Source organism: Streptomyces spinosus, from assembly GCF_020400655.1.
Classification (GTDB): Bacteria; Actinomycetota; Actinomycetes; order Streptomycetales; family Streptomycetaceae; genus Streptomyces; species Streptomyces argyrophylli.
In genome coordinates, this window is the sequence record NZ_JAINRC010000031.1 from 1 (window position 1) to 57,296 (window position 57,296).

Sequence of the window (57,296 nt, forward strand, 5' to 3'; positions counted from 1 at the left end):
ACCGCCTCGTCCTCCTCGTCGAACTGCGTACCGCCGCGCTTCTCGGTCAGGTACAGGTTGCCGAAGACCTGGTCGCGGACCCGGATGGGAACGCCCAGGAAGCTGTTCATCGGCGGGTGGTGGGCCGGGAAACCGTACGAGGCCGGGTGCTCGGAGATCTTGTCCAGCCGCAGCGGCTCGGGGTTGCGGATCACTTCACCGAGGATGCCGTGGCCCTGTGGGAAGGGGCCGATCGCAGCGATCTGCGCCTCGGTGACGCCGATGGTGTGGAAGGCCGACAGGGTGGTGCCGTCGGGACCGATGACCCCGAGGGCGGCGTATTCCGCGTCGACCAGTGCGGCGGCGGTCTCAACGATCGAGTGCAGCGCCTGCTCGAGGTCCAGTTCCCGGCCGACGGAGAGGACGGCCTCCAGCAGGCTGTGCACCCGGTCCCGGGTGCCACGGGCCGTGTCGATCCGGGACTGCAGCTCCTCCAGCAGCTCGTCGAGCTTCAGCTCCGGCAGCCGTACACGGGGCTCTTCCGAGTTCGCCACGACGCTCCTCCATGTGCCCACGTACGCACGTCCGGACGGTCGCGGTCACCTCCCACGGTAGTCGCGGCCTGCGGGAAACGGCAGCACGCCCGCCTCCGTGGCGGGTGGGTCCCTTCGGGGGCAGGACCGTTCGTACCCACAGGCACGCACAGGGCCGGTCGGCCCACCCGTGGGGACCGAGTGCACCTGCCCCTGCGCGTGGCGTCGCCCCACGCTGGGGGTACGGAGACCAACAGCCGAGGAGTGGCGTCATGGTCCGCTACGTGTACGACTTCGAGGACGGCGGCCGTGACCTGGCCGGCCTGCTCGGCGGCAAGGGCGCGAACCTGGCCGAGATGTCCCGGCTGGGCCTGCCGGTACCGCCGGGATTCATCGTCACCACCGAGGCGTGTCGCGCCTTCCTGGCCGGCGGTGAGGAGCCGGAGGGGCTCTGTGCGGACGTGTCCAGGCACCTGTCGACGCTGGAGCGGGCCGCCGGGCGGCTGCTCGGGCAGCCGGACGACCCACTGCTGGTCTCCGTCCGCTCGGGGGCCCGGTTCTCGATGCCCGGCATGATGGAGACCGTCCTGGACGTCGGCCTGAACGACGCGTCCGTGCGCGGACTCGCCAAGGTGTCCGGCGACGAGCGCTTCGCCTGGGACTCGTACCGCCGGCTCGTGCAGATGTACGGCACGACGGTGATGGGTGTCGACCAGGCCCTCTTCGACGAAGTCATGACCCGGTTGAAAGAGGCTCGCGGCACCTCTGACGACCTCTGCCTGGACGCCTCCGACCTGGCCTGGCTGGTGGAGGCGTACAAGCGGCTGATCCACGACCGGACCCATCGGGACTTCCCGCAGTCCCCCGCCCAGCAGTTGCGGGAGGCGATCCTCGCCGTCTTCCGGTCGTGGAACGCCGAGCGCGCCCGTCTGTACCGGCGGCGTGAGCACATCCCGGACGAGCTGGGTACCGCCGTCACCGTACAGCGCATGGTGTTCGGCAACCTCGGCACGGACTCGGGCAGCGGTGTCGCCTTCACCCGCGACCCGGCCACCGGACGGCCCGGCCTGTACGGCGACTACCTGCCGAACGCCCAGGGCGAGGACGTGGTGTCGGGCGTGCGGGACGCCGTACCGCTGGCCGGACTGGAGCGGCTGGACCCGCGCTCCTACCGGCAGCTGCGCGCACACGCGCGGACGCTGGAGCGGCATTACCGCGACCTGTGCGACGTCGAGTTCACCATCGAGCGGGGGACGCTCTGGATGCTGCAGACCCGGGTGGGCAAGCGCACCGCGGAAGCCGCTTTCACCATCGCCTGCGAGCTGGTGCGGGAAGGTCTCGTCGGTTCGGACGAGGGCCTGGCCCGGGTGAGCGGTGACGGGCTGGCCCGGCTGATGTTCCCCCGCTTCGACGCCTCCGCCACCGGGGAGGCGCTGGCCCACGGTGTGCCGGCCTCGCCGGGCGCCGCGGTGGGCGCGGCGGTGTTCGACTCCGCGGAAGCGGTGCGGCGCGCCGCGACCGGTGAGGAGGTGGTGCTCGTCCGCGAGGAGACGACGCCCGACGACCTGCCCGGGATGGTGGCCGCGCAGGCGGTGCTGACCGGCCGGGGCGGCAAGACCAGCCACGCGGCCGTCGTCGCCCGCGGCATGGGGAAGGTCTGCGTGTGCGGGGCGCGGGACATCGCCGTCAGCGCGGAGGCGCGTCGCTTCACCGCCCGGGACGGCGGCGTCGTCGAGGAGGGCACCGTCATCTCCGTCGACGGTTCCACCGGTGACGTGTTCCTCGGAGCAGTCCCGTTGGTCGCCTCGGCGACCATGCGTTACCTGGAGAGCGGTGAGCAGGCCGACAGCGTGGTGTCCGCGGTTGCCCGGGCGCTGGAACACGCCGACTCCGTCCGGCGGTTGGAGGTGCGGGCCAACGCCGACACCCCCGAAGGCGCGGCCCGGGCCCGGAGGTTCGGGGCGCAGGGGATCGGGCTGTGCCGCACCGAGCACATGTTCCTCGGCGAGCGGCGCAAGCTGGTCGAGGAGATGATCCTCGCCCGTACGGATGCCGATCGCGACCGCGCGCTGGCGGCCCTGCTACCGCTCCAGCGGCGCGACTTCACGGGCATCCTGGAGGCGATGGACGGCCTCCCGGTCACCATCCGGCTGCTCGACCCGCCACTGCACGAGTTCCTTCCCGACCGCACCGACCTGGCCGTCCGCATCGCCGCCGCCGAGGCCGCGGGCGGGCAACCGGACGCACACGACGTGGAGTTGCTCGACGCGGTGAGCCGGATGCACGAGGAGAACCCTATGCTCGGGCTCCGCGGCGTGCGGCTCGGCCTGGTGGTTCCGGGCCTGGCCGCGATGCAGGTCCGGGCGATCGCCGAAGCGGTGGTCGAGCGCACCCGGGCGGGTGGCTCCCCACGGGCGCAGATCATGGTGCCGCTCGTCGGTGCCGTCGAGGAACTGCGGCTCGCCCGCGAGGAGGTGGCGCGTGTCCTGGCCGAGGTCGGCGAGGAGACCGGCGTACCCCTCCCCTGCCCCGTCGGTACGATGATCGAGCTGCCCCGGGCCGCGCTCACGGCGGGACGGATCGCCGAGGAGGCGGAGTTCTTCTCCTTCGGCACCAACGATCTCACCCAGACCACCTGGGGCTTCTCGCGCGACGACGTGGAGGCCGCGTTCTTCGCGGCCTACCTGGACAAGGGCGTCTTCGCCGCCTCACCGTTCGAGACGCTCGACCGTGACGGGGTGGGCAGGCTGGTCCGGATCGCGGTGGAAGAGGGTCGTGCGGCCCGCCCGGACCTGGAGACCGGCGTGTGCGGAGAGCACGGGGGTGATCCGGAGTCGATCCGCTTTTTCCACGACGTCGGGCTGGACTACGTGTCCTGCTCGCCGTTCCGGGTCCCGGTGGCACGTCTTGAGGCCGGCCGGGCCGCGCTGGGGAGCACGGGCTCCAGTGACAGCAGGTGAGAAGAAGACCCGTACCCGAGAAGAAGCTCTGCCATGACCGACGACCATGAGCCGGCGCACCGGCGCGTCGACCTCGACCCAGCGGAGGCGCTGCGGTTGCTGGGCAGCGTGTCGCTGGGAAGGATCGTCTTCACTCAGCAGGCACTGCCCGCCGTCCGCCCGGTCCACCACGTCCTGGACGACGGCGACATCGTCATCCTCACCCAGGAGGGTGCCGCTCTGGTCTCGCAGGCCCAGCAGTCCGGTGGCACGGGCGTCGTCGTGGCGTACGAGGCCGACGTCCTCGACCCTGACACCCACCTCGGCTGGAGCGTCGTCGTCACGGGCTACGCCCGCCTGGTGGACGACTCCAGCGAAGCGACCCGCATTCACGGGTTGCTGCGGCACTGGTCTCCGGTGGAGGGCAGCGGGCGGGCGGTGCGCATCCACCCCGAGCTGGTCACCGGTGTCCTGCTCACGGAGACGGGCGGCGCGGCGAAGGCGACCGGCTGACGCGCGGTGTGCCGTCAGACGGTGCGGGCGGTACGCGTATCGAGTGCTCGTACCGTCCGAAGCGGGCTGGAGCCTGGCCGGGCCCCGTCCGCGTGGCCACCGCCGGCCGCCCGGCTCCGTGCAAGCCCGGCGATGTCCGCCCCTCGCCGGCGGTCGATTCGGGGCGGCGGAGTTCCGGGTGGCGCGCCCGAACCGAGTGATATGTCGGCAGCGCCACCGGTCATCTGGGCTCGGTGGTCGCCAGGACCCCTGCCGTGCCGGCCGACGCGACACGCCAGGACGGGGTGTTGCCCCGGGGGCAGCCGTCTGCCGTCGCGTCAGGGTGTCGCTCTCCGACGGTCCGGCGGCGGTCCGGGGCACCCAGCGCCCGCGCCGTCGCACGCGGACTCGGTCCTTGTCGGTCAGGTCGCGGGAACGGCCACTTCCGCGTGCTGAGCCACGCCGAGCACCACCTTCAGCGCACCGGTCTCGCCGGCCTTCGAGAAGACGTCGTACGCCTCTTCCATGCGGTGCAGCGGGAAGGTGTGGGTGACCAGTTGCCGTGTGGGCAGCCGGCCGGCGGCGGCCATCCGCAGCAGGGTGGGGATGGAGTAGGTGTCCACCAGGCCGGTCGTGATCGTCACGTTCCTGATCCACAGGTCTTCGAGATGCAGCGTGGCCGGCCTGCCGTGCACCCCGACGTTCGCGACGTGCCCGCCTGGGCGGACCATGCGGGTGCACATCTCGAAGCTCTCCGGTACGCCGACCGCCTCGATCACGACGTCCGCGCCGAGGCCGTCCGTCAGGTCGGCGACCAGCTGACCGGGAGCCTCGTGGACGTCGGCGATCGCGTCGGCGCCCAGCCGGTGGGCCGCCTCCAGCCTGGCCGGGGTCAGGTCGACGGCGATGATCCGCTCCGGGGAGAACATCCGGGCCGTGGCGATGGCCGCGAGTCCGATGGGCCCCGCGCCCACGACGGCCACGGTGTCGCCGGGACGCACGTGCCCGTTGAGGACACCGACCTCATAGGCGGTCGGGAAGACGTCCGCGAGCAGGACGGCGTCCTCGTCGCGCACGGCGGCGGGCAGCGGATGGACGCAGAGGTCGGCATGAGGGACGCGGACGTACTCGGCCTGGGTGCCGTCGACGAGGTGGCCGAGGATCCAGCCTCCGCCGCCCCGGCACTGGCCGTAGGCGCTCTCCCGGCAGAACCGGCACCGCCCGCAGGAGGTGATGCAGGAGACCAGCACGCGGTCCCCGGGGCGCACGGTGCGCACGTCGCCGCCCACCTCGGCGATCTCGCCGACCGCCTCGTGCCCCAGCACCGTTCCGGGCCGGACCTCGGGCACGTCGCCCTTCAGGATGTGCAGGTCGGTCCCGCAGATGGTCACCGCGTCGACCTTCACGATCGCGTCGGTCGGTTCCTTGACGGCGGGATCCGGCACGTCCTGCCAGGACGCCCGTCCGGAGCCGTGGAAGACGAAGCCTTTCATCGCTCTGTTCACCCTGTTTCGCTCTGTCGTGGAACCAGCGGTTTCGCTCTGTCGCGGAACCAGCGATCCGGCGCGTACGACGAGGACGCGGACCGGGCTCCGGCACGGTGCCGTGAAGCGCCCCGCGTCTTCAGGCTGCGCGGTGGCCGGGAGTCCGCGCTTGGGCCGACCGGCTCTGGTCGGCGGCCAAGCGGTGCCGGCCGGCCCCGGCAGGAGCTCCAGGGGGACGTATGGCCTCCCCCAGCCCGGAAACCGGACCCCGGGCGGCCCGTCGGAGGGGGCCCCTCGGCCCCTGTGGACGCAGGCCGGACAGAGCCACTGTTCGTAGTAGTGACCAGGACGAGGAGGCGTTCCGTCATGAGCACCACGCAGCGGCTGTGGCGGTGGCGGAGCAATCCGCTGCGGCGGCGGGAGGACGTCTTCGAGGCGTGGATCGTCCTGGTGGTATGGGTGCTCGCCGTGGCCGGCGGTGCCCTGGCCGGACTGGTGACGGCCCGAGCCGCCGAGGACGAGTACGCGGAGCAGCGCGCTCACAGACACGCCGTTCGAGCGGTCCTCGTGTCCGACGCGCCGCGCGACCTCACGGTGGACGGGTCGCCGGACGGCCGTGTCCAGGGATCAGTGCGCTGGGCGGCTCCGGACGGCACCTCACGCACCGGGCACACGCCGGTGGACGGGGGCCTGAAGGCAGGGGCCCGGCTGACGGTCTGGCTGGACGACCGGGGCCGCCTCGTCCTTTCGCAGCCGCCGGGCCGGGTCCGAAGTGATGTCGAGGCCGCCCTCTTCGGGGCCGCCGCGGTCCTCGCCGTCGCGGTTCCGGTCTTCGGTGCGGGCGCCGTCGCACGAGCACAGCTCGACCGGCGCCGCATGGCCCACTGGGACCAGGAGTGGGGTCTCGTGGGACCCCGGTGGGGTCCGAAGACGTGATGAACCGTACCGGCCGAGGTGGAGGTCTCTCGCACCCGTCGAGCGAGCACGACGGCTCTCCGTGGGCGAGCTGGAGGCGAGGTTCATGAACGAGTCGCTGTCTCTCGGCCGGATCGCCGGCGTGCGGGTCGGCCTGCACTGGAGCGTTCTGGTCATCGTCGTGCTGGTGACGGTCGCTCTCGCGCGCGGTGAGTTCCCCACCGCCCATCCCGGCCATCCCGCCGTTCAGTACTGGGGACTGGCCGCGCTGACCGCGGTCGTCTTCCTCGTCTCGCTGCTCGCGCACGAGCTGGCGCACGCCGTGGTGGCCCGCCGCAACGGCGTGCAGGTGGACGGCATCACGCTGTGGATGCTGGGCGGCGCCGCACGGCTGCACAGCGAGGCCACGACCCCGGCCGCGGAACTGCGCATCGCCGCCGTGGGGCCGCTCACCAGTCTGCTGGCCGGTGGTGTTCTCGCCGGCGTCGCCGCGGCGCTGCACACGCTGCGCGCGTCGGGGCTGGTGGTCGAGGCAGTCGCCTGGCTGTCCGCGATCAACATCCTTCTGGCCGTCTTCAACGCGCTGCCCGCGGCCCCGCTGGACGGGGGGCGTCTGCTGCGGGCGTTCCTGTGGCACCGCACAGGCGACCGGCTGCGGGCCACCCGAGGGGCGTCGGCGGCCGGCCGGGCGCTGGGCTGGTTCATGGTGGTGACGGGCTTCGCGGCGGTGCTGTTCGGGCACAACCTGTCGGGCCTGTGGCCCGCTCTGATCGGCTGGTTCCTGATCAGCGCGGCGACCGCCGAGGTCCGCCAGGCCGAGACGCGGGGCGTGCTGGGCGGTGTCCCGGTCAGCCGCGTCATGACTCCGGACCCGGTCACGGTTCCGGAGACGGCGACCCTCGCCGGCTTCCTGGCCGAGGGCCCCTTCGGTCACTACCGGCACTCGGCGTTTCCGGTGCTCGCGGCCGACGGCTCGGTGGTCGGTCTGCTCACCGTGCGACGCGTCCAGGCGACGCCGGCGCAGGCCCGTGCGCGTACGACGGTCCATGACGTGATGCGCCCTCTCGGCGACATCGTCACCGCCGCGCCCGACGAGCCGGTGCTCGACCTGCTGCCGCGGTTGGAAGCGAGCCCGGCGCGCCGCGCGGTGGTGCTCGACGAGGGACGCCTCGTCGGCATCCTGACCCTCGCCGACATCACCCGCGCCCTGTCCTGGCCGACCGCGCCCACCGCGCGGCACGATGCCGGCCCACGGTTCCCGAAGCGGGCGTGACGCGCAGCGTTCCCTAGGCACAGAAGCAGGCGTGACGCGCAGCGTTCCCGAGGCGGTAGCAGGCACGACGCGCGGCTCGGTCCGCACTCTGATGGCGTGACCGTTTGTCCCCTACCGCTGGGCGGGTTCCGGTACAACGGCCACTGGGCAGGCCGCGTGGTGCAGCACGCCGTGGGCGACACGGCCGAGCTGGAGTCCGAAGTGGCCCTGGCGGCGCCGCGCTCCGACGACGAGCAGGCCTGCCCCGCGGGACGCGGCCAGCAAGGCGTCACGAGCGAAGCCCTCGATCGTACGGCGTCGCACCTCCAGGTCGGCCGGAACAGCTCCCAGCGCCTCCTCCAGCAGCTCCGCCGCCCGCGCCTCCTGGACGTGGGCCGGCTCGCCGACGACGAGCGGGTGCGGGCGGGGCTCGTGCAACGGCCGGCGCCAGGACCGTACGGCCTCCAGCGGGACTCCGCGCAGCACGGCCTCTTCCACCGCGAACCGTACGGCGACCGAGTCCCCCGGCTCCTCCCCCACCCCCAGGACGATTCGGCCACCATCCCCCCTGCGGACCCGGTTGTCATGGCTGCCGCGCAGCACGATCACCGGGCAGTGCGCGTGCGCGGCCACCGCCAGGCTCACGGAGCCGAGCAGTGCCCCGGCCACGGCACCGCGGCCACGGCAACCGAGGACGACGGCGAGAGCGCTGCGGCTCTCCCTGATCAAGGCGTGTTCCGCTTCCTCCGGCAGAATGTCGGTGGTGACCTTCCGGCCTGGTTGCCGACGCCGGGCGCGCCGCTCGGCGGCCTCGATGACGTCCTCGGCCATCACCTCCTCCGAGGGCTTGCCGAGGTCGTGGGCCAGGGATGCGCCCTCGTAGCGTTCCCAGAGCGAGGCGTACACGAGTCGGAGCGACGCTCCGCGCACGGCTGCGTCGTCGGCAGCCCACTCCGCGGCTCTCAGGCTCGGCTCCGAGCCGTCGACTCCGACGACGATCGGATGGTCCACGAACTCACCGAAGGCCCGTGTGGCTGATGCCTTCATGGGGTGTCTCCTCGGAGGACTGCTGCTCACGTGTGCGCGACGACCACGACGGGGGCGGTGATGTGGTGAAGGGCGCAGTGGGTGACGTGGCCGATGTGGGCGCCGAGCGAGCCGGTGCGGATGCGCCGGCCGACGACCACGAGGCAGGCGTCGCGGGAATCGTTGACGAGGACCTGCGCGGCACTGCCGCATCGGCTGGCCTCGATCACCTCGACCTCGGGGAACTTCTCCCGCCAAGGACGCAGCACCTTGCCGAGGAGCGAGGCCTGCCCTCGGGCGAGTACATCGTGGAACTCCGCGTCCGTGGCGAAGCCTCGGAAGGAGGTCGGCGGCTCCGGCCAGGCGTGAACGGCCCGCAGGGCGGCTTTCCGCCGAGCGGCTGCGTCGAAGGCGAACTCCAGCAGCGCGTCGTCCGGCTCACCGAGGTCCAGGCCGAGCACGACCGGACGGAAGGGAGCCGCTGCGGAAGGTACTCCCGCCGGGTCCATCCGATGTTCGTCGGCAGCCTGCTCGCCCGCTCGCACCAGCACGACCGGGCGCTCGGCGCGGGCCACGACGCCCAGACTCACCGAGCCGACCATGAAGCCGCCGAGTCCACCGAGGCCTCGCGAGCCCAGCACCAGCAGTTCGGCGGAACCCGCCGCCTCGCACAGGACGTCGGCCACGGTCCCCGTGAGCTGCTCGGTGGTCACTTCGATGCCGGGGTGGCGGAGCCGGATGCCGTCCGCGGACTCGCGTGCCAACTGTTCCGCCCAGTGCCGGTAGGTGCCGGGATCCAGCAGCGGGGTCCGGGCCACGTAGCGGGGCGTCGGCTCCTGCACGTGCACGATCTTCAGGGGCAGGCCGCGCAGCAGCGCTTCGCGCGCCGCCCACTCGGCCGCGGCACGGCTCTCGGGTGAGTCGTCGAGGCCGACGGTGACCGTTCGGGACATGGTCTCCACCTCCCGGTGCGCAGTGACTGATATCAGCGTGTCGGTGCCGTGCCGCCCACGTCAGGGGCCACACGGCCCGATCCGGGGCCGACCGACCCTCTGCCGGGTCACGGCCGGACGAGCCGTTCCGGGGCCGGGCGGCCCCTGGCAGGCCACCGCCCTCGCGACACACCCTGGAAGGAGCTCGATGTACAAGCGACGTTCTTACGGAGTCACCATGTACGGCACCCCGATCACGGTCGACGACGTCATGACCCAGACGGTGGCCGCCGTGGGCCGACGGGCTCCCTTCAAGGAGATCGTGGAGATGATGCAGGACTGGCAGGTCAGTGCCCTGCCCGTCATCGAGGGCGAGGGCCGGGTGGTCGGCGTCGTCTCCGAGGCCGACCTGCTGCCCAAGGAGGAACTCCGGGACGATCCCGACGCGGGTTACCTCCAGCTGCGTCAGCCCGTCGACGTGGCGAAGGCCCACGCTCTGACCGCAGGGGACCTCATGTCGTCCCCCGCTGTCACGGTCAGGGCCGACGCCACGCTCGCCGAAGCCGCCCGCACCATGGCACGTGAGGGGATCAAGAGGCTGCCGGTGGTGGACGACGCCGGCTTGCTGACGGGCATCGTCAGCCGAGCCGACCTCCTCAAGGCCTTCCTGCGCGGCGACGATGACATCGCCGAGGAGGTCCGGCGCGAGATCACCTCGTATCTCTTCGCCCCACCGTCGTCGGCCGTGCGGGTGGAGGTGGCCGACGGTGTGGTGACGCTCACCGGCCGGATCCGTGACCCGGCCCTCGTCCCCGTGGCAGCGCGTCTGGTCCGGGCGGTCGAGGGCGTCGTGGACGTGGAGTTCGACCTGGCCCGTGACGGCGGGACGCGGTAGCGACGCAGGTTTCACCGAGGACCGGGCCGGTCCGCCCGCGCCGGCACTCCGGATCCGTGCCCCGAACCGGTTCCGCCGGACCGGTTCGGGGTCACTTGAGCGGCTGACCGCCTCGGTACGTGCCGGCATCGCAGCCCGGCCGGGAGCGGGGCGGCGTGTCAGGTCCACGGGTACACGCGTTCGCTGACCTGCTCCATCGCCGGCGGGGGGTCGGCCGGCCCGGCGTGGGGACCAACGGCCCCTGGCGGGCCGGCCGTACCGGAGCCTTTCATGGAATCGACGGCGGTGTCCCTCCACGCCGCCACAGGCTGGGGCTTCTCGGCTCGGCCAGGGCACGCCGGCACGAAGGGACGACATCGTGACCGCACAACCTCCCGACGTGGAAACCGTCACCGCGCTCGTGGCGGACGCAGCCGCGGCGCCCTCGCTGCACAACGCACAGCCCTGGGCGTTCCGTTATCTGCGGGACACCGGCGTCCTGCGCCTGTACGCCGATCCGGCGCGCGCCCTGCCGCGCACCGACCCCGGCCACCGCGGCCTGCACATGGGCTGCGGTGCCGCGCTGCTCAACCTGCGCGTGTCCGCCGCGGCGGCCGGCCTGGCGCCGCTCGTGCGGTTGCTGCCCGAGTCCGCCTACCCGGAACTCCTCGCCGAAGTGCACTTGTGCGGCGGAGGACCGCCCGACGGGGCGCTCGCCCGGCTGGGTCCGGCGATCCGGCGCCGGCACTCCAGCCGACTGCCCTTCCGTGACGAGGCCGTCCCCTCCGCAGTGAGGGAGAGGCTGTCTGAGGCGGCCGGTGCGGAGGGCGCGCAACTACTGTTCCCTGGGGCCTGGCACGTGCGGTCGATCCTGGACCTGGTGCGGGACGCCGAAGCGAGAGAAGCGGTCGACCCGGAGGTGCGCCGGGAGACGACGCGGTGGACGCGCACGGGGCCGTCGGACACCACGAAGGCTGCCGACGGCATCTCCGGCGAGGCGTTCGGTCCACGGCAACGCGGTACCTCGACCCCGGTGCGTGACTTCGCCGCGGGCCGGCCGATGCCGGGGCGTGGCCGGGCTCCGTTCGAGAAGAGCCCGAACGTCGCCCTGCTCGGTACGGCCCGTGACGGACCGGTGGACTGGCTGTGCGCCGGTCAGGCACTGGAGCGGGTCCTGCTCCGGGCCACCACGGACGGACTCGTCGCTTCGGTCACGTCCCAGCCCTTGGAGTGGCCCGAGCTCCGGTGGGCCGTCCGCGACCCCGTCTCGGCCATGGCACACGTGCAGATGGTGATCCGGCTCGGCTACGGCCCCGAAGGCCCGGCGAGCCCCCGGCGGCCGGTGACCGACCTGCTCGACGTCCTCTGACCCGCGTCCACCGCGGAGCGAGGAGTGGCCGTATGAAGGTCGCCGAGGTGATGACGGCTCCCCCGGTGTGCGTGGCACCCCACGTCACCTTGGCCGAGGCGGCCCGGCGGATGGCCGAGCACGGCGTCGGCTCCGTCCTCGTGGTCGATGGCGGGACCCTGCGTGGCATCGTCACCGACCGGGACCTCGCCGTGCGCGGCCTGGGGGGCGGCCTGTCGAGCAGGGCGCGCGTGGATGAGGTCATGTCATCGCAGGTCGTCTCGGTGGAACCCGCCGACGACCTTCAGCGGGCCTACCTGATGTTCCGCCGCACAGGCGTCCGCCGGCTCGCGGTGCTGGACGGGGGCCGGGTGGTGGGCGTGCTCACGGTCGACGACCTCTTCCTCGACGTCTTCCGGCGCCTTGCCGACCTGCTCGGACCGGTCGCCTTCAGCGTCCTGCACGAGCCTCCGGGCCCTCCTGTGGAAACGGGGGCATGACCTCGCCACCTCGCCACCGGCTCGGCTCACGGCCTCGGCCGGGAACCGCGTCACTCCTTCCCGGAGCGCACGATCACGACCGGGCAGCTCGCGTGCTGGGACACGTGCCGGCTGACGGAGCCCAGCAGGGCGCGCGCGAACCCGCCCCTGCCCCGGCTGCCCACGACCAGGACCTCGGCTCCTTCGGCGGCCCGCAACAGCACGTCGGCCGCGTTGCCGTGCACCACACGGGTCCGCACCGAGCCGGCCGTGTCCGCGCCGAGCACCTCGGTCAGCTCCTCGCTCATCTTCCGGCGCGTCTCGTCCTCGTCGACGTCCATGTCGACGGCTGGTCCCGACCAGCCGTACAGGCCGGGAAGCTCCCATACCGCGACCGCCTCCACGACGCCGTCGACCAGGCCGGCGTAACGCACGGCCCAGCGCAGGGCCTCGTACGAGGACTGTGACCCGTCCACACCGACCACGACCCGGCGCTCGGAGGCATCCTTGTCCACGCGTCCCACCTCTTTCCTCGGCATGTGTGCCCACGGGCCGGCCCACCACTGCTCTCCACGCTGCGGGACCCGTGGCCGCACCGCCAGCGATACGCATCCGGCGGCATGACGGGCGACCGTGTCGTCAGCCCGTGAGCGTCACCCGGCTCGGCTCGACCCGTTCCCCTTCGCGATCCCACCGCCTCAGGCGATGACGAGGCCGACCGGTGACCGGGACCGGCGTGTTCGCGCCCCTTCCCTGCCGCGCCCCTTTCCTGCCGCGTCCCTTTCCTGCCCGGCGGCAGGTGGCGGCGTGTCGGACCACCGAATGCGGAGCCTGTGGGGCCGGGAGCAGTCACTGCCGTTCCGGCACGACTGCGACGGGGCACTGGGCGTGGTGCAGGAGCGTGTGACTCACGCAGCCGATCTGGAACCCGAAGTGGCCCGTTCTGCGCCGCGCACCGACGATCACGAGATCCGCGGCTGCCGACCGCTCCACGAGGACCTTGCCGGCGGGTCCTTCGAGCGTCGCCGGTCGCGTCCGGACGTGCGGATGCTCGGCGATCGCGGCTCCGATCAGGGCGTCGACCGTGGCGGAGGCGTGCTCCTGGTAGGTGTCGTCCGGTCCTGCGGCCTGTATCCGGTCGCCGCTCGCGTCATAGCCGGGCCTGCGCCAGGCGCGCACCACGTCGAGGACGCAGCCCCGTACCTCGGCCTCCCGGAAGGCGAACCGCACGGCCCGCGTGCTCGTGCCGGTGTCGCCCAGACCGAGCAGGATCCGCTCGTGTGTACCCGCGAGACCCGCCCGGTCGCCCCGGACCACGATCACCGGGCAGTGTGCCCGAGCCGCGACGGCCAGCCCGACGGATCCGAGCAGCAGCCCCTTGAGCCCGCCACGGCCACGCGCACCTGTCACCAGCGCGAAGGCGTCGTCACTCGCACGCACGAGAGCGGCCACCGCGTCCTGCGGAACGATGTCCGTGCCGACCTTCACCTCCGGGTTGCGTCGTTCGGCGCGGTCGGCTGCCGAGGCGACGATGTGCTCGGCCAGGACCTGCCCGGAGGCCCGTCCGGAACCCACCGAGGGCAGGCCCGTCTCGTAGCGCTCCCACAAAGAGGCGTACACCAGCTTGAGCGGAACCCCGTGACGGGCGGCTTCGTCCACAGCCCAGTCGACCGCCAGCAGGCACGAGTCCGATCCGTCCACGCCCACCACCAGAGGAAGTGTCATGGTCCCCACCGCCTTTCACGGGGCCGCCCGCTGCGTGCGGTACGGGGGGGGTGAACTTCACCGTCGCACCCCGTGGCCCTGGTCGCGAGGGCGTTTCGGCTCAAGCCGGGGGACCTTCGGCCCCATGGGGTTCGTGCTCCTTTCCGTGTGCCTGCCGGACCGAGGCGGCGACCCGGTCGACGAGCTCGGGCAGCGCCGACCGCACCGGTTCGCTCAGCCGTGCGCCGAGTTGGACGTCCGCCACTTCCATGGCGTGCACCACCAGCCTCGGCGGCAGCCGGTCGAGGGCTTCCGCCAAGGCGAGGCACTCCCCCAGGCCGAGCGCGTGGGTGCTCGCCGTACCCCCGCTTCGGGCGGCCGCCTCCCCTGCCGTGAGGGTGTGCAGCTCCCCCGGGCTGGCCGGGTGCGCCCGGAGAGCTTCCACCACGACCACCGCGTCGGCGCCGCGCCACAGGTCGAGCATGCGCGCGGGCTCGCCGTCGCTGACGGTCAGGATCGTGCCATCGGGAACACGGCTCCGCAGAGCCTCCACGACTGCCGGGCCGACCCCGTCGTCACCGCGCAGGGCGTTGCCCACGCCGATCACCACGACCCGGCCCGTCATGTGCGTTCCACGGTCACGTCGAGGAAGTGCGCGGCGCAGGAGATGCAGGGGTCGTGATTGCGGATGACCCGTTCGCACAGGTGGGTGAGCTCCTCGTCGTCGGCGGCGTCCCCGGCGCTGTCCATGTGCGCCTGGAGGGTCCTGCGCACGTCCTCCTCGATGGCGGTCTGGTTCTGAGCCGTGGGCGGAACGATGCGGGCCTCGGTGATGGTGCCGTCCTCGGTCAGGGTGTACCGGTGGTACAGGAGTCCTCGCGGCGCCTCGGTGGCCCCGGCGCCGGCACCCGGACGAGGCGGGACGTCGACAGCGGGCCGGGGAGGCCGTTCGTAGGCGTCGATGATCCGCAGCGCCTCCTCGACGGCGTGCACGACCTCGACGGCACGCACGACGATGCTTCGGAAGGGGTTGTCGCAGAGGGCGCCGGTCTCCGGGTCGCCGAGACCGGCGTCCCGCGCCGCCTCGGCGGCCACAGGGTGCAGCCACCGGCCGTTGATCGCGAAGCGGGCCAGCGGGCCGGTCAGATAGCGGCGGCCGTCCAGGGTGGCCGTCAGAGCCGTGGAATGAGGCACCTGCTCTTCCCGTACGTGGACTTCGAAGCCGGGCAGGGGCACCTCGCGCAGCGCCACGCCGGGGCCGGCGAGGGCCATGACCGCCGGTGTGCCCGTGTCGATGGCGTACCGGCCGGGGTCGCGCAGCGCGAACAGGTCGTGATCGAACGCGGCGTCGGGGAAGTCGAACGCGGCCACCCAGCGGACCGTCTCCAGCGCGTCGTCCCGGGCTTGCCGCAGCCGTTCCGCCAGCGGCCTTAGTTCCTCCGCCGTCGGTGTCCGGTAGAAGCCGCCGATCCGGACGTTGACCGGGTGGATGGGACGGCCTCCGAGCTGTTCGAGGAGCGCGTTGCCGGTCTGCTTGAGCCTCAGTCCGCGTTCCACGACGGCCCGCTCCTCGCGGGCGAGTTCGACGGCGTCCGCACGTCCGAGGAAGTCCGGTGCGTGCAGCAGGTAGACGTGCAGGGTGTGGCTCTCGATCCATTCGCCGCAGTACAGCAGGCGGCGCAGGTCGGCGAGGGGGCCGTCCACCGTGACACCGCAGGCGTCCTCGATCGCCCGGCAGGCGCTCATCTGGTAGGCGACCGGGCAGATGCCGCAGATGCGAGCGGTGATGTCAGGGGGTTCGCTGTGGCCCCGGCCGGACAGGAAGGCCTCGAAGAAGCGCGGCGGTTCGTAGATGCGCAGCCGGGTCTCGGCGACCGTGTCCCCGTCCAGGCGCAGGTGGAGCGCGGCCTCGCCTTCCACCCTGGCCAGCGCTTCCAGTCGCAGGACGCGGCTGCGGCGATGGTTCATGCGAGCCTTTCCGAGCGGTTCCGTCAGGCCGGAGGGCCGTGCTGCTCCTCGGCCGCGAGGTCGGGTACGGGGGCATACTCCGGCGACGCGGCGTTGAAGGTGCGGAAGACACGCTGGATGTCCCGCTCGCTCATCCCGTCGCGGCGCAACTGAGCCACCATCGAGCGCAGGTTGGGCCGGCTCGACGGCCCGAAGCAGCCGTAGCATCCCCGCCCGTAGGCGGGGCAGATGGCACCGCACCCGGCGTGCGTGACCGGGCCGAGGCACGCGGTGCCGTGGGCCACGGTGACGCATGGGGTGCCACGCCTCTTGCATTCGAAGCAGACGCTGTGGCTGGGGATCCGGGGCCTGCGTCCGGCCAGGTGGGCGGTGATGACCTCGAGGAGCTGGCGACGGTCGATGGGGCAGCCGCGCAGTTCGAAGTCGACCGGCACGTGTGCGGAGATCGCTGTGGAGGTCTCCAGGGTGGCGATGTACTCGGGCCGGGCGTACACCGCGGCGACGAACTCGTCGACGTCGGCGAAGTTGCGCAGCGCCTGGATGCCGCCCGCGGTGGCGCAGGCTCCGATGGTCACCAGGTACCGGGAGATCCGGCGGACGTGCTGGATGCGTTCGGCGTCCTCCGCTGTGGTGATCGAACCCTCGACCAGGGACAGGTCGTACGGTCCCCGGCCCGCCGGCCGCGCGCGCTGCGCGTCGGCGCCCTCGCTCGGGGTCATCTCCAGGAAGTGGTCGATCCGTACGCACTCGGCGAGTCCGAGGAGTTCGTCCTCGCAGTCCAGGAGGGTCAGCTGGCAGCCGTCGCAGGAGGCGAACTTCCACACGGCGAGCGCCGGCCGTGTGCGGATGACCGGGCCGAGTTCGGTGACCATGTCACAACTCCCTCACGAGGAGCAGGTCCGCCACGCGGTCGTAGCCGACGACCGGCCCGTCGCGGCACAGCAGGAGCGGGCCGAGCTGGCAGTGGCCGCAGTGGCCGGTGGCGCAGTGCATGTTCCGCTCCAAGGACACCTGGATCCGGTGCGGGGCCAGGCCCCGGGCCACCAGGTCACGTGCCGTGTGCCGCATCATCACCTCGGGTCCGCACACCAGCGCGCAGGTCCGGTCGGGACGCAGGTCGAGCCGGTCGAGGAGCGTGGTGACCACGCCGACCGAGCCTCGCCAGCCGGGGCCGGGGCGGTCGACGGTCACCTCCACCCGGGCCCGAGCGCACCAGCTCTCGACCTCGTCCCGGTAGACCAGGTCGGCAGGGGTGCGGGTGCCTATTAGGACCGCGGGCCGGCCGTACCCGGCCGGCCGGTCCAGGACCTCGTGGACGACCGGCCGCAGGGGAGCCAGTCCGATGCCGCCGGCGACCACCAGCACGTCGTGTCCGGCTGCCGCTTCGAGGTCCCAGCCGGTGCCGTACGGGCCGCTGAGCCCGACGCCGTCTCCGGGCCGCAGCCCGTACAGGGCGGTCGAGACGGCGCCCACCGCGCGCACGGTGTGCACGAGACCCCCGTGGGGGCCGCGCAGGGCGCTGACCGAGATGGGTGCCGCGCCGACCCCGAACGCGTAGATCATTGCGAACTGTCCCGGCGAGAACGGCGGGAGCTCCCGTCCGGTGGGCAGCAGCTCGATCGACCGGGTGTCCCCGGTCTCGGCCCGGGCACCGGCCACGCGGTACGGCGCGGGTGGCACGACGGCGGTCATTCTCCCTCCGTCTCCGGCGCCGGTGCGCCGGAACGTGTCCAGTCGTGCAGAGCGGCCGCTTCCTCGGTGATGTCGATGCCTACCGGGCACCAGACGATGCAGCGTCCGCAGCCCACGCAGCCGGAGGAGCCGAACTGGTCGTACCAGGTGCCGAGCTTGTGGGTCATCCACTGCCGGTAGCGGCTGCGCGTGGAGGCGCGGACCGGGCCGCCGTGCAGGTGGGAGAAGTCCAGGTCGAAACACGAGTCCCACAGCCGCCACCGCTCCGCGTGGTCACCGGTGAGGTCGGTGACGTCCTCGGTGGTGGTGCAGAAGCAGGTGGGGCACACCATGGTGCAGTTGCCGCAGGTCAGGCACCGCCCCGCCACGTCGTCCCAGCGTGGCGCGTCGAGCGTGCCGGCCATCAGCTCCCGCAGGTCGGCCTCGGGCATGGTGCGTCCCATGCGGTCCGCGGCGGCCGTGACGCCCGCACGAGCCGTCTCCCGCGTATCCGGGTCGGCCGGACGAGCGGGCAGTTCGGCCAGGATCTCCGCTCCCTCCTCGCTGCCGCTGCGGACCCAGAAGCGGTGCCCGTGGACGTCGACCACTTCGGTCAGCACGAGGTCGTAGCCGGGACCGGCGGCGGGCCCGGTGCCCATCGAGACACAGAAGCACGTGGCGCCGGGCTCCGTGCACTCGACCACGATCAGCAGGGTCCCGAAGCGCCGCCCCTCGTAGCCGGGATCGCGGTACGTCCCGCCGGTCAGCACCCGGTCCTGGACGGCGATGGCCCGCAGATCGCAGGGACGCACCCCCAGGAAGGCGTACCGCGGCGGATCGGCCGGTTCGGCGGTGAAGACCACCTCCCCCTCGACGCGGTCGGCACTCCACTCCCGGACGCGTGCCGGATGCAGGAAGGACTTCCACGATTGGGGGCCCGCCGCGTTCGCGAAGGCCGCGCCGTCCGTCCGCTCCCGCAGCCGGTACCGCCCGGCCTCCAGCTCCACACCCCATCCGTACGGCAGTTCGTCGGCCGACAGCAGCCGCGCCAGCACGATGGCTCCGTCCCGCACCGTGGGGCCGACAACGGTGAACCCGCGCCGGATCAGGACGTCCACCAGCACGGCCATGCCGTCCTTGCCCATGACGAGCCCCTCGGGCACGGGAGGCGGGGAGCCGTTCACCTCGGCGTCGGCACTCATGACCGGCCTCCTTCAGCACGAAGGACGGCACGGGGCCCTGCCGTCCCCTCGACCCCACGATGGCAGCATCTCGGCTGAGGTGCCGCGCCGACAGGGCCGCCCGGGCCCGGGCGCGGGGACCATCGGTCCCCCTGGGCGTTCACTCGCGGTGCAGCACGACTTTGAGGGCGCCTGTACCGGTGCCGCGCGCGAACACCTCGTAGGCGTCCTCCATCCGGCCGAGATCGAGGGTGTGCGTGACCAACGGGGAGACGGGCAGTCGGCCGAACCTCATCAGCTCCAGCAGCCACGGCGTGGAGGACGTGTCGACCTGGCCCGTGCTGATCGTCAGGTTCTTGCGCCAGAGGGACTCCAGGTGCAGCGTCACCGGTCTGCCGTGCGTCCCGATGGTGGCGATGTGCCCTCCCGCGCGGACGGCGCGCGTGCACAGCACGAAACCGTCCGGATCCCCGGACGCCTCGATGACCACGTCCGCGCCCGGCCCCTCCGACAGGTCGGCGATCATCTCCCCCGGCGACTCGCCGGCATCCGCCCCCAGCCGGGCAGCGGCCTCCAGCCGGGCGCCGGCCAGATCCACGACGATGATCCTGCGGGGCGAGTACAGCCGCGCGACGACGACCGAGGCGAGGCCGACGGGACCGGCACCCACCACGACGACGGTGTCCCCCGGACCGACGTGACCGTTCCGCACCCCGACCTCGTAGGCGGTGGGCAGGAGTTCCGCCAGCAGCACGGCGTCGTCGAGCGGGAGGTCGGAGGTGCACCGGGTGGTGGAGTGATCGGCGAACGGCACGCGCACGAACTCGGCCTGGGTGCCGTCGATCAGATTGCCCAGGATCCATCCGCCGCCGCCACGGCACTGTCCGTACCGGCCGTCGCGGCACTCCCGGCAGTCTCCGCAGGCCGACACGGACGACACGATCACCTGATCGCCGGGACGCAGGTGGTGCACCTGCCCGCCCGTCTCCACTACTTCCCCGACGGCCTCGTGGCCGAGCACGGTCCCCGGCTTCACCTCGGCGAAGTCCCCCCGCCGGATGTGCAGGTCGGTGCCGCACACGGTGGTCGCGTCGACGCGTACGACGGCGTCGGTCGCCTCCTCGATGACGGGGTCGGGCACGGTGTCCCAGGAGGTGTGTGACGGGCCGTGATAGACGAGCGCTCGCACCGGACTCACTTCCTCGCTTCCCTCTCCCGCGGTCGTCCCGCGGTCCCGCCGGCCGACACGGCCGGCGCGGCTCAGTCCGGCTCCATGTAGGGGCGGCGGAAGACCGGTGCCTGACCGGTGCCCCACGGACGTACGGCCGTCAGCGCCCGGGCGACCGCGGCCTCGAGCGCACCGCTGGTGTCGACCGGGACGGCCTGCGGCCACGGTGGTTCCCTGGCCGCCATGGCGGTGGCGACGTCGGGACCGGCGTCGGAGGGGCCTGCGGTGCGTGTGCTCAGGCGGGCCGCGGACACGGCCTCCGGCACATGGCAGTGCAGGGCCACCAGGTCGGCGCTGGTGCGTTCGGCCACGCGTACGGCCGCTTCACGCCGCGTGGCGTCCGACCAGGTGGCATCGAGGACGACCGACTCGCCCGAGGAGAGCAGGACGGCCGCGCGGTCCAGCAGGGTGGCGTAGGTCCTCGCCGTCCACTCCGGCGTGTACAGACCTTCGCCGTAGCCGGCCGCGGCGGGCTGTTCCGCGGGGATGCCCGCCAGTTCCTTGCGGATGCGATCGCTGCTGAGCAGGGTGACTCCCAGCCGGTCGGCGAGCGCTCCGGAGAGGGTGGACTTCCCGCTTCCGGGGAGGCCGCCGACCACGGTGAGGCAGACGGCGGAGGTGCGCAGGTGGCGCAGCGCCAGGGTGGCGAGCCGTCGTGCCGCCGCTTCCGCGCCGGGTGCGCCCTGGGTGGCCTGGATCAGCGAGACTTTGGCACGGACGAAGGCACGGTAGGCGACGTAGTGGTGCCACAGGGACGGGGGCGCGGGGTCCGCGGAGTACTCGCCGTACCGGGCGAGGAAGCAGGCCGCGGTCTCGGGGGCGCCGAGGTGCTCCAGATCCATGGCGAGGAACGCGGCGTCGTCCAGGCCGTCGACGTAGCGGAGATGGTCGTCGAACTCCAGGCAGTCCAGGATCCGTGGGCCGTCGTCGAGGCAGAAGACGTCCTCGGCGAGCAGATCCCCGTGTCCGTCCACCACTCGCCCCTGCGCGATGCGGGCGTCGAACAGTGGTTCACGACCGGCGAGATAGCGGCGCACCAGCCGCTCGGTCTCGGTCAGGCAGTCAGGCACTGCCGCCTCCGCGGACAGGGCGTGGAGCTGCGCGAAGCCGGCCTCCCACCGTCCCGACAGCGCGTCCCGTGTGCCCTGCTCGTCCACGTCCGGGCCGCGGGGCGCGGTCGCGTGCCACGCGGCCAGGGCGCGTGCGACGGTGCGGAGGACGTCGTCCACGGTGATCCCGGCCCGTACGAGGTGGGAGAGGCGGCGCTCCCGCGGCATGCGGCGCATCACCACGACAGGTTCGGACGCCTCCGCCTCAGGGCCGCGGAACTCGCCGAGGCCGACGTAGACGTCGGGGGCGAACCGACGGTTGAGGGCGATCTCCCGCTCGCACGCGGTCCGGCGGGCAGCGACGGTGGTGTAGTCCAGGAAACCCAGATCGACCGGCTTCTTGCACTTGTAGGCCCGGTCGCCGACGAAGAAGAGGCTCGCGGTATGGGTCTCGCACACGTCGGCACGGGAGAACGGCTGGGTGGCACCCGACCGGACCGCGGACGCGTCGGCTCCGGACGGGCGGACGTCTGACCGGATCATGAGGAACGACGACGGCGACAGGGCAGCGTTCGTGAGGTGCCGTGCCCTGGCCCCCGGGTCGGCGAACCAGCCGATGGCGGCGGCCAGATGCCCGGGCGAGCCATGCGGATCGTGGCGGCGGCTGGTGGCATGGCGGCGGCCTCCGTCTCGTACGCGGTGGGAGGGGGCGGTGCACGAGCCCGGCCGAGTCGGGGATCCGGACCCCGCCCGCGGAGGGCCGGGGCAGCCGGCTCCCCTTCCGAGGATCCTCCGGTCCTCGCCGTGGCGCATGCGGACCGCGGCCCGGCCCGGAAAAGGCCGAGGACGTCGGCCCGGGAGGGGAAAAGGTCGCCTGGGCCACCGCCGGGCGGCCCGGCAGGGAGGCACGGGAAGTGGGCACAGGGCACGTGCCGGCCGGGGGCGATGTACCTGCTGCCGGAGGCCACTGCTCGCTGCTCAGCACCGGCGTGCCCGGATCGGCGGGCCGCCCGCTCGGCGACCAGGCCGTGGACGAGGTTGCGCCCGCTCAGGTGCCGGTGGGTGCGTCCCTGGCGTCGTCCGGCCGGTAGGTCAGGTTCGCGGTGACCGACACCACACCGTCGACGCCACGGCACAACTGCTCGACGACGGGAACGAGACTCTTGTGCCCGACGGTGCCGGAGAGGGTCACCCGCCCGTCGCGCACCTCCGCGGTCACGTCCCGGGAGTCCAGCCCCAAGGTCCGCCGCAGCAGATCACCGGTGATCTCCTCACGGATCGCCTCGTCACGACGGAGGAAGACCCGCAGCAGATCGCCACGGCTGACGATGCCGAGGAGCCGGTCCGCCTCGTCCACCACTGGCAGTCGTTTGACGTTCTGGGTCTCCATCAGCCGGGCGGCCTCGACCACGGTCCACTCCGGGCGCGCGCACACGGCGGGAGCCGACATCAGTTCCTCCGCGCGGGAGCCCTCGGCCTTGGCGCGCTCCCAGGCCTCCAGATGCGGGATGGGAGCCCGGCCCGTGGGATCGGCCTGGTCCGCGCTCTTGCGCAGCAGGTCGGCCTCGGACACGACGCCCACCGGACGGTCCAGCTCGTCCACCACGGGCAGTGCGGTGACGCCGTTCTCCTCCAGCAGCCTGACGAGCTCCTTGAACGGCGTGTCGGGCCGTGCCCGGACGACGCCCCGGCTCATGAGCTCCTCAACCGTTCGGTGATGCATGGCGCCTCCCGGATACGGACGTCCACCTCGTGGGTCGGGGAACTGCCGCCCCGTGCGGCCGTGTGGCCCGCGTGGCAGGTTGGATACAGCACCATTCTGAGCAGAGGGCGGCGATCATGCGAGCTCACCTCGGCGACCAACTCGTCATCGAAAGCCCGGCCACCGGCGTCGCCAGGCGCGACGGCGAGATCGTCGGACTTCACCACGAGGACGGAACACCCCCCTACGACGTGCGCTGGTCGGACACGGACGAGGTGACGCTCGTCTTCCCCGGGCCCGACGCCCACATCCGCCACCTGGAGCACGAACATCCCGGCCCCGGCCGCGGAGGACCGGCAGAGGCCGTGTCCGCCGCGACCGGAGCGGCCGATCCCGGGGACATCGGCCGGCGCGTCGCCGCCGAACGCCGCAGGCGCGGGCTCAGCCGGGTGGAAGCAGCCGGCCGCGCCCGGATGTCACCCGACTACCTGGCGTATCTGGAGGAACGGCCCGCCGATCCGACTCTGGGGACCCTCATCAGGCTGGCCGACGCACTGGGCACCACGGTCGCGGCACTGCGTGGCGGGGGCATGGACCTCCCACCCGGTCAGGGTCACGCGCTGCTCCACCCCCGGCTGCGGGACCTCGGCCCGGAGGAATGCCGCACCCTGCTCTCCACGCACGGCGTCGGGCGTGTCTCCGTGACGGCGGCCGACGGCCACCCGGCGGTCGTCCCGGTGAACTACGAGGTCGTCGACGATGCCATCGTCTTCCGTACCGCACCCGACTCCGTGGCCGCGGCGGCCGTGGAGACGGAGGTCGCCTTCGAGGTCGACCACGTGGACGAGGCGATGAGCCAGGGCTGGAGCGTCCTCGCCGTCGGTACGGCGAGCCGGGTGACGGAGCCGGAGGCGGTACGCGGGCTCGCCCAGCACGCGCACACCACCCCCTGGGCCGGCGGCGAGCGCGACATGTGGGTGTCGATCCGGCCCACGAGACTCACCGGCCGCCGGATCACTCCCGCTGACCGCTAGCGACCCGAGGAGTGTCCCGCACGGGCAGCACCTCTGAGGCTCGGATCCGCTCGGAACGCGCGATCTCATACTGCGCCAGACATGCCCGCCGGGGTCCGCCGGTCGTCTCGCCTCCGGATGCGTCGGTCGAGCCCGGGCGCCCGCAAGAGCGCAGTGCGGAACGGGTCCGCACGGCCGGCGGGCTGATGCCGGCACCCGCCGTCACGGTCCCCGTGGAGACGGCGCTGCCGGTGGCCGCCCCCGATGACGCGTCATCTTGATCCATTGAGAGGCAACTGAGAGCTTGCTGTGCCAGGCTGACGGGCCTCTTATCCTCTCAGGAGCGCGTGAATGAGTCTGATCAACGGTCTGCCCAGCCATGTCCTGCTGGTCCATGTGGTTGTCGTGCTGATACCCCTGACCGCCCTGGCCTTGGTCGCGGCTGCGCTGTGGCCGCGCGCCGGGCGGCGGCTGGGTCCTCTGCTGCCACTGCTCGCCCTCGTCGCCCTGGTCAGCGTGCCGCTGACCACGCACGCCGGCGAGTGGCTGGAACGACACGTGGACGACGACGCCCTGGTACGCCGGCACGCCGAGCTGGGCGACGGCCTGCTGCCCTGGGCCTTGGGGTTGTTCGTTCTGGCCGCGGTCGTGTGGTGGACCGGCCGGCGCGCCCCTGCGGAGCCTGGACAGGGTGGCGGCACGCGCTGGTCCGCGCTGCCCGTACGGATCGTCGTGGGCGTGCTCTCGCTGGCCGTTGCGGCGGGGGCGGTGGTGGACGTCTACCGGATCGGCGACTCCGGGGCGAAGGCAGCCTGGCACGACGCCTACTCGAAGACGGTGAAGGGGGCGGAGGACGGGTCCTGAACCGGCTCCGGCCGAGCCGGTGCCGCTCGTGGCACTGCGCGCCGTCGCCTGCGGCCGGAGGCGACGGCCCCGCCGCCGTCGGCCTCCACCCCTCGCCCACATGTCTGCTGTAGATCACCGGCGCCTACAGGCTGTTCGCCGTCAACACGGCCGGGCACCGACGAAGCCCCGACCGCCTGACCGCCAGCACAGCGGAACCATCGCCGCTCGATCGGCTCGGAAAGGAAACGTGCACGTGTCCTTCGGTACAAGGCGGCTACCCGACACAGGTCACGTGGAGCAGGTGGGCCGGTCAAGGCGCTGAGCCGGCGTCCTCGAGCGCCGGCTTCGATTTCAGGTGAGTCGGCGTATCCGGTCCGGCTGACCGGGGAACCTGGCGCGAGGAGCCGGGAGGTGCTTGATGGTGGCCGGTGACGACGGTCTGGGCCTGGACGAGGTGCTGCGGGCAGCGGAGAACGCCGCCCCCGTGGAGTCCGTGGACGTGGTGGCCCAGAACCTGGAGAAACGCCTCTCGGCGACCGAGGTGTGCTTCCTGTTCGTCGACATCCTCGGCCAGGAGGCCGTCCGGCTGCCCAGAGCCGGCGTCGCCGGGCAGACGCGCGGGCAGGCGGGACGAGTGCGCCTGGCGGGCAGCGTATACGACCGGGTGCTGCGTTCCCAGCACCTGCATCAGGAGGACGCCCCGGAAGGTGCGTGCCGAGTGGTGGCGCCGGTGACGAACCGCGGCGACTGCATCGGCGTACTGGAAATGGTGGTGCCGCATGCGGACGAGGCGGTCCGCGACGCGGTGGTGCAGGCCGCGCACGCGCTGGCGTACATCGTGGTCACCGACCGTCGCTTCACCGACCTCTACCACTGGAGCCGACGCACCACCCCGGTGAGCCTCGCGGCCGAGATCCAGCACCAACTGCTGCCGTCCGCGCCCAGCTGCGAGGCCGCCCACTTCACCCTGGCCTGCGGCCTGGCCCCGGCCGACGAGGCCGGTGGCGACACCTACGACTACGCCCTGAACCGCAACGCTCTGAATCTGTCGATCACGGACGCGATGGGGCACGACACCGCCTCCGCCCTGCTGGCGACCCTCACCGTCAATGCCCTGCGCGGAGCCCGCCGCGCCGGCCGCAGCCTGCTGGACCAGGCCTACGCCGCCCACCATGCCATCACCGACCACGCATACGGCATGACCACCGGCCAGCTGCTGCGCATCCATCTCGACACCGGCGACTGCGAGCTGGTCAACGCCGGTCATCCCTGGCCCCTGCGGCTGCGCGGGGACCGCGTGCGGGAGCTGCCGCTGAAGGTGAACCTGCCGTTCGGGGCGCCCGCCCCGGTCACCTACGAGATACAGCACATCCACCTGGAACCGGATGACCGGCTGGTCCTGATCACCGACGGGATGCAGGACCGCACAGCCGCCAAGGTCCAGTTGCCCGCCCTCCTCCACGACACCCGCAACCAGCATCCACGCGAAGTCGTCCGGGCCCTGACCGAAGCGGTCCACGACGCCTGCGACGGGCACCTGCCCGACGACGCCACCACCCTCGTCCTGGACTGGCACGGCAGCCGCTCCGGACAACGCCACACCACCGGCGGCTCCAACGCCTGACGAGTACACATGTCCCTCCCGGCCGTCCGCCGGCGGGAGCAGTCACCGTTTCCCATCGGCTTGTGCGCGGGCGCGTTCGATGTCGGGGACGTGCCTCTCGGCCCACTCCCGGACGGCACGCAGGGGTGTCAGCAGTGACCGCCCGAGGTCGGTGAGGGCGTACTCGACATGCGGGGGATTCGCGGGGATCTCCGTTCGGGAGATCAGCCCGTCGTACTCCATCGCGCGAAGCGTCTCGGTGAGCGCCTTCGACGTGATCCCACGGATGTGCGCCTTGAGTTCCGTGAACCGCATCGGCCCGCCGTCCAGCGCGTTCACGACGAACACCGTCCAGCGCGCCCCGATCCGGTGCAGAACTGTGCGACTGGGGCAGGTCGCGGCCATGACGTTGTACGGGTTACCCATGCACGGCTCCCGGTAGCGTTGTGGATACCGGTATAGAATCTATACCGTCCGGGCTGTGACTCCTTCCGATCGCACGATCCGCCCCTCGACAGCCCGGCACCGTCGTTTCGTCGCAGCGATCGCCATCGACTCGATCGGCACGGGTGTCTTCGTTCCCGTCTCGCTGCTGTACTTCCTGGCCACGACGTCGCTGACGCTGACGCAGGTGGGCGCGGCACTGACGACGGCCGGGCTACTGGCGCTGCCGGTAGGCCCTCTCGGCGGAGGACTGGTCGACCGATACGGCACCAAGCCGGTGCTCCAGGCGGCGAACCTGGCCCAGGCCGTCGGCTTCGCCGGGTATCTCGTCGTGGGCCAGACATGGCAGATCACCGTCTGTGCCTGGCTGAACAGTGCCGGGAGGGCGGTGTTCTTCGGATGCTACGGCGCGACCGTCACCGCGCTGGCCGCGCCCGGCCAACGCGAGCGCTGGTTCGGTCTTCTGGGGTCGGTACGGAACATCGGCTACGCACTCGGCGGCCTCCTCACCGCCGTCGCCGTGAGCTTCGGTACTCACGGTGTCTACACCGCCATCGTGGCCGTCAACGCCTTGTCCTATCTGGCCGCCTTCGTTCTGACGCGGGCGGTGCCGAACATCCGTCCCGAGGAGGGTCGCGACGCTGCTGGAGGCTGGGGGCGTGTACTGCGGGACCTGCGGTACCTGTCGGTGGTCGTGCACCAACTGTTCTTCGCGGTCTCCTTGTTCGCCCTCAACATCGCGATACCGGTCTACGCCGTGGACGTGCTGGGGCTGCCCGGTTGGACTGCCGGCGCTGTCTTCACGCTCAACACCCTGATGGTCGGCTTCGGTCAAGGCGTCGTCGTCGGGTCGCTCGGCGGGCGCACCCGCAGTCGCGTCCTCGTCGCCGGGCACGCCTGCTTCGCGACCGGCTACCTCCTGTTCCTCACCGCCGACCGCGTGACCGCGCTCGCCCCGGCATTCGGCATCGTGCTGCTCGGTGCGATCAGCTACACCTTCGGTGAAATCCTCGGCGGCCCCATCACGTCGACCGTCGCAGCGGAAAGCGCCCCAGACGCCCTGCGCGGCCGGTACCTCGCCCTCAATCAGCTTGCGGTAAGTGCCGCGGGGGCGCTCGCTCCGGCCGCACTCTCGGGGTTGCTGTCCACGGGGGCGGCGACGATCTGGCTGACCCTGGTCGGCGTCAGCGTCCTCGGAGCCATGCTCGCCACCACGATCGGCACAGTGGTGCCGGCGGCGCGGAGCCACATCGGAAGTGTCTAGTGCCGTGGGTTGGCCCGGTCGGCGGTCATGGCGGTCGGCTGACGCTCACATGTGCCGGCAAGCACGAGGGGGCGCCGCCGGTATCGGGCAGGCACCGTGCCTACGCCCTCACGGCCTGAACGGCATTGTCCTCGCGAGAGAGCACGGGCGTTGCCTTCGCGGCTCGCCGCCTCAGTGCGTTGGACCGTGTCCCGGTCAGCGGCGGCGGGACGCGGCCCGTTGCGCCTGCCGGCGCAGGGCAGCGACCCGGGCAGGGCGTCGGCGCGGCGCCGGAACCGGCCGGTTGCGTACCGTGGGCAGGGGTGCCGGACGGGTGGTGCCGGCTTTCTCCTGACCGGGAAGCGCGAGGAGCGCCACGAGGGTCGCTGCCAGCAGGAGGACCAGATCGATCCAGGCGACCCAGTTCCAGCCGTCCTTCCGGCTCGTCTCGTAGGGCGCGGCGACGTCGTAGATGACGAGATAGGCGAAAGCCAAGTACCGGACGTGCCTCTTCTTCGACGCGGTGTCCGCGACGAAGCAGACGGCCAGAACGAGGAGTAGAGGAAGGTTGACGTACCAGGCCACCCGAGGCGCCAGCAGGATGAACGCGGCAGCCGTGACACTCGTGAACACCTGACACCCCCGTATCTCGATCGACAGGACCCTAGCACCGGATGTCCCCCGCCCGGACGGGTCAGGACGGCGGGAGGTTGGCGAGCAGTACATCGGCTCGGGAACGAACGGCGAGTTCGTCGAACCCGGCCGCAGTCCTCCGCCGGCCTTGCCGCCCTGCTCGAGGGACATGCCTGCACCCGTTGGGGCTACCGCGCTTCCGTCCGGCATTCCTTGCTCTGGTCCATCCGAGTTGCATGCACACAAAAGGTTATGTATCGTTACTCTCAGTAATACATCGACCCGAGCATTCACGAGACAAGCGAACGCAGAACCGTCTCGCTGCCCATACGTGCAGCAATCACGGGCGCGCCGCACTGCTTTCCTCGCGGACGATCGATTCGTATGCCGTGGCCGTGCCGCGAATGCGCCCCTCAAGGATTTCGACCATCCGAGGAGTCATCATGCCCGAGGCTCTCCGCGCGCACTCTCGCAGGAAGTTCCTCTCCACTTCGGCCGCCGCCGTGGCCGCGTCAGCGACGGGTGTTGCCGGCCTGGGCTCCTGGGACCTGTCCGGGAAGCCGGTCTCGGCGAGCGAGCGGCAGGCCATCCGGCCGTTCCGGGTGGACGTTCCGGAGCGAGAACTGACGGAGCTGCGGCGCCGCATCGCGGCGACACGGTGGCCCGACCGGGAAACGGTCCGCGATCAGTCCCAGGGTGTCCAACTGGCCACCATCAAGGAACTCGCCGGCTATTGGGAAGCCACCTACAACTGGCGAAGGATCGAGAGGAAACTCAACTCGCTGCCGCAGTACAAGACGGAGATCGACGGGCTGGACATACACTTCATCCACGTTCGCTCCCCTCACTCGGACGCGCTCCCGATGATCCTGACCCATGGCTGGCCCGGATCCGTCCTGGAGTTCCTGAAGGTCATCGGTCCGCTCAGCAACCCCACGGCCCACGGCGGCCGTGCCGAGGATGCCTTCCATCTGGTCATACCGTCCATGCCCGGCTACGGCTTCTCGGAACGGCCGACGACCACCGGGTGGAACCCCGACCGCATCGCCCGCGCCTGGGCCGTGCTGATGGAGCGGCTGGGCTACAAGCACTACGTGTCCCAGGGCGGCGACTGGGGTGCCGTCATCTCGGACAAGATGGCGGTCCAGCGGCCGGCAGGACTGCTCGGGATCCACGTCAACTTCCCCGCGACCGTCCCGCCGGACATCGCCAGGAAACTGGCGTGCGGAGACCCCGTACCCGCCGGTCTGAGCCCGGACGAGAAGGCGGCGTACAACAAGCTGGCCACCTTCTACAAAACCGGATCGGGCTACTCGGCCATGATGGTCACCCGCCCGCAGACCGAGGGATACGGGCTGACGGACTCCCCCGTCGGCCTGGCCGCCTGGATGTACGACAAGTTCGCCGCCTGGACGTACAGCGACGGGCATCCGGAGCGCGTGCTCACCAAGGACGAGATGCTCGACGACATCACGCTCTACTGGGTGACGAACACCGCGACTTCTTCCTCGCGGCTCTACTGGGAGAACAACGCCAACAACTTCAACGCCGTTTCGGTATCGCTCCCCGCCGCCATCACTGTGTTCCCGGGTGAGATCTACCAGGCACCGAGAAGCTGGGCGTCGCGCGCGTACCACAACCTCTTCTACTACAACCGGGTCCGCAACGGCGGCCACTTCGCGGCCTGGGAAGTCCCGGACATCTTCACGAGGGAACTCCGCGCGGCCTTCGGTACGCTGCGCCGCACACATGGCGCGGGGAAGTAGAGCGGCAGGTGTGACCGTACTGTGACAGCCTCGCAGCATCGCCGCTCGATGCGCATCAACCGCAGTCCCCTAACCTGGCGATGGTGGGGGTTGAGGTCGTATCGGGGAGGGCGATCGAGTGTCGCTGCACTGCCACCTCTGCATCAGGGACACCAAGGCCGATCGACGCCGGTCTCCGCGGGAAGCGCGCCACGGAGGCCGGCGCGGACCTGGAGTTCGTCGGTGTCGAGCGCAGTGGGGATTCTGCGACGGCGCACCGCGTGACCCCTCCGTCATGCCGGGGCCGCTCTCCGGCCTGGCCACGACGTCGGCCGCCGGCAGCGGCACCGTGCCACCGGACGCGCCTGTCTCCGTTCACCTGGTGAACCGCCGGCCGCGTGGCGTGAGGCAGGAGGACGCCCGCGAGGGCATGACGGTGCTCCTCGGCGGTCCGCTGTCCGTCACCCTCGCCGGCTGAGGCCGCCGTGGGACGCGGACCGGCCCGCATCTGGACGCCCGGCGACGTCGTGCTGGGCCTGTACGAGGTGCTCGACGTGGTGCGCGACGGCGGGATGGGCCTGGTGCACAGGGTCCGGCACCGCGACTGGCAGGTGGACCTGGCAGTGAAGACCCCGCGCCCGGAGCGGGTGCGCACGCCGCACGACCGGCGGCTGTTCGAGACCGAGGCGGGCACGTGGGTGGGACTCGGGCTGCACCCGCACACCGTCAACTGCGTGTACGTGCGCACCATCGACTCGCTGCCCCGGGTGTTCGCCGAGTGGATCGACGGCGGCAGCCTGGCCGCGGCCGTGCGCGGCGGCAGGCTGTACGAGGGCGGCCACCGGGTGGCGCTCGGCCGCATCCTCGACGTGGCCGTGCAGATGGCCTGGGGTCTGGCACACGCCCATGACAGCGGGCTCGTCCACCAGGATGTGAAACCGGCGAACGTGATGCTCCAGACGGACGGCACCGCCAAGGTCACCGACTTCGGCCTGGCCGGGACGTCGGCGGCGAACCGGCAGGAGAGCGGCGACGACCCGCCGGGCGTGACGTTCGCGGGGATGACACCGGCCTACTGCTCCCCGGAGCAGGCGGTGGCCGCCGCGGGGCGCCGCGCGGTCCGGCTGACCACGGCGACCGACGTGTGGTCCTGGGCGGTGAGCGTCCTGGAGATGTTCGCCGGACGTCGCCTCACCGACCACGGACAGGCCGCCGGCGACGCACTGGAGAGGTTCCTGCGGGCCGGCGGCGCCGACGACGCGCGGGTGCCGGCGATGCCCGCGAGCGTCGGCGGACTGCTGCGGCAGTGCTTCCAACAGGACCCGGCGGCGCGCCCGTCCGGCTTCCACGAGATCTCATCGGCACTCGTCGAGCTGTACCGCGCGGAGCTCGGCACCGCCTACGGGCGGCCCGAGCCCAGGAGGGTGGACCTGCTGTCGGCCGGTCTGTCCAACCAGGCCCTGTCCCTCCTGGACCTGGGCCGGGCCGACGAGGCCGAGGAGCTGTGGCAGCGGGCCGTGGCAGCCGACCCGCACCACCTCCCGACCCTCTACAACTCCGGCCTGCACCGGTGGCGTTCCGGACGCCTGACCGGAGAGGAGCTGTTCTCCGACCTGGCGGCGGCCCGCGCCGCCGGACCTCCCGACGGCCTCGGCGCGCTCCTGCTCGGCTGCGCGGCGCTGGAACGCCACGAGGACGGGCAGGCGGCGGAGTTGCTGCGCGAGGCGGTCGCCGCCGAACCGGACTCGATGGACGCCGCGGTGGCGCTGGCCGAGCTGGCGCGCCGCCCGCCACCGGTCCGCGCCGAGCTCGACGGCCTCATCGGGCGGGTGACGGCGGTCGCGGCGAGTGCGGACGGCGGCCTCGTGCTGTCCGGCGACAGCTCGGGCCGGCTGGTGCTGTGGGCGCACGGCGAGCGGAGCCGGCGACGCGCTCGGCGGACCCTGACACGGAGCGGGCAGCGCGTGCTCCACCTCGCCATGGACGCGGCGGGCACGCGTGGCGCGGTGCTCCGCGAGGACGGCTCGGTCGAGACCTGGGACCTGGCACGCCGCCGCCGGCTCGACCGGCCGGCCCGGCAGGACAGTTCTCCCGCCTGCACGCTGGCGGTCAGCGGCGACGGCCGCTACGTGGCCGTGGGACGCCAGGACGGCACCGTACGGATCTGGCAGCCCGGCCGGCCGGACCAGGTGGTCGCCATGGTGCGGGCGCACAGCGGCGCGGTCACCTCGCTCGCGCTGAGCCGCGACGGCAGCAGGGGCGTGTCCGCGTCCTTCGGCCGAGGTGATCACGACGGCACGGTCCGCGCGTGGGCCCCGTTCGCCGGACGGCTGCTCGGCACCCTGACCGGACCGGTTCGGGGGACGCTGCACGGAAGGGAGGTGCGGACCTCGGCGCTGGACCTGGTGGGCATCTCCCCTGATGCCCGCTGCGCCGTGGTCGCCTGGTGGACAGGGCCGCTGACGGTGTGGGACGCCCGGCGTTGCGAGGTGGTCAGCGAAGTGCCGCACCGGTTGCGGCACGTGGAGGCCGTCGCGGTCGCCTCGTCCGGACCCACTTTGCTGACCGCCGGCGACGGCGGGACGTCGATCCAGGCGTGGGACCCGGCAACCGGCCGCTGCCTGCGCACCGTGGACCGGGACACGCCGTCCGGCCTGTACTCGGTGGACGGCGTCGCGCTCGCGGCGAAGGGCAGGGTGGCCGTGCTCGGCGGCGACGGCCTGGTCGTACTGCGTTCGCTGCCCGGCACCGGCTACCGCGCGCCGTGGTGCTACGCCCGCCCTGGTTCGGCCCGTGAACTCACCCGTACGGACGAGGCGTTCCGCGCGCTGATCGCACGCGTCGACGAGCTGGCGGACACCGAACGCTACGCGTCCGCCGCCGAGACGCTGCGCGCCGCACAGCAGGTGCCCGGCTTCGCCCGTCATCCCGAGGTGCGCCGGGCGTGGGTGAGGGTGGGAGCGCACGGCCGCCGGGCGACGCTGCTCGGCGCGTGGGTACTTTGGGGGTACGACGGGGACCAGGTGCTCACCCAGCCCGTCACCGCCGCGCTCGGCCGCGCCGGCACCCTGTTGGCGACCGGTCGGTGGACCGGCGAGGTGGACGTGTGGGACGCCGCCGCCGGGGAGCGGCTGCACACCTTCGACCGCGGTGAGCGCGGCAGTGCCCGGGACATCCGGTTCGCCCTCGACGGCCTCCTGCTGCTGGTCCTGACCAACGTGGGCACGATCCGGCAGTTGAGCCTGGAGGACGGCGGCAAGCGGCTTTTCACCGACGACTCCGGCCGGATCAGCGCTTTCGCGCTGAACCCCGCGGGCAACCGGGTGCTGATCGGCGACGAGAGCGGCACGCTGCGGATGCGGGACCTGCCCGCCGGCTCCGTACTGAGCACGGTCCGGGCGCACGCGGGCAAGGTGCACGCGGTGGCTCTCAGCCCCGACGGCAGGTTCGCCGCCACGCACGGCAGCACCCGGTCGCAGACCTCGTTCCCCCAGGCGGGCGAGCACGAAGTGCACCTGTGGCCGCTGGACGCGGAGCGTCCCGCCTGGACCCTGCCGTCGCGCGGCGGTGAGGAGTTCCCGGACTTCAGCCCGGACGGGCGGACCCTGTTCCTGTCCACCGGTCTGAGCACCACGGCGTGGGACGTGGCGAGCGGCGCCTTCCGGTACTCGGTCGACTGCGGCGGCTCGTTCTCGTCCGGCCAGACCGCACGGGCCTTCAGCGCCGACGGCACGCTGGCCGCCTCCCCGGGCCGCGACGGGGTTCAGGTGTGGGAGACCGCCACCGGCCGGGTGCTCCACTCGCTGCCCTGCGGCATGCCGTACGGCTTCGCCCTCAGCGCCGACGGCACGTTCGCGGTGACCGGCGGCTGGGACGGGCTGCTGCGCGTGTGGGACCTGCGTTCGGGATCCTGCCTGCGGACGCTGGAGGGCCACGAAGGACCCGTCGCGAGCGTCGAGTTGAGCCCGGACGGCACCTTGCTGGCCACCGCGGACCTGGGCTCGGCGCTGCGGGTGTGGGAGCTGGCCTGGGACTACGCCGTCGGGCCCGGGGACGGTGACTGACCGTTCCGTGCCGCGGTACTCGTCGTCGCCACCGGGCGGACCCGCGGCGGGGCCGGACTCCCCGACGAGTACATGTCCGGCGAGCGTGCCCGCTGGGTGCTCGAGCGCGGGGCGGGACGCCCACATCCGTATCTCCGCCGCCTTCGGCCGGCTCATGCGCCACCGCCTGGCACGGAGCTCCGAGACGTTGCCGTAGCGGTTCCGGGCCGGGTGACCGACGGCCCAGTGGGTGACGCCGCTGTCGTGGCGGGTCGTCGGCCGTGCCGTGGAGCGCATGACCGCTTTCCCGGCTCGGTCGCCGGACCCGGCCTTCGGCAACGCCTGCGTCAGCACCGGCTGGCACTCGGGCATGTGACGCGGCAGGCATCAGCGCGGTGAGTGCGCCAAGGGCGCCCGGAGTCCCGCACGGGCGCCCTTGCGAGCAGGACGACGCAGGCCCCCGGACCGAGCAGGTCCGGCGATGTCTGCCGGCGCTTAACTGGGTAATCCGGGGTGCGAGGCACGCTGGATCGCTCTGCCGGCTTCTTTCACCCGATCAGGTCGAGGACCAATCCGCCGCGCGGGCAGAACCGGATTCCCTCCGTGAGGGACGAAGAGAAGGATCAGCGAGTACGGCCGGGGTGGCCGCGTCTGGGCCTGGGCGCACTGAGCGGGGTGCTGGCCGCCTTCGCGTCGCTGGCCGTGGCCGAACTGGTCGCGGCAGCGGTGCGTCCGCAGTCCGGTCCGGTCGTCGCGGTGGGCGGTGCGGCCATCGACGCAACGCCCGCCGCAGTCAAGGACTGGGCGATCCGCCACTTCGGCACCGACGACAAGCTCGTGCTGCGCCTCGGCATCCTCGTCGTGCTGACGGTGCTGGCACTGGCGCTGGGTGCGTTGGCGGTGCTGGATCGGCGGGTCGGCGCCGCCGGGGTCCTTCTCTTCGGAGCCATCGGCGCGGCGGCCGCCGTCAGCCGCCCCGACTCCGCCGGCCTCGCCGACGCCCTACCGTCCGTCGTCGGGGCCCTCGCCGGGGCACTCCTGCTCTTGTACGGGCTGGTCGGCCGCCTGACCGCGGTGAGGCCGCCGGCGTCATCGGCATCCGACTCCGCGACCGGGGCAACGGAAGACGGCTTGTCCGCGCCCACAGGCTGGGACCGGCGGGGGTTCGTCCTCGCGGCCGCGTCCGCGGCAGCGGCCTCCGCCGCGGTGGGCGCGGTCGGCCGGTCCCTGAACGCCTCGCGCGGCCGGGACGCGATCGCCTCCCGTGCGAAGGTCACACTGCCTTCTCCCGGGTCACCGGCGCAGCCGGTCCCCGAGTGGGCCGGGCTCCGCATCCCTGGGATCAGCCCCTTCGTCACCCCCAACCCGGATTTCTACCGGGTCGACACCGCGCTGGTGGTACCCCGAGTGGACGCCGCCGCCTGGCGGCTGCGGATCCACGGCAAGGGCGTACAACGTCCCGGAACCTACTCCTTCGACGACCTGCTCCGCAGGGAGCTGATCGAGCGGGACATCACCCTGACCTGCGTCTCCAACGAAGTCGGTGGCCGGTATGTGGGCAACGCCCGCTGGATCGGCGTACGGCTGGCCGACCTGCTCGCCGAATGCGGAGTCGAGCCTCCCTCCCGGGGCGGACCAGCGGATCAGCTGGTGTCCCGGTCAGTGGACGGCATGACGATCGGCAGCCCGGTCGAGGACGTCATGGACGGCCGTGACGCCATGCTCGCCCTCGGCATGAACGGCGAGCCGCTGCCCTTCGACCACGGCTTCCCGGTCCGCATGATCATCCCGGGGCTGTACGGATTCGTCTCGGCCTGCAAGTGGATCAAGGACCTCGAGCTCACCACGTTCGACGCCTACGATCCGTACTGGACCAAGCGCGGCTGGGCCCGCAAGGCCCCGATCAAGACCGCCTCGCGGATCGACACTCCCAAGCCGTTCGCCCGTCCCGACGCCGGCACGGTGATCATCGCCGGAGTCGCCTGGTCCCAGCACCGGGGCATCGACAAGGTCGAGGTCCGCATCGACGACGGCCCCTGGCAGGAAGCCGGTCTCGCCGCCGAGGACACGTGCGACACCTGGCGCCGATGGTCGCTTCCCTGGCAGGCCGCCAAGGGCGTCCACACCCTCACCGTCCGCGCCACCGACCGCACCGGCACGGTGCAGACCGACGAACGCACCCGCACCATCCCCGACGGCGCAAGCGGATGGCACTCCGTCGTCGTGACCGTCGGCTGACACCCCCACGAGGGCCCGTGCCCTCCCCGGAACCACCTTCCCGCAACACCCCGAACGCAGCCGTAGCGCGCTGCGCCTTCCCACAGGAGATCATGATGAACACCCGTATCCGCCGTACCGCCGGATTCCTCGCCGCGGCCGCCGTGCTCCCGCTGGCCCTGACCGCCTGCTCCAGCGGCAGCGACGACGCGGGCAGGTCCGGCTCCTCGGACAAGGCGTCGGCGCCGGCCACCAGGAGCAGCGACGACGCGGGCGGTTCCACGGCCTCCGCAAGCAGCGTGGACCAGCCGTTCGGCCCCGCCTGCTCCGCCGTGCCGAAGAACGGCGCCGGCTCCTTCGACGGCATGGCCAAGGACCCTGTCGCCACCGCCGCCTCCAACAACCCGGCCCTGTCCACCCTGGTGACCGCCGTGAAGAAGGCCGGCCTGGTCGACACCCTGAACAACGCCCAGAACATCACCGTGTTCGCGCCGACCAACGACGCCTTCGACAAGATCCCGAAGGCCACGTTGGACAAGGTCCTGAACGACAAGGCGCAGCTGACGAAGATCCTCACCTACCACGTCGTCGGCCGGAAGCTCACCCCCAGGGACCTGGAGAACGGCTCCTTCGACACGCTGGAGAAGTCGAAGGTCATGAGCTCCGGATCGGGCGAGTCCTACGTGGTCAACGACTCCGCCAAGGTCGTCTGCGGCAACGTCAGGACCGCCAACGCCAACGTCTACATCATCGACACCGTCCTGATGCCCGGAAGCTGACGCCACCGGAAGCCGAGGAAGCGTGCCCCGACCGGTCGCCTTGATGGGAGTGACTCGGCGGGCGCGCTTCCTCCTACGGGGGCACCCGCCACGCCCGCCCGACCGGCAGGGCGTGGCGGGTGCCCTCGTCAGGGGGCTGGTCCGCAGATCTCAGGGCCTGCTGCCAACCAGCCCTCCGAGCCAGCCGTTCACCCTCCGTGGAGGGAGACAACACCATGGGGAGACGCCGTCCCGCTGCCCCACGCACACGTCCGCGGTCCGCGCCGACGGCTTCTCTCCCCGGCCGCCGCGCCGAGGCTGTCAGCCGCGTGGGGAGCACCGCCGGACGGGCGGTGCTCCCCACGCGCACCTCACGCCGGCAGGCCGAGCAGGGCGACCGGTGACGAGGTCGGCTGCTTCGATCCACCGGCCGGCTCCACCGTGATGCCGATCGCGGAGGCACCGTCCACCGCTCCCCGCATCAGCACGGCCTGGCTGCCGCGGTCCGGGTCCATCAAGCCGGCCGAGCGCATCTTCCCGCCGTCGGCGAACCACAGCTGGTACACCTTGCCCCGCGGTGGGGCGGTCATCCCCGAGGCGACGAACACGGCCCGGTCCCGGCTGGCCGAGACCACCAGCGTGCCCGAGCCGCCCGCCACCTTCGCCGAACGCGACTTGGCATCAGGCGCCGCCAGTACCCCGGCAAGATCCTCGACGCGCCGCTGCTCCTGGGCCGCCTCGTGCGAAGCGTCCTGGGCGCGTTCGTACTGCCACACGGCGGTACCCCCGAACGCGGCAGCGGCGGCCACACCGGCGGCCAGCGCCCACCGGGCCAGGCCCCGTCGCCGCTGCGCGCCACGGCGTACCCGCTCCGGCGGCGCGGCACCGGGCGGCACCTGCCGCACGGTCGTGACGCGCCGCAGCACCTCCTCCCGCATGGCGGGGCGCGCGCGCACCGTGGAAGCCAGAGCCAGGCGCCCGGCGGTTGCCGCGAACTCGGCGACCTCCTGCCGGCAGGCGTCGCACACGGCCAGGTGAATCTCGAAGGCGGCGCGTTCCTCAGCGTCCAGCGCGTGCACGGCGTAGGCGCCGGTCAGCGCGTGCAGATCGGTCGTGGTCACGCGGTCACCCCCAGGCAGTCGCGGAGGCGGATGAGCCCGTCACGCAGCCGGGTCTTCACCGTGCCCAACGGCAGCGACAGTGCTTCGGCGACCTCCCGGTAGGTCAGGCCGCGGTAGTAGGCGAGGGTGACCGACTGGCGCTGGAGTTCGGTCAGGGTGCGCATGCAGCGCCTCACCTGCTCCCGCTCCAGTCGGGTCTCGACCTGCTCGGTCACCTCGTCGTAAGCCGGCTGGTGGTCGAGCAGCGCGGCCTTGGTGTCACGGGCCGCCGCAGCCTCCACAGAGCGCACCCGGTCCACGGCCCGCCGGTGTGCGAGCGTGAGGATCCAGTTGATGGCCGTGCCTCGCTCGGGCCGGTAGCGCGGAGCCGTGCGCCAGACCTCCACCAGCACCTCCTGCGCCACCTCCTCCGACTGGGCCTGATCACGCAGAACGGCCCGGGCGACCCCGAGAACGGAGCCGGCCACGGCGTCGTAGACCGCGGCGAAAGCCTCCTGATCACCCAGCGCCACCTCGTGGACCAGCTGTTGCAGATCAGGTTGGGCAGTTGGAGCACTGCCGATGTACACCGGTTCCTTCACAATGGCTCTCCCCTAGGCACGGCGGGGCGGAACAGCCCCGTGTAATCCGAGGCCACGCGAGCTGCGGATTGGTCGCCTGCCGGCCTGCGATCCCCGGCTTCGGCATCCCGTCGTCACCACTGGCGCCCTTTGGCCTGCGGGCAGGTCAGCGGTCCCGGCCGCGGCCGTGTGGTGGTGTGCTGATGCGACGACGACCTGGGCGAAGCCGCCACGGATGCCGGCCTTGGCGGGTACGGCGGACGACTGGCCACATCCTGGTCCGAGGGGCCCGTCAGGAGGGAGTGACGGGGGGCGGACGAAGGGGTCGGGCCACCGTCGTCCGGAGTGGCGAAACCGACGCCTCTTCCTCAGTGCACCGGGTGTCCGCCCGCGCACGTGTCCATCCCCTCGCCGACCCACTTGTGGCAGGACGGGCAGGAGCGGACCTTGCTCAGGGAGACCAGCGCATGCCTGAGCAGGCTGCGTGTGCTCCTACGGGTGGCCTCCAGGGACACGGACAGTCTCCGCACCAGCAGGCCGGTGACGCCCGGCACCGGTTTCTCCTTTCCGGCAACGAGCGACAGCTCATTGCTCAGCGGTCTCACCGTCTTCCCCGGATTCCTGCTCACACGCCTGCGCGAGGCCCACGACGGAGGTCAACGTCCCAGTCCTCGACACGGTCGGGCACCGGGCCGAGCCGGATCGGTCGCCGGGACAGCGACGAGGCGGACGTGACGGGCCCAGCCTGAGCGCGGTCACCCTCCAGCGAACACGCCCCCGAGGCCACGGGCGTGTACGGGCCGCGTGCCGTCGGCCATGCGCGCCTCATAGCGAACGGCCCCGCGCGGGGCCGTTCGCTATGAGGCACCATCGCTGGAGGCTCAGGGGTGATCGGGCTGCTGCGCCGGAGGCACTCCGCCGCCCTCTCCTCCACCCTTCGCACCCTTGTCCGTGCCGTGCGGGTGACCACTCGTGCCGCCGCCCGCCTGGCCCGCCTTCAACTGGCGGCTGTCCTCCGGGGTGGCCGCCCCCTTGTCGTTACGCCGTATTTCAGGCTGCTGCGGATTCGGCATGGTCCCGACCTCCTGCTGCATGGGGTGGTGCTTGCTTCCGGCAGCCGCCGGGTTCCCAGGGAGACCCGGGCGACGCATGCGTTCAGAGGACGGGCCGGCCGCCGGTGACCGCGATGCGGGCACCGGAGACGTACGAACCCTCGTCCGAGGCGAGCAGCACGTAGACCGGGGCGACCTCGGCCGGCTGGCCCGGACGGCTGAGCGGGACCTGAGAGCCGAAGTTCTCCACCTGCTCGGGCGGCATCGTCGCGGGGATCAGCGGTGTCCAGATCGGCCCCGGGGCCACGCTGTTGACGCGGATGCCGCGCTCGCCCAGCAGCTGTGCCATGGCCCCGACCATGTTGGCGATGCCCGCCTTGGTCACGTCGTAGGGCAGCAGCGTGGGTACCGGCATGTCGGAGTTGACGGAGGTGGTGGCGATGATCGACGCCCCGGGCCGCATGTGGGGCACCGCCGCCTTGCACAGGTGGAACATCGCGCTGAGGTTGACCGCCAGGGTGTGATCCCACTCGTCGTCGGGGATCTCCTCCAGCGACTCGTGGGTCATCTGGAACGCCGCGTTGCTGTAACTGTGCTCCCCGTGGTCGGGCCTGGGCCGCATCGGGGCTTCCGTGCCGGGCGGCTGCTGTTGCTGTGCGGGCTGCGACATCGCGCATCACTCCTTTTGTGGAGAAACGAGCACCGTGAGGGGTCCCCGGCGGCTGACGGCTGCCTCGGTGCGGTCGGTGATCGCCGACGTCACTGGCCGGCTTGTGCGGTGTCGCCGCTCAGCACGGGGGCACTGCGGACGAGGCGCAGGGTCGTGGTCAGCAGGAGGCCGCCGACGATGTTGCCGAGGACCGCCCAGGCCAGCCACCCCAGCCAGTCGAGGTAACCGTAGGACGTCGTGCCGGTGTGCAGGCCGGCGAACGCGATGAGGGAGTCCAGCACCGAGTGCCACAGGCCGAACCCGGCCAGGACGAACGCGGTGGTGACCGATGCGGTGATCTTCCCGGTCATGGACTCACTGCCGTGGTGCATACGGGTCATGAGCGTGATGACGCCGCCGCCCAGGACGGCGAGGCAGAAGGTGCCCAGTGTGTACCCGCCGTCGACGAACTTCGCGCCCGAGGCGGCCGCGGTGCGGTGCAGGTCCGGGTAGGCCTGCACGACCAGCCACGTGAAGACCCATCCGCCGATCAGGTTCATCACCAGGACGGTGCCCCACATCCTCGCCAGGTCCAGCCAGGTGGCCGCGCCCGCGATGACGGTGGCGACGGGCACCAGGAACCCCTCCGTGAACAGTTCGCTGTGCCCGAGCAGCAAGGCGATGAGCCCCACGGAGAAGGCCAGTCCGGCCAGCAGGTCGCTGCCGGTCTCGTGCCGCACGAACAGCAGCGCCATGACGCCGACACCGACGTCGATACCGCCCAGCAGTGAGGTGGCCACCAAGGACGTCCAGGTGCGGTGCAACCGTGGTCGGCCCTCGGCCACGATCCGTTCCGCCGCCTCGGCGACTCTCCGTTCGCCGGGTCCCCGCATGATCCGGTCATCCGGCTCCATGGCACTCCTCCGGTGTCGTGCCCCCCACGTGAACAGACAGTCCGGGACGCATGCGCTGGTCAGGGACGGCCGGCTATCGGGCCGTCACCCGCAGGGTTTCGGCACTGGGGTCGGCAGCGTCGGGGATGAGCATGCCGGCGGCCACACCGCTGGTCAGGTAGTCGACGACCTCACGGGTGATGACCTCGCCCGGGGCGACGACGGGGACGCCGGGCGGGTAGGGGCTGATCGTCTCGGCCGCGACGCGTCCGACGGCCTGCCGGGCCGGGACGTGCTCTGCGCTCGCGAAGAAGGCGTCCCGGGGCAGCATGGCCTGCTCCAGCTGGAGCGCGCGGGGCTCGGGCAGGCGGACCGGAGGCCGCGTCCCGATGGTGTCCGCGTGTTCGACGAGGCGGTGCAGGGAGTCGACGAGGAGGTGCTCGGTCCGGTCGTTGTCGGCGTGGGTGATCTGTGCGCTGATCCGGCAGGTGTCGCAGGACCCGATGTCGACATGACAGTGGGCGCGCAGCCATTCGGTGGCCTGCATGCCGCTGATGCCGAGCTCCCGCACGTCGATGGTGATCTTCAGCGGATCCAGGTCCGTCGCGAGGCCCTGTCCGACGACCTCCTGGCCCATCAGGCGCAGGCCGGGCATCCCGGTGACGGCCTTGCGGATGCGTGCCGTGCGGTGCAGCGCCGCGTCCAGCAGGTCGTGGCCGTGCTGGACCATGTGGCGGCGCCATCCGTCGAGGGTGGCGTACACGAGGGACGAGGAACTGGTGGTGCCGAGCAGGTCCTCGCGCTGCTTGAGCACCCCGGGTGAGACCCGGTCGCCCTGGAGGTGGAAGACGGAGCTCTGTTCGACGGCGCCGCCCATCTTGTGGACGCTGGTGACGACGAGGTCCGCGTCGGCGTTCATGCCCCAGGCCGGCAGGTCGGGGTGGAAGGGCAGGTGGGCTCCCCAGGCTTCGTCGACGATCAGGGGGATGCCGTGGTCGTGGCAGACGGCGGCGGCGCCGCGGATGTCGGCGCACGAGCCCCAGTCCGTGGGCGTGATCAGCAGCATGCCCTTGGCGTCCGGGTGCTCCCGCAGCGCGCGGCGGACGTCGTCGGGCTCCGGCGGATGTGCCAGGTGCCGCTCGGTGTCGAACTTCGGGTGCACCCACACCGGGTGGACGCCGTTGACGATCACGCCGGCGATCACGGACTTGTGGGCGTTGCGCGACACGAGGAGCTTCTCGCCCGGTCCGGCCACCGCCAGCATCGCGGTCTTCACGGACAGGGAACTGCCGCAGGTGGAGAAGAAGGCCTGCTCCGCACCGACCGCGTCCGCCATCAGCTCCTCCGCCCGGGTGAGCACCCCTTGCGACTCACGGCGGTCGTCGAGGCCGTTCAGGGACAGCACGTCCGAGGCGAAGACGCCCTCCCCGACGATGTCGAGGACGCGGGGATCGGCTCCCAGGCCCTGTTTGTGGCCGGGAGGTCCGTACACCACGTCGCCGCGGCGCCGGAACTCCTGCAGTGCCTCCAGCACGGGGACGCGAGAGTGATCCATCACTGCCCTCCTCGTACTCCTCATGGGTGTCACGGCGGCGTAGGCCCATCCTGGCCGGACCGCGCACCGATCCCAGGACGCCTGGGCCGCACGGGGGCGAGGGCCGAAACCGGTTGCGGGCCGGCACCCGCGTGACGGGCCTCAGGTGTGCTCCGTCGGTTCGCGGTCGGCGGTCGGTGTCCTGCGACGAGCGCCTGGCCCGGGTGACGTCCACCGCGGCGCCGACGCGCGGGCCGTCGCCCCCGGACGAGCGCGTGTGATCCCCGCCGGGCGGGCGGCGGCCCGCTGCCGGAGCAGGCGCGGCGGCGGGGCTCGTCGCGCCAACGCACGCCGCGCGGCTACTCCTCCGGCATGTCCTCCGGACGTATCCCGGCCTCTTCCAGGGCCTCGGCCATGTCGCGGCTGCTCGCCCCGCCTGCCGCCGGTTCGGTGGTGTCCCGTTCGTCGCGCTGATCGACGACTTCATCGGTCTTCGTGGTCTTGGGCTTGTTCTCCTCGGGCACGGTCATGATCTTTCATCCTCCGCACGCTGTCGGTCCCGGCGGCCGGACACGGCGTCGTCCCGGCTCGCCCGGAGCGCCGGGTAGCCCGGCGTCTGAGCACGCAAACCGGTGCGAACGGCAGCGTCGGCCGAGGAGCGCCGTGGCCGGCAGCCAGACGTCCACGACGCTGATCGCGGTACACACCGCGACCGCGTGTGCCGTCGTCGCGTCGTACCGGCACCGGCTGCGCAATGAGCCGGGCCCGGCTCCCTCCACGGGATACCGCCGCTGCTCGTCCCCTGCCTGGGCCGGACGTCCGACAGGCGGTGACGCCCGGCGACCGGCAGCCGGGCGGGATCCCCGGCGCCGGAAGCACGTCGAGCGTCCGGACGCCGACGCCAACCCGAACGACGGCCGACTCGGCGGACACCGAGCCCTGGCGGTACGGTCCGCGCACGCCACACGCCTGTCTCCGTCTGCGGCCGGCCCCGAGGGGTAGGCGGGTGGGGTGACACCTCCTACCACTCCCTCCACGCCCTCCACCGCTGAGACGGACGGCACGCCGCACAGCGGGGCCCCCGCGCTCAAGAAGGCCCTGACGACCCCCCTGCTGTACTTCTTCATCCTCGGCGACGTGCTGGGCGCCGGTGTCTACGTCCTCGTCGGCCAGATCGCCGCGGAGTCGGGCGGGGCCGTGTGGCTGCCCCTGCTCCTGGCGCTGCTGCTGTCGCTGCTGACGGCCGCCTCGTACGCCGAACTCGCCACGAAGTACCCGCGGGCGGGCGGCGCCTCCCACTACGCGACCCTCGCCTACGGGCCGTTCACCGGCTTCCTCGCCGGGTTCTGCATGCTCGCCGCGGGCATCGTCTCCGTCGCCGCGCTGGCGCGGGGTTTCGCCGGCGACTACCTGGCCGTCTTCGTCAGCCTTCCGGTGGTACTGGTGGCGGCCGTCTTCCTGTGTGCCCTGGCCCTGCTGAACGCCCGCGGTATCAGCGAGTCCACCCGCGCCAACGTGGCGGCGACGGTCGTCGAGGTCGGCGGTCTCCTCCTCGTCGTCGGGCTCGGGGTCTGGCTGTTCCTGCGCGGCGACGGCGACCCCGGCAGGCTGGTCCACCTCGGCACCGGGCACACGGGAGCCGCCGGGGTGCTGGGCGGCACGGTGCTCGCGTACTACTCCTTCGTCGGCTTCGAGACCTCCGTCAACGTCGCCGAGGAGACCCGCGACCCGCGCCGCTCCTACCCGCGGGCCCTCTTCGGCGCCCTGGTGACGGCGGGAGCCGTGTACGTCCTGGTCGGTGTCGTCGCCTCGGCCGCCGTCCCCACCGCGACGCTGGCCCGCTCCAGCGGTCCGCTGCTGGAAGTGGTGAAGGAGGCGGGCGGGGTGCCGCCGAAGGTGTTCGGTGCCATCGCCCTCGTCGCCGTGGCCAACGGCGCGCTGCTCACCGGCATCATGAGTTCACGCCTGGCCTACGGCATGGCGCGGGACGGGCTCCTGCCCCGCTTCCTGACCCGGGTGCTCCCCGGCCGCCGTACGCCGTGGGCCTCGATCGCGGCCACGACCGTGCTGGCCTTCCTGCTGGCGCTCACGGGGGACGTGGCAAGCCTCGCCTCCACCCTGGTGCTGCTGCTCCTCGTGGTGTTCTTCATCGTCAACACCGCGGTGCTCGTCCAGCGCCGCGACCGCTCCGACCGCCCGCACTTCAGGGCCTACACCGCCGTCCCCGTCCTGGGGGCGGCCTCCTGCGTGGCGCTCGCCACGCAGATCGAGGCCGAGGTCTGGGCGCGCGGGCTGGCCGTCATCGCGGTCGGTGTCGTCCTGGGGGCCGTCGCCGCCCGGCACCGCCGCCGGGCCTCCTCCTGAGCGACGCCGGGGGCTGCGGCCCCCAGGTTCCCTCGTGCGGCCCGCCCGCTGCCGCGCCGCAGCGGGCGTGTGGGATCACCCGCGGCGGCGAAGGGGCGGGACCGGCTCGGTGGGGCATCAGCCGTCGCTCCTCACGGTTCTCAGACGCCTGTCCCGGGTCTCCGCTGCCGTCACGGGGGCGGTGAGGTGTTCCAGCACGTTCGTCAGGCGCAGCAGGCGCTCGAGGACGTCGGGCCGGTGGTCCAGGTGCAGCGTGGCGCCGACGGCCTCGGTACGGCGACGGACCATCAGCAGCGCGGTCAGGCCCGAGGAGTCGATCCACGTCAGGTCGCGGAAGTCGAGACGTACGTCGCTCAGCCCGGCCTCGTCGGTTATCAGGTGCCGGACGACCGTGTCGGTCAGGCCGTCGCTCGTGTCGTGGTCGAGCTCGCCGCCCACCCGCACGGTCAGCGTGCCGGCCGTGCGGAGAACGGTCAGGGCGAATTCGGTGGGGTGCGGGTCGGTCATGCCTCGATGCGGGGGCCGGGGACGGGACGGGGGGTGCGGTCGGGCACCACGGCACCGCCTCGGGCGGCGGGCGCGCGGCGCGGGGGAATGCGTGGGGCTGCCGGGGGGTGCCTGGCTTCGGGGGCGTCGGCGGTCCGGGGCGGGCTCGCGGTGGAGCTCCCGGGGCCGTCGGCGAAGAGGGGCGCAGTGAGGCCGGTGGGGGGCGATCCGGGCAGCGGGACGGCGTCGGTGCGGTGCGGGTGGGCGACCGGATGCGGCGTGGGGGTTCGGGCGCGGGGGTGGCCGACCCGCCGGGCGCGCGGGCGGAGTACGTCGGCGGCGAGCCGGGCGGGGACGGCGTGCCATCCGGCGCCGACGCGGCCGACCGTGACCCGGCCGGGACGAGGGGCGTGGCGTGTCGGTACCGGACGGGGGTGGGGGGCGACCGCCCGTTCGTCGATGGCGGTCGCGGCGTGTTCCTGTGCCACGGTGGTGCGGCCTGCGGCCCGTTCGGCGCCGGCTCCCTCCTGGACGGGTGCGAGCACGCTCAAGGGCGGTGCTCCCTCGGCCACATCGGCGGCCACCGCCTCCCACAGCCGGTCCGACGGGCCGGCCGCCACGGTGGGGTACCTCACGTGCTGCTCCTGGTCCTCGCTGGGGACCGCCCGTTGAGAACGGTCAGGGGGCCGGTCCGGGGGACGCTGATGGCGACGGCGGCCATGTCGTCGTGGCGGCCGGCACCCAGCCACTGGGCGGCGAGCATCTGCACCCGTTCGACGACCGCTTCGGCCGGGAGGCCCGCGCACTCCGACAGGGCCCGGCGCAGACGGTGCTCGCCGTAGAACTCGTCGCCGAGCGGGCCGCCACGCGCCTCGGTGATGCCGTCGGTGTAGAGCAGGCAGGTCTCTCCGGGCGCCAGCACCGTCTCGACCGTGTGCGCCGTGACGGCGGGCAGTGCGCCGACGAGGGTCCCCCTGGCGTGTACTTCTTCCACCGTCCCGTCGGCGCGGAGGATCAGCGGCGGCAGGTGTCCGGCGCTGGTCAGCCGGAGCCGTGCACGGCTGCCGCGGCGGCGGACGGAGGCGAGGACCAGCGTGGCGAAGCGTGTGTGGCGGGAGGTGAGGAGCGCGCCGTTGAGCAGGTCGAGGACCCGTTGATGGTCGTCGGTCAGCGGCAGCAGCGCGTGCAGCGTGTTGCGGATCTTGCCGGTGAGCACCGCCGCGTCCAGGCCCTTGCCCGCGACGTCGCCGAGGACGACCAGGGTGTCCTGGGAGGGGTCGGAGCCGGGGTGGACGTCGTAGAAGTCCCCGCCGACCCGTTCGTGGTCTTTGGCCGCGCGGTAACCGCCGGCGTACTCCACCCCGTTCACGCTGCTCAGCGGCGGGGGCAGCAGCTCGCGCATCAGCGTGGCGGTGACGGTGGCCTGCTCGCTGTAGAGGCGGGCGGCGGAGAGGGCCGCTCCGGCGCGGGCGGCGAAGAGCCGGGCGAAGACCTCCTCGCCTTCCGTGAAGGACTGCTCGGTGCTGGCCCGCATCAGGATCAGGGCTCCGGCCGGTACGCCGTGCCCGGGCAGCGGAGCGACGATCACGGATCCGGCCGGGCCGGCGAAACCCTCCGGGGTGACCCAGTCGGGCAGGTCGGCGGGGTTTATCCAGCGGGCCGGTACCGGCGGGAAGCCTTGCAGGGCCTCGGTCAGGCCCGGTACGCCGGAGACGTCGACCAGTCGCGTGACCTGGGTGGCTGGCCCGCCCCTGGTCGCGTAGGTCAGCGGGTGGCGCCGCCCCTTCGGCGGGGCGACGAGGACCGCGGCGTCGGCGAGGTGTTCCGCGGCCATGGCGGCGGTCACCTCCATGCAGCGCGGCACGTTCAGGGTGGACAGCAGCGTGCTGGACACCTCCGAGAGGATCTCGGTGCGCGTCTGCGCGTCGGTCAGCGCGTCCTGGGCCAGGCGGCGGTCGGTGTCGTCGACCAGCCACCACACGACGTCGCCGTCGCCGGCCGCCGTCGGGTGCGCCTCGAAGTGGCGCTCCTTGATGGGCCCGTTCAGCGGCTCGGCGCGGGTGCCGCGCAGTCCCTCGCCGATACGCTGGTGGGCATCGCACAGCCAGGACGGGACGTGCTCGTGCAGCCAGTCGCCGCTGACGGCACCGGGGAGGAGTCTCCGGGCGGCCCCGTTGATGTCGACGAGGCCGCCGTGCCGGTCGACGACGAGAACGGGACAGGGGGCGTCAGTCCAGGTCGCGCCGACGGTGTGGCCGGCATCGGGGGAACGGGCGGAGGTACCGGGGGAAGAAGACACAAGCGGAGGCACGCACGTGCGTACCTCACCACCTTCCTGTCATGGGGAAACAGATGTCGTACGGCAACAGTCCCGCACCCGCACCCGCCGTGGCAACCCGTCCCGGAAAGTCGCACCGGACCTTTGCATCCGTTTCGCCCGGATCCCGTGGACGACGTACGGGCATGTCATCGACGTTTCGGGGAAGGGGAGCCGCAGTCGTGGCCGGGGGAATGACCAAGCGTCGGGGGTGAGAGCATCCGCCTGATGGATGACGGTGACGATCGTGCGGCCGGACGGGGGGCGCTGCCGCCCCGGACGCCGGTGGCCGGGCGGGGCCGCGACGTGACCGGCCGGGTCGCCGGGCCGGTGTGCGAGGCGGTCCGGACCCTGCTTCCGGTGGTGCCGGTCCGCCCGGTCACCGGCCGCGCGGCGCGGGCCGCCCCGGCCGCCTCCCGCGTCCGGGGGCGCGGCGCTCTTGGCCGCCGCCCGAGCGGTGAGCGGGCCGCTCAGGTGTACCTGCCGGGGCGGCCGGGTGGTCCCGTGCCACGCACGCTGCTTGTCGGCAGGCCGCTCGGGTACTGCGAGAGATTATGGGTGGTGCCCGCAGCACCCGGATCCTACGGAAAGTGATGTGTTCGTGACTTCTCCCGGCGGCGCCGACGATCGCGCTGAGGGCTCGGGTGACGTGCCGAGTGCCGGCGCGCGTGAGATCGCCGATGCCGTGGAGAGTCTCGCGGACCTGTGGTCGACGGCCGCCCAGGAGGCGGCTGTACGGCTGTCCCTGCACCAGTTGCGGGCGCTCAGGGCCCTGGAGACGGCGCCGGAGGTGAACCTCACCGGACTGGCGGAACGGCTGGACATAGGGCTTCCCACCGCCAGCCGGCTGTGTGACCGGCTGGAGGCGGCCGGGATGCTGGAGCGCTCGCTGCACCCGCGCAACCGCCGTGAGGTGCAGCTGAGGCTGACGGGGCAGGGGCGCCGGGTGCTTCGGGACGTGGCCCGTCGGCGCACCCAGGCCCTGGCCGCTGTGCTGGCGCAGATGGCGCCCGCGGAGCGTGCGGCGCTGGTCCGCGGCATGAAAGCTTTCTTCTGGGCCTACGGGAAGGTGCCTCCCGGATCACCGGAGGAACCGTAGGGCCGCCCCGCCACGGCCCCCGCCCACGCTCTCTTAGGCTGTCCGGCCGGGGCGGCCGTTCCAGTCGACGCAGACGACGGCGGCGTCGGCGAGCAGGTCCTGGTGGCCCACGTGTTCCAGGAGGCCGGCGACGACCGAGCGTGCCGTCTCGTGCGGTGGCGTGCCCCGGGTAGCGCTCAGGATCTGGCGCAGGACGCTCTCGCCGAACACCTCTCCGGTCGCCGAGCGGGTGCCGTGGGCGCCGGTGCTGACGGCGACCAGGCGGTCTCCCGTTTCGACCTGGAACGTCTGCTCCTGGTAGAGGGTCTCCTCGAACATGCCGAGCGGCAGCTGGGCCTCCAGTTCGACGCGTTCGATCCTGTTGCCGCGGAGGCGGTACAGCTGGGGGGACCCGGCGTCCACGGCACGGACCCGGCCGGTGGCGAGGTCGAAGCGCAGCAGGAGGGTGGAGGCGTACGACTTGCCCCGGTACTGCGAGTAGAGGGCCTGGTCGGCGAGACACGCCTGGTCCGCGAGGGAGACCCCGGCACGGCGGGCGTTGCGCAGCGCACCGACGGCGAGGTTGGTGAGCAGGGAGGCGTCGATGCCCTGGCCCATGCCGTCGGTGACGGTGAGGGTGAGGTGGTCGGCGCTGGTGGACCAGTCGAAGTTGTCGCCGCCTATGGCGTAGGCCGGCTCCAGGTGGGCGCCGATGACGTACTCGTCGCGCATGCAGCCGGTGCCCGGGAGGAGCTGCCACTGCATTTCGGCAGCGAGGGTGAGACGGCGGGTGCGGCGCGCCAGGAGGTACAGGTCGGTGTCCCGGCCGGCCGTGGTGAGTTCGTGGCCCAGTGCGGTGGCGAATTCCCCGAGCCGCAGGACCGTACCAGGATCGGTGGAGCTGTCCGGAACGCGCACACAGAGCACGCCGAGTCGGTCACCGCGTACGGTGATGGGCAGGTGGACCAGCTCGGTGGCCGGTTCGGCGGTGACTTCGAGCACCGGTTTCTGCGCGGTGAAGGCGGTACCGGCGGGACCGTCGTGCGCGGAGACCGGTTCGCCGGTGTGCGGCAGATCGGTGACGGGTTGCAGGACGCTCAGGCCGTAGTCGGCGAGGAGGAGCGTCACGTCCCGCACGCCGAAGCGCTGCGCCAGCAGGCGACCGGCGGTGGCCACCAGGGCGTGGGGCGGAGCAGCACGCAGCTGAGCTTCCACGGACGGGACCGGTTCAGAGACGTTCACGGCTTCTCCATCCTCTCCCCTGGTGGCCTCCACGCTATCGCGTTCCGGGGCGGCTTCCGGCGGGATCGGCGCAGCGGCGGCGCAGGCGCGTGCCCACCCCTGCGGGCGGGCGCCTCGCCCTCGTCGCGCGGGAAGCCCCGGCTGGCCGCGGCGGACCGTCCGGGCGACCGGGTCCGCGCGCCGAGGCCGTCCCTCACGGACGCGGCGCCCGTCGGCGGGCGGACGGCACCGGGCGCGCCGGGACGGGCCGGGCGCCGGATCGGCGCCGTCGCACCACGGGCGCGGTGGGAGGAGCGTCCGGGCGGTACGGACCCGGGCCTTGCGGGCCGCCACGTGCCGCACCCGGGGGCCATGGTGACCGGCAGATGCCGCACTCGCCTCACCCTCTGCCCGTACGGTCGGTGGGGGCGCCGGTCAGCCAGGCGACGACCGTGACGACGGCGCCCTGGCCTGCCCGGCTGTCGACGGTGAGCTCGTCCACGAGCCGTCTGGCCCCGCCGAGGCCCAACCCGAGACCGCAGGCACTGCTGTAGCCGTCGGTCATCGCCAGGTCCACGTCGCCGATGCCGGGTCCGCTGTCGGTGAAGGCCAGCCGGATCCCCCGCCTCGGCCCGTCGGCGAGCGGGGTGATCTCGACCTGTCCCCCTCCGCCGTGGACCAGGGTGTTCCGGGCCAGCTCGCTGGCCGCGGTGACGAGCTTCGTCTGCTGCACCAGACCGAACCCGAGTCCGGCCGCGCACTGGCGTACCCGGTGGCGGACCCATGCGAGATCCGCGTCGGAGCCGATGGGCATGGTGGTCGTGGCGGCGGGGTCGGGGGCGGGCATCACACGCCGCCCGGAGGAACGAGTCGACGGCCTCGGGAGGCCGGGAGGACGGCCCGCGGTGCCGTCGGCGGGGCGGTGGGCCGTCTTCCCGGGAGGGGGGCGGTCATCGCGGTGTCGCACCGGCCGCGCGTCGGGAGACCTCGGTGCCCTGCCGGGCGAGCGCGTACTCCAGGGCGTCGGCCAGCGAGCCGCGCGTGAGGACGGCACTCAGGTCGATGCCCAGGTGCACGATCGTCTGCGCGATGGCGGGGCGGATGCCGGAGACGATGCACTCGGCCCCCATCAGCCGGACCGCGGCGACCGTCTGCATCAGGTGGTGCGCGACGAGCGAGTCGACCGTGGGGACGCCGGTGATGTCGAGGATCGCGTGGCGGGCCCGCCGCTCCACGACGGCCTGGAGCAGCGACTCCATGACGACCTGGCTGCGGGCGCTGTCCAGCGTGCCGATCAGGGGCACCGCGACGACGCCTTCCCAGAGGCTGATCACGGGGGTGGCCACCTCGAGCAGTTGCTGCCGCTGGCGGGCTATCAGCTCGTCACCGGCCAGGACGGTCGTCTCCATGATCACCACTCGCAGCGTGCCCATCAGGACGGTGAGCGCCAGCAGGGCTTCCCGTGCCTCGTGAGCGGGCAGGTCCTCGCCACGCAGCAGCTCGGCCGCCGCCGCTCGCAGGCCGGCGGCCTCGTTCGCGACCTGCGCCGGGCTGACGCCCCCGCGGGCACGCGAGGCGGCCATGCGCCCCAGTTGCTCGCGCGCCGGGTCGAATCCGGGGGCCGCGACGTCGTCCAGCCGGCCGCTCGACGCGACCTCGCGCAGCGCGTCGACCACGACCTTGCACGCCTCCACGGCCTCGTCGCGGGAGACGGTGAACACGGTGCGGAAAAGGGGCACGTCCGCCCACCGCTGGGCGATCTGTTCGCGGCGGCGCTCCAGGAAGTCTCCCAGTTCCCGCGCCGCCGGCCCTTGCGCGGCCTGCTCCGGCACCTGCATCGTCTCCCTCCGCGACGGGCCGCTGCGCCGACGCGTCGGGCACAACAGCGGCAATTATTGTCTCATGACAAGCATGGGCGCTGCGGGCGCGGTGAAACGACACAGCATCGACACATCCGGCCGGCGGACGCGACCGCCCCGGCGCGACATCAGCGCCCGTGCCAGTCCAGGCACACCACCAGGGCGTCGTCGTCCGGGACGGAGCGGCCCCGATGGCCGGTCAGCTCGCGCAGGATGGCGCGCGGCACCTCGGCGGCCGGCAGGAGGCGGGTGGAGGTGATCGCGCGGGCCAGCGCCGCGTCCCCGTACGCCTCCCCCTTGGGCGAGGCGACCGCGTGCACCCCGTCGCTGACGAAGACGAGACGGTCCCCCGGCTCGACCTGGAAGTCCTGCGCCACGTAGTCGGTCTCCTCGAACATCCCGAGCGGCAGCTGCGCGTCGAAGGCGACGCGCTCGACCGATCCGTCACGCAGCCGCAGCAACTGCGGTGAGCCCGCGTCCACGACCTTCGCCCGGCCCGTCGCGAGGTCGAAGTCGAACATGAGTACGGAGAGGTAGCAGCGCCCCTGGTAATGGGCGTACACCGCCTGATCGGCCAGGGCGGCCTGGTCGTCGATGGCGATACCGGCCCGCCGGGCGTTGCGCAGCGCGTTGATGGCCAGGTTGGTCAGCAGGGCGGCCTCTATGCCCTCCCCCATGCCGTTGGTGACGTAGAGCATGAGGCGGTCCGCGGTGGCGGACCAGTCGAAGTTGTCACCGTAGATGGCGTACGCCGGCTCCAGCTGCGCGCCGAGTTCGTACTCGGGACGGGAACACGCGCGACCGGGCAGCAGCTGCCACTGCATCTCGGCGGCCAGGGTCAGCCGGTCCTTGCGCCTGGCCCGCAGATACACGTCCGTGTCCCGTTCGGCGACCACGATCTCGTGTCCGAGCACCTCGGCGATGTCCGCGAGCTCGTCCAGCCGGCCGGGCTCGACGTCACCGTCCGGCAGGGTGACCGACAGCACACCCAGCCGGTCCCCCCGCACGGTCACCGGCAGGTGCACGCGTGCGCGGCCCTCGTGGAGCACCTCCACGAACGGCTCCTGGGCACCGAAGGCCCGGCCGGCGGCGCTGCCGTGCACCGACACCGGCTCCGCCGTGTGGGGCGCCACCGACACCGGCTGCAGGACGGTGAGTCCGTAGTCGGCCAGGTACAACTCGACGGAGCGCGCGGCGTACTCCTTGGCCAGGACACCGCGCACAGCGTCGAACAACTCGTGCGGAGCCGCCGTGCGCAAGGCGCGCTCGGCGGTCACAAATCTGTTCACGACGGTCTAAACACCTATCTTTCGACGGACACGGGCCCGGCCCGGGCGACGAGGCCACCCGGAGCCGAATCGCGCCGTTCGTCCGAACCATCTCTTGCCGCTCCCGGCACCTAGTACGCTGGCGGCCGTCCCAGTGCCTGCGAGAGTGTGACGGTGACTGTCTTCCGCCCCCGCCCCGAGCCCGCCGAAGTCGCACGCGTGACCTTGACGGCCGTGGAGTTGCTGGAAGTCCTCTGGGGGCGGGCCTCGACCGCGCCCGCCTCTCCGTCCCAGATGCGCGTCCTGCTGATGGTCGAGCACCAGGACGGCATCAACCTGCGCACCCTCGCCGACTCCCTCGCCTCCACCCCGCCGTCCACCAGCCGGCTGTGCGACCGCCTGGTGGCCGCCGGCTTCCTGGAGCGAGCGGTCAGCCCGGTCGACCGGCGCGAGGTGCGGCTGCATCTCAGCAGCCGCGGTCGCGCCTTCCTCGACGACCTGCGCGCGCGCCGGGAGCAGGAACTGCACGCCGTCCTGGAGCTGATGCCCGCCGCCAAGCGGACCGCGCTCCTGGAAGGGCTCGAGGCGTTCTGCAACACGGCGGCACTGCAGATACACGACACCGCGCCGGACGCCGGAGACCAGACGGCCTGAACACAGGGCCCAGCCACCGGCCGCCCCCGCGGTTCAGGGCTTGGATGGCCGGCACACGGAGCGACCTCCGTCCACCGGAGCATTGCGGTTTCCTTCCCCGTGCGTCACGACTCCGACACTTTGTTGCCTCACGGCCATAGTTGTCAAACGGCAACTGTCAGGTCCGTGAGTCTTCTGGTTCGGATACCCCGCCGTCACCGCCACCCGCTGTGAGCAGCGTCTCGGAGTCACCCGGGAAGAGGAATTGATCACTCCGGAAGCGGCCGGTCCCGCGCGACGCGTTCCGCCGGCGACCGTCCGAGCCGCCGCGGACGTGCGCGCGGGGGGCTCACCGCCTCACCGGGTGTCTTCGGGCGGCTGGTCGTGCCTCGGGGCGTCGGGCGGCGGTTCGAAGTGCACACGGATCTTCTGGAAGCCCTTGAACGCCTCGGTCGCCGCGTACGACCGGTAGGCGCGGCGGTCCGCCGGGCTCAGGTGCACCCGGTCCGTGAACGGGGTCAGCAGACTGCGCGGCCACAGCCGCATGATCTGCACGGCTCCCACCTCGGCGGCCGTGATGAAGATCAGCGCCCCGGCGTAGAGCCAGGCGAGCAGCCCCAGCACGATGCCGAACAGGCCGTAGGTGGCCGTGGCGCCGCGCAGCACGTGGCTCACGTAGTAGGAGCCCACCCACTGCAGTGCCTGCCAGGCGACGGCGGCGCCCAGCGCCACGCCGAGGAGCCGGCGCAGGGGCAGGGGCCGGTGCGTCAGCAGCCGGTAGCTCAACAGCAGCAGCACGGTGCTGAGGCAGACGGAGCCTGCCGTGGCGGCGATCCAGGTCGCACCCCGCAACCGCGCGCCGAGGACGCCCGTCTGCGATCCCGCCACGGACAGCAGGGTGAAGGCGCACAGTCCGAGTGCGAGGAGCAGCAGGAAGACCAGGCCCTTCAGGCGCGACCGCAGCGGATCGGGGCGGGCGTGCCTCGGCACGGCCCAGATCTTGTTGAGCGCGTACTGCGCGGCCTGGGCGACGCCGAGAGAACCGTAGAGGCTGCCGACGATGCCGACGGCCAGGGCCACGCCGTTGCCGTGGAAGGAGCGGATGTTCTCGCCGATCTGGTCACCGATGACCGGGAACTCGCTCAGGGCGGAGTCCAGGACCCGCTGCCTGAGGTGGGGGTCGTCGCTGAGGAAGGTGCTCAGGACGACGACGAGGATCAGCAGCAGCGGGAAGAGCGAGAGGAAGCCGTAATAGGTGAGGAGGGCCGCGAGGTACAACGCCTGGTCGTCGTAGAACTTGTACAGGACGGCGAGCGGCTCGCCCACCCAGCGGTGCCGTCTCTGGTAGTCGTCCAGGCGTGTGAGAACTCTCATGGTTCACCCCCGGTGAAGGACGCTCGGCCGCACGGGGAGCAGGCACCGGAGGGTCGGCGCCCTGGGCGACGGATCCGCGCACCGCACGCCATCAGAAGTCTCCGCCCACGGCGTTCCGAAACGGGGGGCCGGGGTCCTCCACGCGTGAGGAGTGAGGGGCCGTGACCGGCAGTGCGGGCCGGCCTTGGTGCCGCTGGCTGCCCGCGGTGCGTGGCAGACCCCGTGTCACAGCGCCGCGGCGCGCCGCCGACGCCGGACCCGGTGAGGGCCCGGCGTCAGCTGCCCTGGGGTCAGGTGGTGCTCAGCAGGCCTTCGCGCAGCCGGGTCAGCAGACGCGTGATCAGGCGCGAGACGTGCATCTGCGACACGCCGAGCCGTTCGCCGATCTGGGCCTGGGTCAGTTCCTCGACGAAGCGCCAGTGAATGATCTTGCGGTCGCGTTCGTCGAGCTCGGCGATCATGGGAGCGAGGGCGTGGAAGTCCTCGACCAGGCCGAGGGCCGCGTCCTCGTCACCGATGAAGTCCGCCAGCGCGGCCTCGCCCTCCTCGCTGCCGCTGATCGCGGCGTCCAGGGAGGCCGACCTGTAGCCGTTGGAGGCGAGCTGGGCCTCGACGACCTCGTTCTCCGGGAGGCACATCAGCTCGGACAGTTCCTTGACCGTCGGCGTGCGGCCCAGCCGGCTGCGCAGCTCCTCGTTGGCGCGGGCGAGCTGGACGCGGGCCTCCTGGAGCCGGCGCGGGACGTGCACCGCCCAGGACGTGTCACGGAAGAACCGCTTGATCTCGCCGACGATGTAGGGGACGGCGAAGGAGGTGAACTCGACCTCGCGGGACAGCTCGAACCGGTCGATCGCCTTGATCAGGCCGATCATGCCGACCTGGACGATGTCCTCCATCTCCTCCTGCCCGCGGCTGCGGAACCGGGCCGCGGCGAAGCGCACGAGGGACATGTTCATCTCGATCAGCGTGTTGCGGGCGTAGCTGTACTCGGGCGTGCCCTCCTCCAGCACCGCCAGCTGGTCGAAGAACAGCTTCGACAGCTCCCGCGCGTCCTTGGGCGCCACCTTGGACGGGTCCGCGATCTCCGGCACGGTCGGCGTCTGCTCATCGGTCCGCACGGTCGTCGTCGCCACGGTCGCGCCCCTCCCAGTTGATCGGTTTCTCGTGTTCGCCGGTCCGTCGGCCGACAGGCGAGCGTCTACCCCGGCTGCAGGCAGGCATGCCTGAGGTGTCCCGGCTTCCTGCGACGCCGCCGGCACCGGCACCCCGCGTCGGTTCCACGGCGGTGATGACCAGGGCCGCCTGGTCGTCCTCCACGTCCCGGCCGCCGCCCAGGAAGCCGCGGACGTCCTCGGCGATCGTCCGCAGGATCTCCGCGGCGGCCGGCCGGGGCGGAGCGGACGCCAGCGCTTCGGCCAGTCGGGTGTCACCGTACTGGCCCGTTCCGGCGGCCCGGCACTCGGTGATGCCGTCGGTGTACAGCAGCAGGCTCTCGGCGGGGCGGAGGGTGAAGCGGTGGCCGGTGAGCCTGGGCGGGATGCCGATGCCGAGCAGTCCGCCGGGCGCCTCGACCGCTGCGACCGTGT

The 57,296-nt window shown here is 72.3% G+C and carries 53 protein-coding genes (1 of these 53 running past the window's edge); 19 read left to right on the plus strand and 34 right to left on the minus strand.

The window, feature by feature from the left end; genetic code table 11:
• On the minus strand, positions 1-533 hold a 533-nt coding region (locus LG395_RS38315; RefSeq protein WP_225813812.1), incomplete at its 3' end, for a GAF domain-containing protein.
• A gap of 251 nt (positions 534-784) precedes the next feature.
• On the opposite strand from LG395_RS38315, the gene ppdK reads away from it, so the two are divergent.
• On the plus strand, positions 785-3,472 hold the full coding sequence (gene ppdK / locus LG395_RS38320; RefSeq protein ID WP_225813814.1) for a pyruvate, phosphate dikinase: 2,688 nt from the start codon (positions 785-787) through the stop codon (positions 3,470-3,472).
• 33 nt (positions 3,473-3,505) lie between these two features.
• Positions 3,506-3,964, plus strand: a complete 459-nt coding sequence (locus tag LG395_RS38325) for a pyridoxamine 5'-phosphate oxidase family protein (RefSeq protein WP_225813816.1) — start codon at positions 3,506-3,508, stop codon at positions 3,962-3,964.
• Positions 3,965-4,365: 401 nt separating this feature from the next.
• Here the strand turns inward: LG395_RS38325 and LG395_RS38330 are convergent, their stop codons facing one another.
• Positions 4,366-5,436, minus strand: coding sequence for a zinc-dependent alcohol dehydrogenase family protein (locus LG395_RS38330; RefSeq protein WP_225813818.1), 1,071 nt, complete (start codon positions 5,434-5,436; stop codon positions 4,366-4,368).
• Between the two features lie 357 nt (positions 5,437-5,793).
• Between LG395_RS38330 and LG395_RS38335 the strand changes: the two genes are divergently transcribed.
• Positions 5,794-6,363: an Rv1733c family protein gene (locus LG395_RS38335; protein ID WP_225813820.1), complete on the plus strand. Its 570-nt coding sequence runs from the start codon at positions 5,794-5,796 to the stop codon at positions 6,361-6,363.
• An 85-nt stretch (positions 6,364-6,448) separates the two neighbouring features.
• Positions 6,449-7,615, plus strand: coding sequence for a site-2 protease family protein (locus LG395_RS38340; protein ID WP_171150070.1), 1,167 nt, complete (start codon positions 6,449-6,451; stop codon positions 7,613-7,615).
• Between the two features lie 111 nt (positions 7,616-7,726).
• On the opposite strand, the gene LG395_RS38345 is transcribed toward LG395_RS38340, so the two are convergent.
• Positions 7,727-8,641 carry a universal stress protein gene (locus tag LG395_RS38345; RefSeq protein WP_171150071.1) on the minus strand — a complete coding sequence of 305 codons (915 nt, stop codon included), beginning with the start codon at positions 8,639-8,641 and terminating at the stop codon, positions 7,727-7,729.
• Positions 8,642-8,667: 26 nt separating this feature from the next.
• On the minus strand, positions 8,668-9,573 hold the full coding sequence (locus LG395_RS38350) for a universal stress protein (protein ID WP_225813821.1): 906 nt from the start codon (positions 9,571-9,573) through the stop codon (positions 8,668-8,670).
• 217 nt (positions 9,574-9,790) lie between these two features.
• On the opposite strand from LG395_RS38350, the gene LG395_RS38355 reads away from it, so the two are divergent.
• The 3 genes from LG395_RS38355 (at position 9,791) to LG395_RS38365 (ending at position 12,274) form a co-directional block, all read left to right on the plus strand.
• Positions 9,791-10,447, plus strand: a complete 657-nt coding sequence (locus LG395_RS38355; RefSeq protein ID WP_225813905.1) for a CBS domain-containing protein — start codon at positions 9,791-9,793, stop codon at positions 10,445-10,447.
• A gap of 358 nt (positions 10,448-10,805) precedes the next feature.
• Positions 10,806-11,795, plus strand: a complete 990-nt coding sequence (locus LG395_RS38360; protein ID WP_225813823.1) for an Acg family FMN-binding oxidoreductase — start codon at positions 10,806-10,808, stop codon at positions 11,793-11,795.
• A gap of 32 nt (positions 11,796-11,827) precedes the next feature.
• Positions 11,828-12,274: a CBS domain-containing protein gene (locus LG395_RS38365; protein ID WP_225813825.1), complete on the plus strand. Its 447-nt coding sequence runs from the start codon at positions 11,828-11,830 to the stop codon at positions 12,272-12,274.
• Positions 12,275-12,324: 50 nt separating this feature from the next.
• Here the strand turns inward: LG395_RS38365 and LG395_RS38370 are convergent, their stop codons facing one another.
• The 10 genes from LG395_RS38370 to LG395_RS38415 form a co-directional block, all read right to left on the minus strand.
• On the minus strand, positions 12,325-12,768 hold the full coding sequence (locus LG395_RS38370) for a universal stress protein (RefSeq protein ID WP_225813827.1): 444 nt from the start codon (positions 12,766-12,768) through the stop codon (positions 12,325-12,327).
• 334 nt (positions 12,769-13,102) lie between these two features.
• On the minus strand, positions 13,103-13,978 hold the full coding sequence (locus tag LG395_RS38375) for a universal stress protein (protein ID WP_171150076.1): 876 nt from the start codon (positions 13,976-13,978) through the stop codon (positions 13,103-13,105).
• Positions 13,979-14,078: 100 nt separating this feature from the next.
• Positions 14,079-14,582 (minus strand): hydrogenase maturation protease, encoded by a 504-nt coding sequence (locus LG395_RS38380; RefSeq protein WP_225813830.1) that lies wholly within the window; start codon positions 14,580-14,582, stop codon positions 14,079-14,081.
• On the minus strand, positions 14,579-15,925 hold the full coding sequence (locus LG395_RS38385) for a Ni/Fe hydrogenase subunit alpha (protein ID WP_171150078.1): 1,347 nt from the start codon (positions 15,923-15,925) through the stop codon (positions 14,579-14,581). Before LG395_RS38385 ends, LG395_RS38380 begins: the two co-directional genes overlap by 4 nt.
• Positions 15,926-15,948: 23 nt before the next feature.
• Complete coding sequence (locus tag LG395_RS38390; protein WP_225813832.1) at positions 15,949-16,797, minus strand: NADH-quinone oxidoreductase subunit B family protein; 849 nt, start codon at positions 16,795-16,797, stop codon at positions 15,949-15,951.
• 1 nt (position 16,798) lies between these two features.
• Positions 16,799-17,617: an FAD/NAD(P)-binding protein gene (locus LG395_RS38395; protein WP_225813834.1), complete on the minus strand. Its 819-nt coding sequence runs from the start codon at positions 17,615-17,617 to the stop codon at positions 16,799-16,801.
• Positions 17,614-18,798, minus strand: coding sequence for a 4Fe-4S dicluster domain-containing protein (locus LG395_RS38400; RefSeq protein ID WP_225813837.1), 1,185 nt, complete (start codon positions 18,796-18,798; stop codon positions 17,614-17,616). The genes LG395_RS38395 and LG395_RS38400 overlap by 4 nt, the downstream gene beginning before the upstream one ends.
• A gap of 139 nt (positions 18,799-18,937) precedes the next feature.
• Positions 18,938-19,966 carry an alcohol dehydrogenase catalytic domain-containing protein gene (locus LG395_RS38405; RefSeq protein ID WP_171159459.1) on the minus strand — a complete coding sequence of 343 codons (1,029 nt, stop codon included), beginning with the start codon at positions 19,964-19,966 and terminating at the stop codon, positions 18,938-18,940.
• Between the two features lie 71 nt (positions 19,967-20,037).
• The gene (locus tag LG395_RS38410; RefSeq protein WP_225813839.1) at positions 20,038-21,513 is read right to left on the minus strand and encodes a bifunctional aminoglycoside phosphotransferase/ATP-binding protein; all 1,476 of its coding nucleotides are present in this window, start codon (positions 21,511-21,513) and stop codon (positions 20,038-20,040) included.
• A 589-nt stretch (positions 21,514-22,102) separates the two neighbouring features.
• On the minus strand, positions 22,103-22,777 hold the full coding sequence (locus tag LG395_RS38415; protein WP_225813841.1) for a CBS domain-containing protein: 675 nt from the start codon (positions 22,775-22,777) through the stop codon (positions 22,103-22,105).
• Between the two features lie 116 nt (positions 22,778-22,893).
• Here LG395_RS38415 and LG395_RS38420 point away from each other — a divergent pair, with 116 nt between their 5' ends.
• The 3 genes from LG395_RS38420 (at position 22,894) to LG395_RS38430 (ending at position 26,239) form a co-directional block, all read left to right on the plus strand.
• Positions 22,894-23,790, plus strand: coding sequence for a pyridoxamine 5'-phosphate oxidase family protein (locus LG395_RS38420; RefSeq protein ID WP_225813842.1), 897 nt, complete (start codon positions 22,894-22,896; stop codon positions 23,788-23,790).
• Between the two features lie 330 nt (positions 23,791-24,120).
• Positions 24,121-24,633 carry a DUF2231 domain-containing protein gene (locus LG395_RS38425; protein WP_171150086.1) on the plus strand — a complete coding sequence of 171 codons (513 nt, stop codon included), beginning with the start codon at positions 24,121-24,123 and terminating at the stop codon, positions 24,631-24,633.
• A gap of 400 nt (positions 24,634-25,033) precedes the next feature.
• Positions 25,034-26,239: a PP2C family protein-serine/threonine phosphatase gene (locus LG395_RS38430; protein ID WP_225813843.1), complete on the plus strand. Its 1,206-nt coding sequence runs from the start codon at positions 25,034-25,036 to the stop codon at positions 26,237-26,239.
• A 42-nt stretch (positions 26,240-26,281) separates the two neighbouring features.
• Here LG395_RS38430 and LG395_RS38435 read toward each other — a convergent pair whose 3' ends face one another.
• Positions 26,282-26,644, minus strand: coding sequence for a winged helix-turn-helix transcriptional regulator (locus LG395_RS38435; protein WP_171150088.1), 363 nt, complete (start codon positions 26,642-26,644; stop codon positions 26,282-26,284).
• A gap of 55 nt (positions 26,645-26,699) precedes the next feature.
• Here LG395_RS38435 and LG395_RS38440 point away from each other — a divergent pair, with 55 nt between their 5' ends.
• Positions 26,700-27,926 (plus strand): MFS transporter, encoded by a 1,227-nt coding sequence (locus tag LG395_RS38440; protein ID WP_225813844.1) that lies wholly within the window; start codon positions 26,700-26,702, stop codon positions 27,924-27,926.
• 195 nt (positions 27,927-28,121) lie between these two features.
• On the opposite strand, the gene LG395_RS38445 is transcribed toward LG395_RS38440, so the two are convergent.
• Complete coding sequence (locus LG395_RS38445) at positions 28,122-28,538, minus strand: hypothetical protein (protein ID WP_225813845.1); 417 nt, start codon at positions 28,536-28,538, stop codon at positions 28,122-28,124.
• A 443-nt stretch (positions 28,539-28,981) separates the two neighbouring features.
• Between LG395_RS38445 and LG395_RS38450 the strand changes: the two genes are divergently transcribed.
• The 5 genes from LG395_RS38450 to LG395_RS38470 all read left to right on the plus strand — a co-directional run bounded on the left by LG395_RS38450 (position 28,982) and on the right by LG395_RS38470 (position 37,322).
• Positions 28,982-30,304 carry an epoxide hydrolase family protein gene (locus tag LG395_RS38450; RefSeq protein ID WP_225813846.1) on the plus strand — a complete coding sequence of 441 codons (1,323 nt, stop codon included), beginning with the start codon at positions 28,982-28,984 and terminating at the stop codon, positions 30,302-30,304.
• Positions 30,305-30,578: 274 nt separating this feature from the next.
• A complete protein-coding gene (locus LG395_RS38455) occupies positions 30,579-30,761 on the plus strand; it encodes a hypothetical protein (RefSeq protein WP_225813858.1) in 183 nt (60 codons plus the stop codon).
• Between the two features lie 7 nt (positions 30,762-30,768).
• Complete coding sequence (locus LG395_RS38460; RefSeq protein WP_225813860.1) at positions 30,769-34,347, plus strand: WD40 repeat domain-containing serine/threonine protein kinase; 3,579 nt, start codon at positions 30,769-30,771, stop codon at positions 34,345-34,347.
• A 582-nt stretch (positions 34,348-34,929) separates the two neighbouring features.
• Positions 34,930-36,564, plus strand: coding sequence for a molybdopterin-dependent oxidoreductase (locus LG395_RS38465; RefSeq protein WP_225813867.1), 1,635 nt, complete (start codon positions 34,930-34,932; stop codon positions 36,562-36,564).
• A 95-nt stretch (positions 36,565-36,659) separates the two neighbouring features.
• Positions 36,660-37,322: a fasciclin domain-containing protein gene (locus LG395_RS38470; RefSeq protein WP_225813907.1), complete on the plus strand. Its 663-nt coding sequence runs from the start codon at positions 36,660-36,662 to the stop codon at positions 37,320-37,322.
• A gap of 350 nt (positions 37,323-37,672) precedes the next feature.
• Here the strand turns inward: LG395_RS38470 and LG395_RS38475 are convergent, their stop codons facing one another.
• From LG395_RS38475 to LG395_RS38510, 8 genes are all read right to left on the minus strand, one after another.
• Positions 37,673-38,422 carry an anti-sigma factor gene (locus LG395_RS38475; protein WP_225813868.1) on the minus strand — a complete coding sequence of 250 codons (750 nt, stop codon included), beginning with the start codon at positions 38,420-38,422 and terminating at the stop codon, positions 37,673-37,675.
• Positions 38,419-39,003, minus strand: coding sequence for a sigma-70 family RNA polymerase sigma factor (locus tag LG395_RS38480; RefSeq protein ID WP_171150095.1), 585 nt, complete (start codon positions 39,001-39,003; stop codon positions 38,419-38,421). Before LG395_RS38480 ends, LG395_RS38475 begins: the two co-directional genes overlap by 4 nt.
• A gap of 347 nt (positions 39,004-39,350) precedes the next feature.
• Positions 39,351-39,536: a hypothetical protein gene (locus LG395_RS38485; protein ID WP_225813869.1), complete on the minus strand. Its 186-nt coding sequence runs from the start codon at positions 39,534-39,536 to the stop codon at positions 39,351-39,353.
• A gap of 327 nt (positions 39,537-39,863) precedes the next feature.
• Positions 39,864-40,055: a hypothetical protein gene (locus LG395_RS38490; RefSeq protein WP_171150097.1), complete on the minus strand. Its 192-nt coding sequence runs from the start codon at positions 40,053-40,055 to the stop codon at positions 39,864-39,866.
• Between the two features lie 82 nt (positions 40,056-40,137).
• Entirely contained in the window at positions 40,138-40,704 is a 567-nt protein-coding gene (locus LG395_RS38495; protein WP_225813870.1) for an SDR family oxidoreductase, read from the minus strand.
• A gap of 89 nt (positions 40,705-40,793) precedes the next feature.
• The gene (locus LG395_RS38500) at positions 40,794-41,597 is read right to left on the minus strand and encodes a formate/nitrite transporter family protein (protein ID WP_225813871.1); all 804 of its coding nucleotides are present in this window, start codon (positions 41,595-41,597) and stop codon (positions 40,794-40,796) included.
• A 73-nt stretch (positions 41,598-41,670) separates the two neighbouring features.
• A complete protein-coding gene (locus LG395_RS38505; RefSeq protein WP_225813873.1) occupies positions 41,671-43,131 on the minus strand; it encodes an aminotransferase class I/II-fold pyridoxal phosphate-dependent enzyme in 1,461 nt (486 codons plus the stop codon).
• A gap of 338 nt (positions 43,132-43,469) precedes the next feature.
• Complete coding sequence (locus LG395_RS38510; RefSeq protein WP_171150101.1) at positions 43,470-43,640, minus strand: hypothetical protein; 171 nt, start codon at positions 43,638-43,640, stop codon at positions 43,470-43,472.
• Positions 43,641-44,121: 481 nt separating this feature from the next.
• Here LG395_RS38510 and LG395_RS38515 point away from each other — a divergent pair, with 481 nt between their 5' ends.
• Complete coding sequence (locus tag LG395_RS38515) at positions 44,122-45,474, plus strand: APC family permease (protein ID WP_372463522.1); 1,353 nt, start codon at positions 44,122-44,124, stop codon at positions 45,472-45,474.
• A gap of 117 nt (positions 45,475-45,591) precedes the next feature.
• Here the strand turns inward: LG395_RS38515 and LG395_RS38520 are convergent, their stop codons facing one another.
• From LG395_RS38520 to LG395_RS38530, 3 genes are read right to left on the minus strand one after another with little or no spacing between them, the layout of a single operon-like run.
• Positions 45,592-45,981: an STAS domain-containing protein gene (locus LG395_RS38520; protein WP_225813875.1), complete on the minus strand. Its 390-nt coding sequence runs from the start codon at positions 45,979-45,981 to the stop codon at positions 45,592-45,594.
• Positions 45,978-46,595 carry a hypothetical protein gene (locus LG395_RS38525; RefSeq protein ID WP_225813877.1) on the minus strand — a complete coding sequence of 206 codons (618 nt, stop codon included), beginning with the start codon at positions 46,593-46,595 and terminating at the stop codon, positions 45,978-45,980. Before LG395_RS38525 ends, LG395_RS38520 begins: the two co-directional genes overlap by 4 nt.
• On the minus strand, positions 46,592-48,259 hold the full coding sequence (locus LG395_RS38530) for a PP2C family protein-serine/threonine phosphatase (protein WP_225813879.1): 1,668 nt from the start codon (positions 48,257-48,259) through the stop codon (positions 46,592-46,594). Before LG395_RS38530 ends, LG395_RS38525 begins: the two co-directional genes overlap by 4 nt.
• A 619-nt stretch (positions 48,260-48,878) precedes the next feature.
• Here LG395_RS38530 and LG395_RS38535 point away from each other — a divergent pair.
• Positions 48,879-49,376: a MarR family winged helix-turn-helix transcriptional regulator gene (locus LG395_RS38535; protein WP_171150106.1), complete on the plus strand. Its 498-nt coding sequence runs from the start codon at positions 48,879-48,881 to the stop codon at positions 49,374-49,376.
• Positions 49,377-49,409: 33 nt separating this feature from the next.
• Here the strand turns inward: LG395_RS38535 and LG395_RS38540 are convergent, their stop codons facing one another.
• The 4 genes from LG395_RS38540 to LG395_RS38555 all read right to left on the minus strand — a co-directional run bounded on the left by LG395_RS38540 (position 49,410) and on the right by LG395_RS38555 (position 53,724).
• Positions 49,410-50,597: a PP2C family protein-serine/threonine phosphatase gene (locus LG395_RS38540; protein WP_225813880.1), complete on the minus strand. Its 1,188-nt coding sequence runs from the start codon at positions 50,595-50,597 to the stop codon at positions 49,410-49,412.
• Positions 50,598-50,976: 379 nt separating this feature from the next.
• On the minus strand, positions 50,977-51,423 hold the full coding sequence (locus LG395_RS38545) for an anti-sigma regulatory factor (protein ID WP_171150108.1): 447 nt from the start codon (positions 51,421-51,423) through the stop codon (positions 50,977-50,979).
• Between the two features lie 103 nt (positions 51,424-51,526).
• A complete protein-coding gene (locus LG395_RS38550) occupies positions 51,527-52,414 on the minus strand; it encodes an STAS domain-containing protein (protein ID WP_171150109.1) in 888 nt (295 codons plus the stop codon).
• Between the two features lie 149 nt (positions 52,415-52,563).
• Positions 52,564-53,724 carry a PP2C family protein-serine/threonine phosphatase gene (locus LG395_RS38555; RefSeq protein ID WP_171150110.1) on the minus strand — a complete coding sequence of 387 codons (1,161 nt, stop codon included), beginning with the start codon at positions 53,722-53,724 and terminating at the stop codon, positions 52,564-52,566.
• 147 nt (positions 53,725-53,871) lie between these two features.
• Between LG395_RS38555 and LG395_RS38560 the strand changes: the two genes are divergently transcribed.
• Positions 53,872-54,357 carry a MarR family winged helix-turn-helix transcriptional regulator gene (locus tag LG395_RS38560; protein ID WP_225813881.1) on the plus strand — a complete coding sequence of 162 codons (486 nt, stop codon included), beginning with the start codon at positions 53,872-53,874 and terminating at the stop codon, positions 54,355-54,357.
• A gap of 336 nt (positions 54,358-54,693) precedes the next feature.
• On the opposite strand, the gene LG395_RS38565 is transcribed toward LG395_RS38560, so the two are convergent.
• From LG395_RS38565 to LG395_RS38575, 3 genes are all read right to left on the minus strand, one after another.
• Positions 54,694-55,710 carry a YihY/virulence factor BrkB family protein gene (locus LG395_RS38565; protein ID WP_225813882.1) on the minus strand — a complete coding sequence of 339 codons (1,017 nt, stop codon included), beginning with the start codon at positions 55,708-55,710 and terminating at the stop codon, positions 54,694-54,696.
• A gap of 290 nt (positions 55,711-56,000) precedes the next feature.
• Positions 56,001-56,843, minus strand: a complete 843-nt coding sequence (locus LG395_RS38570; RefSeq protein WP_225813883.1) for an RNA polymerase sigma factor SigF — start codon at positions 56,841-56,843, stop codon at positions 56,001-56,003.
• A protein-coding gene (locus LG395_RS38575; RefSeq protein WP_225813884.1) for a SpoIIE family protein phosphatase crosses the window boundary here: on the minus strand, positions 56,815-57,296 show its 3' portion. Its footprint extends 1,888 nt past the window's final position; the window shows 482 of its 2,370 coding nt (coding positions 1,889-2,370); the start codon falls outside the window, past its right edge; its stop codon occupies positions 56,815-56,817. The genes LG395_RS38570 and LG395_RS38575 overlap by 29 nt, the downstream gene beginning before the upstream one ends.

Coding starts and splice junctions, on each gene's coding strand:
- LG395_RS38345 (WP_171150071.1), bottom strand. CDS start 8,641: ATGAAGGCATCAGCCACACGGGCCTTCGGTGAGTTCGTGGACCATCCG.
- LG395_RS38450 (WP_225813846.1), top strand. CDS start 28,982: ATGCCCGAGGCTCTCCGCGCGCACTCTCGCAGGAAGTTCCTCTCCACT.
- LG395_RS38435 (WP_171150088.1), bottom strand. CDS start 26,644: ATGGGTAACCCGTACAACGTCATGGCCGCGACCTGCCCCAGTCGCACA.
- LG395_RS38425 (WP_171150086.1), top strand. CDS start 24,121: ATGAGTCTGATCAACGGTCTGCCCAGCCATGTCCTGCTGGTCCATGTG.
- LG395_RS38355 (WP_225813905.1), top strand. CDS start 9,791: ATGTACGGCACCCCGATCACGGTCGACGACGTCATGACCCAGACGGTG.
- LG395_RS38490 (WP_171150097.1), bottom strand. CDS start 40,055: ATGCCGAATCCGCAGCAGCCTGAAATACGGCGTAACGACAAGGGGGCG.
- LG395_RS38420 (WP_225813842.1), top strand. CDS start 22,894: ATGCGAGCTCACCTCGGCGACCAACTCGTCATCGAAAGCCCGGCCACC.
- LG395_RS38390 (WP_225813832.1), bottom strand. CDS start 16,797: ATGGTCACCGAACTCGGCCCGGTCATCCGCACACGGCCGGCGCTCGCC.
- LG395_RS38550 (WP_171150109.1), bottom strand. CDS start 52,414: ATGCAGGTGCCGGAGCAGGCCGCGCAAGGGCCGGCGGCGCGGGAACTG.
- LG395_RS38495 (WP_225813870.1), bottom strand. CDS start 40,704: ATGTCGCAGCCCGCACAGCAACAGCAGCCGCCCGGCACGGAAGCCCCG.
- LG395_RS38430 (WP_225813843.1), top strand. CDS start 25,034: ATGGTGGCCGGTGACGACGGTCTGGGCCTGGACGAGGTGCTGCGGGCA.
- LG395_RS38350 (WP_225813821.1), bottom strand. CDS start 9,573: ATGTCCCGAACGGTCACCGTCGGCCTCGACGACTCACCCGAGAGCCGT.
- LG395_RS38325 (WP_225813816.1), top strand. CDS start 3,506: ATGACCGACGACCATGAGCCGGCGCACCGGCGCGTCGACCTCGACCCA.
- LG395_RS38505 (WP_225813873.1), bottom strand. CDS start 43,131: ATGGATCACTCTCGCGTCCCCGTGCTGGAGGCACTGCAGGAGTTCCGG.
- LG395_RS38470 (WP_225813907.1), top strand. CDS start 36,660: ATGAACACCCGTATCCGCCGTACCGCCGGATTCCTCGCCGCGGCCGCC.
- LG395_RS38415 (WP_225813841.1), bottom strand. CDS start 22,777: ATGCATCACCGAACGGTTGAGGAGCTCATGAGCCGGGGCGTCGTCCGG.
- LG395_RS38330 (WP_225813818.1), bottom strand. CDS start 5,436: ATGAAAGGCTTCGTCTTCCACGGCTCCGGACGGGCGTCCTGGCAGGAC.
- LG395_RS38380 (WP_225813830.1), bottom strand. CDS start 14,582: ATGACGGGCCGGGTCGTGGTGATCGGCGTGGGCAACGCCCTGCGCGGT.
- LG395_RS38335 (WP_225813820.1), top strand. CDS start 5,794: ATGAGCACCACGCAGCGGCTGTGGCGGTGGCGGAGCAATCCGCTGCGG.
- LG395_RS38520 (WP_225813875.1), bottom strand. CDS start 45,981: ATGACCGACCCGCACCCCACCGAATTCGCCCTGACCGTTCTCCGCACG.
- LG395_RS38375 (WP_171150076.1), bottom strand. CDS start 13,978: ATGACACTTCCTCTGGTGGTGGGCGTGGACGGATCGGACTCGTGCCTG.
- LG395_RS38395 (WP_225813834.1), bottom strand. CDS start 17,617: ATGACCGCCGTCGTGCCACCCGCGCCGTACCGCGTGGCCGGTGCCCGG.
- ppdK (WP_225813814.1), top strand. CDS start 785: ATGGTCCGCTACGTGTACGACTTCGAGGACGGCGGCCGTGACCTGGCC.
- LG395_RS38510 (WP_171150101.1), bottom strand. CDS start 43,640: ATGACCGTGCCCGAGGAGAACAAGCCCAAGACCACGAAGACCGATGAA.
- LG395_RS38340 (WP_171150070.1), top strand. CDS start 6,449: ATGAACGAGTCGCTGTCTCTCGGCCGGATCGCCGGCGTGCGGGTCGGC.
- LG395_RS38365 (WP_225813825.1), top strand. CDS start 11,828: ATGAAGGTCGCCGAGGTGATGACGGCTCCCCCGGTGTGCGTGGCACCC.
- LG395_RS38455 (WP_225813858.1), top strand. CDS start 30,579: ATGCCGGGGCCGCTCTCCGGCCTGGCCACGACGTCGGCCGCCGGCAGC.
- LG395_RS38385 (WP_171150078.1), bottom strand. CDS start 15,925: ATGAACCATCGCCGCAGCCGCGTCCTGCGACTGGAAGCGCTGGCCAGG.
- LG395_RS38400 (WP_225813837.1), bottom strand. CDS start 18,798: ATGAGTGCCGACGCCGAGGTGAACGGCTCCCCGCCTCCCGTGCCCGAG.
- LG395_RS38565 (WP_225813882.1), bottom strand. CDS start 55,710: ATGAGAGTTCTCACACGCCTGGACGACTACCAGAGACGGCACCGCTGG.
- LG395_RS38500 (WP_225813871.1), bottom strand. CDS start 41,597: ATGGAGCCGGATGACCGGATCATGCGGGGACCCGGCGAACGGAGAGTC.
- LG395_RS38545 (WP_171150108.1), bottom strand. CDS start 51,423: ATGCCCGCCCCCGACCCCGCCGCCACGACCACCATGCCCATCGGCTCC.